Annotated in this window: 54 protein-coding genes and 4 pseudogenes (1 of these 58 running past the window's edge); 24 read left to right on the plus strand and 34 right to left on the minus strand. The window is 37.7% G+C overall.

Annotation, left to right across the window (positions count from 1 at the left end):
• Positions 1-158: 158 nt before the first annotated feature.
• Positions 159-866: a hypothetical protein gene (locus ACFI34_RS00005; protein ID WP_276755083.1), complete on the plus strand. Its 708-nt coding sequence runs from the start codon at positions 159-161 to the stop codon at positions 864-866.
• Positions 867-973: 107 nt separating this feature from the next.
• A complete protein-coding gene (locus ACFI34_RS00010) occupies positions 974-1,396 on the plus strand; it encodes a tetratricopeptide repeat protein (protein WP_462671930.1) in 423 nt (140 codons plus the stop codon).
• 463 nt (positions 1,397-1,859) lie between these two features.
• On the opposite strand, the pseudogene ACFI34_RS00015 reads toward ACFI34_RS00010, so the two are convergent.
• Positions 1,860-3,081: pseudogene (locus ACFI34_RS00015) on the minus strand (IS110 family RNA-guided transposase).
• A gap of 201 nt (positions 3,082-3,282) precedes the next feature.
• Between ACFI34_RS00015 and ACFI34_RS00020 the strand changes: the two are divergent.
• On the plus strand, positions 3,283-4,602 hold the full coding sequence (locus ACFI34_RS00020; protein WP_462671931.1) for a S41 family peptidase: 1,320 nt from the start codon (positions 3,283-3,285) through the stop codon (positions 4,600-4,602).
• Between the two features lie 649 nt (positions 4,603-5,251).
• Here ACFI34_RS00020 and ACFI34_RS00025 read toward each other — a convergent pair.
• A complete protein-coding gene (locus ACFI34_RS00025; RefSeq protein WP_462671932.1) occupies positions 5,252-5,839 on the minus strand; it encodes a transposase in 588 nt (195 codons plus the stop codon).
• 276 nt (positions 5,840-6,115) lie between these two features.
• Here ACFI34_RS00025 and ACFI34_RS00030 point away from each other — a divergent pair, with 276 nt between their 5' ends.
• The 3 genes from ACFI34_RS00030 (at position 6,116) to ACFI34_RS00040 (ending at position 9,097) form a co-directional block, all read left to right on the plus strand.
• Positions 6,116-6,673 carry a cytochrome b gene (locus tag ACFI34_RS00030; protein WP_462671933.1) on the plus strand — a complete coding sequence of 186 codons (558 nt, stop codon included), beginning with the start codon at positions 6,116-6,118 and terminating at the stop codon, positions 6,671-6,673.
• A 689-nt stretch (positions 6,674-7,362) separates the two neighbouring features.
• On the plus strand, positions 7,363-8,376 hold the full coding sequence (locus ACFI34_RS00035) for a DUF5924 family protein (protein ID WP_462671934.1): 1,014 nt from the start codon (positions 7,363-7,365) through the stop codon (positions 8,374-8,376).
• Positions 8,377-8,512: 136 nt separating this feature from the next.
• Positions 8,513-9,097 carry a lipoyl domain-containing protein gene (locus ACFI34_RS00040; protein WP_462671935.1) on the plus strand — a complete coding sequence of 195 codons (585 nt, stop codon included), beginning with the start codon at positions 8,513-8,515 and terminating at the stop codon, positions 9,095-9,097.
• A 43-nt stretch (positions 9,098-9,140) separates the two neighbouring features.
• Here the strand turns inward: ACFI34_RS00040 and ACFI34_RS00045 are convergent, their stop codons facing one another.
• Positions 9,141-10,658, minus strand: a complete 1,518-nt coding sequence (locus ACFI34_RS00045; protein WP_462671936.1) for a leucyl aminopeptidase — start codon at positions 10,656-10,658, stop codon at positions 9,141-9,143.
• A 169-nt stretch (positions 10,659-10,827) separates the two neighbouring features.
• Here ACFI34_RS00045 and ACFI34_RS00050 point away from each other — a divergent pair, with 169 nt between their 5' ends.
• Positions 10,828-11,514, plus strand: coding sequence for an NADPH-dependent FMN reductase (locus tag ACFI34_RS00050; protein WP_462671937.1), 687 nt, complete (start codon positions 10,828-10,830; stop codon positions 11,512-11,514).
• 143 nt (positions 11,515-11,657) lie between these two features.
• Here the strand turns inward: ACFI34_RS00050 and ACFI34_RS00055 are convergent, their stop codons facing one another.
• Positions 11,658-13,673, minus strand: a complete 2,016-nt coding sequence (locus ACFI34_RS00055) for a TonB-dependent receptor (RefSeq protein WP_462671938.1) — start codon at positions 13,671-13,673, stop codon at positions 11,658-11,660.
• Positions 13,674-13,881: 208 nt separating this feature from the next.
• Here ACFI34_RS00055 and ACFI34_RS00060 point away from each other — a divergent pair, with 208 nt between their 5' ends.
• Complete coding sequence (locus tag ACFI34_RS00060; protein ID WP_462671939.1) at positions 13,882-15,693, plus strand: protein kinase domain-containing protein; 1,812 nt, start codon at positions 13,882-13,884, stop codon at positions 15,691-15,693.
• A 53-nt stretch (positions 15,694-15,746) separates the two neighbouring features.
• On the opposite strand, the gene ACFI34_RS00065 is transcribed toward ACFI34_RS00060, so the two are convergent.
• Entirely contained in the window at positions 15,747-16,136 is a 390-nt protein-coding gene (locus tag ACFI34_RS00065) for a hypothetical protein (RefSeq protein WP_462671940.1), read from the minus strand.
• Between the two features lie 25 nt (positions 16,137-16,161).
• Positions 16,162-16,323 (minus strand): hypothetical protein, encoded by a 162-nt coding sequence (locus ACFI34_RS00070; protein ID WP_462671941.1) that lies wholly within the window; start codon positions 16,321-16,323, stop codon positions 16,162-16,164.
• Between the two features lie 157 nt (positions 16,324-16,480).
• On the opposite strand from ACFI34_RS00070, the gene ACFI34_RS00075 reads away from it, so the two are divergent.
• The gene (locus ACFI34_RS00075; RefSeq protein ID WP_462671942.1) at positions 16,481-16,912 is read left to right on the plus strand and encodes a DUF3859 domain-containing protein; all 432 of its coding nucleotides are present in this window, start codon (positions 16,481-16,483) and stop codon (positions 16,910-16,912) included.
• Positions 16,913-17,047: 135 nt separating this feature from the next.
• On the opposite strand, the gene ACFI34_RS00080 is transcribed toward ACFI34_RS00075, so the two are convergent.
• The 3 genes from ACFI34_RS00080 to acuR form a co-directional block, all read right to left on the minus strand.
• On the minus strand, positions 17,048-17,464 hold the full coding sequence (locus ACFI34_RS00080) for a VF530 family protein (RefSeq protein WP_008126969.1): 417 nt from the start codon (positions 17,462-17,464) through the stop codon (positions 17,048-17,050).
• 72 nt (positions 17,465-17,536) lie between these two features.
• Complete coding sequence (gene acuI / locus ACFI34_RS00085; RefSeq protein WP_462671943.1) at positions 17,537-18,529, minus strand: acrylyl-CoA reductase (NADPH); 993 nt, start codon at positions 18,527-18,529, stop codon at positions 17,537-17,539.
• A gap of 49 nt (positions 18,530-18,578) precedes the next feature.
• Positions 18,579-19,211, minus strand: coding sequence for an acrylate utilization transcriptional regulator AcuR (gene acuR / locus ACFI34_RS00090; RefSeq protein WP_462671944.1), 633 nt, complete (start codon positions 19,209-19,211; stop codon positions 18,579-18,581).
• Positions 19,212-19,610: 399 nt separating this feature from the next.
• Between acuR and rmf the strand changes: the two genes are divergently transcribed.
• The gene (gene rmf / locus ACFI34_RS00095; RefSeq protein ID WP_004586522.1) at positions 19,611-19,781 is read left to right on the plus strand and encodes a ribosome modulation factor; all 171 of its coding nucleotides are present in this window, start codon (positions 19,611-19,613) and stop codon (positions 19,779-19,781) included.
• 86 nt (positions 19,782-19,867) lie between these two features.
• Here rmf and fabA read toward each other — a convergent pair whose 3' ends face one another.
• Complete coding sequence (fabA, locus tag ACFI34_RS00100; protein WP_462671945.1) at positions 19,868-20,383, minus strand: bifunctional 3-hydroxydecanoyl-ACP dehydratase/trans-2-decenoyl-ACP isomerase; 516 nt, start codon at positions 20,381-20,383, stop codon at positions 19,868-19,870.
• A 203-nt stretch (positions 20,384-20,586) separates the two neighbouring features.
• Between fabA and ACFI34_RS00105 the strand changes: the two genes are divergently transcribed.
• The 3 genes from ACFI34_RS00105 to ACFI34_RS00115 are packed head-to-tail and all read left to right on the plus strand — an operon-like array spanning position 20,587 to position 22,692.
• Entirely contained in the window at positions 20,587-21,444 is an 858-nt protein-coding gene (locus ACFI34_RS00105) for a 6-carboxytetrahydropterin synthase (RefSeq protein ID WP_462671946.1), read from the plus strand.
• Positions 21,437-22,255: a M23 family metallopeptidase gene (locus tag ACFI34_RS00110; protein WP_462671947.1), complete on the plus strand. Its 819-nt coding sequence runs from the start codon at positions 21,437-21,439 to the stop codon at positions 22,253-22,255. Before ACFI34_RS00105 ends, ACFI34_RS00110 begins: the two co-directional genes overlap by 8 nt.
• Positions 22,256-22,260: 5 nt before the next feature.
• Positions 22,261-22,692, plus strand: coding sequence for an acyl-CoA thioesterase (locus tag ACFI34_RS00115; protein ID WP_058404001.1), 432 nt, complete (start codon positions 22,261-22,263; stop codon positions 22,690-22,692).
• Between the two features lie 173 nt (positions 22,693-22,865).
• Here the strand turns inward: ACFI34_RS00115 and ACFI34_RS00120 are convergent, their stop codons facing one another.
• Genes ACFI34_RS00120 through ACFI34_RS00140 form a run of 5 tightly spaced genes read right to left on the minus strand, consistent with a single transcriptional unit; the run spans position 22,866 to position 28,466 of the window.
• Positions 22,866-24,188, minus strand: coding sequence for a Na+/H+ antiporter family protein (locus tag ACFI34_RS00120; RefSeq protein WP_462671948.1), 1,323 nt, complete (start codon positions 24,186-24,188; stop codon positions 22,866-22,868).
• An 8-nt stretch (positions 24,189-24,196) separates the two neighbouring features.
• Positions 24,197-26,173: a transglutaminase TgpA family protein gene (locus ACFI34_RS00125; RefSeq protein WP_462671949.1), complete on the minus strand. Its 1,977-nt coding sequence runs from the start codon at positions 26,171-26,173 to the stop codon at positions 24,197-24,199.
• Positions 26,173-27,159, minus strand: a complete 987-nt coding sequence (locus ACFI34_RS00130; protein WP_462671950.1) for a DUF58 domain-containing protein — start codon at positions 27,157-27,159, stop codon at positions 26,173-26,175. Before ACFI34_RS00130 ends, ACFI34_RS00125 begins: the two co-directional genes overlap by 1 nt.
• Before the next feature lie 5 nt (positions 27,160-27,164).
• On the minus strand, positions 27,165-28,070 hold the full coding sequence (locus ACFI34_RS00135; RefSeq protein WP_462671951.1) for an AAA family ATPase: 906 nt from the start codon (positions 28,068-28,070) through the stop codon (positions 27,165-27,167).
• A gap of 12 nt (positions 28,071-28,082) precedes the next feature.
• Entirely contained in the window at positions 28,083-28,466 is a 384-nt protein-coding gene (locus tag ACFI34_RS00140) for a response regulator (RefSeq protein ID WP_462671952.1), read from the minus strand.
• A gap of 275 nt (positions 28,467-28,741) precedes the next feature.
• On the opposite strand from ACFI34_RS00140, the gene ACFI34_RS00145 reads away from it, so the two are divergent.
• Both ACFI34_RS00145 and ACFI34_RS00150 read left to right on the plus strand, forming a co-directional pair.
• A complete protein-coding gene (locus ACFI34_RS00145) occupies positions 28,742-29,038 on the plus strand; it encodes a TOBE domain-containing protein (RefSeq protein ID WP_462671953.1) in 297 nt (98 codons plus the stop codon).
• A 133-nt stretch (positions 29,039-29,171) separates the two neighbouring features.
• Positions 29,172-30,131: pseudogene (locus ACFI34_RS00150) on the plus strand (sugar-binding transcriptional regulator).
• A gap of 275 nt (positions 30,132-30,406) precedes the next feature.
• Here ACFI34_RS00150 and ACFI34_RS00155 read toward each other — a convergent pair.
• The 4 genes from ACFI34_RS00155 to ACFI34_RS00170 form a co-directional block, all read right to left on the minus strand.
• Complete coding sequence (locus ACFI34_RS00155) at positions 30,407-31,183, minus strand: DNA/RNA non-specific endonuclease (protein WP_462671954.1); 777 nt, start codon at positions 31,181-31,183, stop codon at positions 30,407-30,409.
• A 272-nt stretch (positions 31,184-31,455) separates the two neighbouring features.
• A complete protein-coding gene (locus ACFI34_RS00160) occupies positions 31,456-32,028 on the minus strand; it encodes a MiaE family protein (protein ID WP_008133023.1) in 573 nt (190 codons plus the stop codon).
• Between the two features lie 106 nt (positions 32,029-32,134).
• Entirely contained in the window at positions 32,135-32,770 is a 636-nt protein-coding gene (locus tag ACFI34_RS00165; RefSeq protein ID WP_462671955.1) for a sulfotransferase, read from the minus strand.
• 14 nt (positions 32,771-32,784) lie between these two features.
• Complete coding sequence (locus ACFI34_RS00170) at positions 32,785-33,159, minus strand: MAPEG family protein (protein ID WP_276755108.1); 375 nt, start codon at positions 33,157-33,159, stop codon at positions 32,785-32,787.
• 155 nt (positions 33,160-33,314) lie between these two features.
• Between ACFI34_RS00170 and ACFI34_RS00175 the strand changes: the two genes are divergently transcribed.
• Positions 33,315-34,682: a DUF2254 domain-containing protein gene (locus ACFI34_RS00175; protein WP_462671956.1), complete on the plus strand. Its 1,368-nt coding sequence runs from the start codon at positions 33,315-33,317 to the stop codon at positions 34,680-34,682.
• Here ACFI34_RS00175 and ACFI34_RS00180 read toward each other — a convergent pair.
• From ACFI34_RS00180 to ggt, 3 genes are all read right to left on the minus strand, one after another.
• A complete protein-coding gene (locus tag ACFI34_RS00180; RefSeq protein ID WP_462671957.1) occupies positions 34,670-35,395 on the minus strand; it encodes an SIMPL domain-containing protein in 726 nt (241 codons plus the stop codon). The genes ACFI34_RS00175 and ACFI34_RS00180 overlap by 13 nt on opposite strands.
• 178 nt (positions 35,396-35,573) lie before the next feature.
• Entirely contained in the window at positions 35,574-37,268 is a 1,695-nt protein-coding gene (locus tag ACFI34_RS00185; RefSeq protein ID WP_462671958.1) for an NAD-dependent malic enzyme, read from the minus strand.
• Between the two features lie 137 nt (positions 37,269-37,405).
• Positions 37,406-39,184: a gamma-glutamyltransferase gene (ggt, locus tag ACFI34_RS00190; protein WP_462671959.1), complete on the minus strand. Its 1,779-nt coding sequence runs from the start codon at positions 39,182-39,184 to the stop codon at positions 37,406-37,408.
• 64 nt (positions 39,185-39,248) lie between these two features.
• Here ggt and rrtA point away from each other — a divergent pair, with 64 nt between their 5' ends.
• Positions 39,249-39,872, plus strand: coding sequence for a rhombosortase (rrtA, locus tag ACFI34_RS00195; protein WP_462671960.1), 624 nt, complete (start codon positions 39,249-39,251; stop codon positions 39,870-39,872).
• A gap of 44 nt (positions 39,873-39,916) precedes the next feature.
• Here the strand turns inward: rrtA and ACFI34_RS00200 are convergent, their stop codons facing one another.
• From ACFI34_RS00200 to ACFI34_RS00220, 5 genes are all read right to left on the minus strand, one after another.
• On the minus strand, positions 39,917-42,418 hold the full coding sequence (locus ACFI34_RS00200; protein ID WP_462671961.1) for a S9 family peptidase: 2,502 nt from the start codon (positions 42,416-42,418) through the stop codon (positions 39,917-39,919).
• Between the two features lie 119 nt (positions 42,419-42,537).
• Positions 42,538-43,698: an endonuclease/exonuclease/phosphatase family protein gene (locus ACFI34_RS00205; protein ID WP_462671962.1), complete on the minus strand. Its 1,161-nt coding sequence runs from the start codon at positions 43,696-43,698 to the stop codon at positions 42,538-42,540.
• Between the two features lie 219 nt (positions 43,699-43,917).
• Complete coding sequence (locus tag ACFI34_RS00210) at positions 43,918-45,066, minus strand: 5-(carboxyamino)imidazole ribonucleotide synthase (RefSeq protein WP_462671963.1); 1,149 nt, start codon at positions 45,064-45,066, stop codon at positions 43,918-43,920.
• A 2-nt stretch (positions 45,067-45,068) separates the two neighbouring features.
• Positions 45,069-45,551 carry a 5-(carboxyamino)imidazole ribonucleotide mutase gene (purE, locus tag ACFI34_RS00215; RefSeq protein ID WP_462671964.1) on the minus strand — a complete coding sequence of 161 codons (483 nt, stop codon included), beginning with the start codon at positions 45,549-45,551 and terminating at the stop codon, positions 45,069-45,071.
• A 205-nt stretch (positions 45,552-45,756) separates the two neighbouring features.
• Complete coding sequence (locus ACFI34_RS00220) at positions 45,757-47,346, minus strand: ABC-F family ATPase (RefSeq protein ID WP_462672198.1); 1,590 nt, start codon at positions 47,344-47,346, stop codon at positions 45,757-45,759.
• Between the two features lie 518 nt (positions 47,347-47,864).
• On the opposite strand from ACFI34_RS00220, the pseudogene ACFI34_RS00225 reads away from it, so the two are divergent.
• Positions 47,865-49,071 (plus strand): annotated as a pseudogene (locus tag ACFI34_RS00225) (porin).
• A gap of 188 nt (positions 49,072-49,259) precedes the next feature.
• Here ACFI34_RS00225 and ACFI34_RS00230 read toward each other — a convergent pair.
• On the minus strand, positions 49,260-50,141 hold the full coding sequence (locus tag ACFI34_RS00230; protein ID WP_462671965.1) for an alpha/beta hydrolase: 882 nt from the start codon (positions 50,139-50,141) through the stop codon (positions 49,260-49,262).
• 15 nt (positions 50,142-50,156) lie between these two features.
• Positions 50,157-50,645 carry a GNAT family N-acetyltransferase gene (locus ACFI34_RS00235; RefSeq protein ID WP_462671966.1) on the minus strand — a complete coding sequence of 163 codons (489 nt, stop codon included), beginning with the start codon at positions 50,643-50,645 and terminating at the stop codon, positions 50,157-50,159.
• Between the two features lie 91 nt (positions 50,646-50,736).
• Here ACFI34_RS00235 and ACFI34_RS00240 point away from each other — a divergent pair, with 91 nt between their 5' ends.
• The gene (locus ACFI34_RS00240; RefSeq protein WP_006792973.1) at positions 50,737-50,937 is read left to right on the plus strand and encodes a hypothetical protein; all 201 of its coding nucleotides are present in this window, start codon (positions 50,737-50,739) and stop codon (positions 50,935-50,937) included.
• A gap of 57 nt (positions 50,938-50,994) precedes the next feature.
• Here ACFI34_RS00240 and ACFI34_RS00245 read toward each other — a convergent pair whose 3' ends face one another.
• On the minus strand, positions 50,995-51,189 hold the full coding sequence (locus ACFI34_RS00245) for a CPXCG motif-containing cysteine-rich protein (protein ID WP_276756666.1): 195 nt from the start codon (positions 51,187-51,189) through the stop codon (positions 50,995-50,997).
• Between the two features lie 226 nt (positions 51,190-51,415).
• Here ACFI34_RS00245 and msrA point away from each other — a divergent pair, with 226 nt between their 5' ends.
• From msrA to ACFI34_RS00260, 3 genes are all read left to right on the plus strand, one after another.
• Complete coding sequence (gene msrA / locus ACFI34_RS00250; RefSeq protein WP_462671967.1) at positions 51,416-52,015, plus strand: peptide-methionine (S)-S-oxide reductase MsrA; 600 nt, start codon at positions 51,416-51,418, stop codon at positions 52,013-52,015.
• A gap of 230 nt (positions 52,016-52,245) precedes the next feature.
• Entirely contained in the window at positions 52,246-52,428 is a 183-nt protein-coding gene (locus ACFI34_RS00255) for a hypothetical protein (protein WP_462671968.1), read from the plus strand.
• 39 nt (positions 52,429-52,467) lie between these two features.
• Positions 52,468-53,109, plus strand: coding sequence for a 2OG-Fe(II) oxygenase family protein (locus ACFI34_RS00260; RefSeq protein ID WP_462671969.1), 642 nt, complete (start codon positions 52,468-52,470; stop codon positions 53,107-53,109).
• Positions 53,110-53,185: 76 nt separating this feature from the next.
• Here the strand turns inward: ACFI34_RS00260 and ACFI34_RS00265 are convergent.
• Positions 53,186-55,009, minus strand: a pseudogene (locus tag ACFI34_RS00265) (TonB-dependent siderophore receptor); the annotation flags it as partial.
• Between the two features lie 186 nt (positions 55,010-55,195).
• On the opposite strand from ACFI34_RS00265, the gene ACFI34_RS00270 reads away from it, so the two are divergent.
• Together ACFI34_RS00270 and ACFI34_RS00275 are read left to right on the plus strand one after the other, a co-directional pair.
• Entirely contained in the window at positions 55,196-55,900 is a 705-nt protein-coding gene (locus ACFI34_RS00270; protein WP_462671970.1) for a metal-dependent hydrolase, read from the plus strand.
• A gap of 196 nt (positions 55,901-56,096) precedes the next feature.
• On the plus strand, positions 56,097-56,699 hold the full coding sequence (locus ACFI34_RS00275) for a thiamine biosynthesis protein ThiC (RefSeq protein WP_462671971.1): 603 nt from the start codon (positions 56,097-56,099) through the stop codon (positions 56,697-56,699).
• Positions 56,700-56,990: 291 nt separating this feature from the next.
• Here ACFI34_RS00275 and ACFI34_RS00280 read toward each other — a convergent pair whose 3' ends face one another.
• From ACFI34_RS00280 to ACFI34_RS00290, 3 genes are all read right to left on the minus strand, one after another.
• Complete coding sequence (locus ACFI34_RS00280) at positions 56,991-57,170, minus strand: hypothetical protein (protein WP_058428877.1); 180 nt, start codon at positions 57,168-57,170, stop codon at positions 56,991-56,993.
• The gene (locus ACFI34_RS00285; RefSeq protein WP_462671972.1) at positions 57,170-57,358 is read right to left on the minus strand and encodes a hypothetical protein; all 189 of its coding nucleotides are present in this window, start codon (positions 57,356-57,358) and stop codon (positions 57,170-57,172) included. The genes ACFI34_RS00280 and ACFI34_RS00285 overlap by 1 nt, the downstream gene beginning before the upstream one ends.
• A gap of 240 nt (positions 57,359-57,598) precedes the next feature.
• Positions 57,599-57,671, minus strand: the 3' end of a protein-coding gene (locus ACFI34_RS00290; RefSeq protein WP_462671973.1) for an ATP-dependent nuclease. Its footprint extends 1,763 nt past the window's final position; the window shows 73 of its 1,836 coding nt (coding positions 1,764-1,836); its start codon lies off the right edge, out of view; the stop codon is at positions 57,599-57,601.

Here is a 57,671-nt window from a genome sequence, read left to right on the forward strand (position 1 = left end):
GGGGTTTAAATAGTAATTAAGATGGATGTATTATCCATACAAGGCGCTCAAAGGGACAAAAACAGTTGGTTTTTGCTCGTGCGTCGCTTATTTTAACCAACAATTTTTTGCCCATTATTAGGGCGTTAGGTATTTAGAGCCATAATCAAGGATTGTCGATGAAAAAAATTATAATAATCTCGTTATCAATATTACTAGGAGCTTGTTCTACAGTAGGCTCACATGATCGCCCAAGTAGTTACTATGCTAATGATTCAAAACCTAAAGGACTTGCTAGTGATTCTTTACTTGGTGAAAACGATCAAAAAATTAATGAATTACTTTATTACCAAGTAAAATTGCCTCCTAAAAATAGAATCGCAATTTTAAAATTAAGCCAAGATAATCACTGGAAATTTTATTCTAACGACTTCACATCTCTAACCACTTCATTAGTTGATGGTTTTATTTCTGAATTAAGGTCATCTAATAAAGTATATGACGCATCATTTTTACCAGCAATGCTAGTACCTGAGAAGAGAACGGTTCCAACATTAAGAGAAGCTGCGGCGAGATTTCAAGCCGACTTATTATTAGCTTACAGAACGTCTTGTAATTCATACAATAAGTACCGTTTTATTGATCCAAATGAAACTAAAGCTTATTGCTCTGTCGAGGCAATATTACTAGATGTACGCTCAGGTATAATTACAAAGTCTGTTGTTAGTACACAGGACTTTGTTGCAAAAAAACAAAAAGAAGATGTTAACTTCTCTGAAACAGTTAAAAAAGCAGAGTTAGAAGCTATATCTAAATCATTATTAGAGGTGGCAAAACAAGTTAATAATTTCCTGTCAAATGTTGCTGTAATTGGCAAAAATACCTAACAAGTCATTTCAGCAGAACAAAAACAGCTGGTTTTTGCTCGTGCCTCGCTAATTTTAACCAGCTATTTTATTGCCTCTGAATGAGGCGTTAGCACTCAAGGAAAGTTATGAGCACATCATTAGATGAACTGAAAACTATAAAATGGATTCTAATTGGAATCTTGGTGGTGTTTTCTATTTTCTTTATATTTGCTTCCGCCGTACTAAAGGGAGTCCTCGGAGCTATTCAGGATATGCGAGAACTAAGAAAATCTGAAGGATTCCGAATTTTAGGTGAGCAATATTTAGATAAAGGGCAAATTTCCGAGCTTATCGCTGAAGCAAAGGATATCCTTAAAACACATCCTAATCATGCCTATGCCAATTACTATTTGGCTATGGCTTATTACCGAAAAGAGAAATGGGTTGATGCTCAAAAAATATTTGAGGGGCTTCGTAATAATAAGCCTGAGTGGAGCGAAGCGGTTGAACCTTACCTCGAAGAAGCAAAGGTAAAAATAATCAATAGCAAACCAAAGCTGGTAAAATAGTGCTAACAAGGCCATCAAAAATCGCGCTTTCAGCGCTGGACTCGCAACAAGTTGCTCGCCTTTTATGGCGGCGTTGGTATGACTCCCACTGTCAAGTTAAACGCACTGATCCTTGCCTAACTTTTTAAGCCATAATTACTTTAGCTCGAATTAGAGCGAGTTAATACATAGGATGAAGCAAGTATTGTCGTCGGTTATCTTGCTGATATGACTACAGGCGTCCTGCCTTTCGTGAATCAGCTACGCTGTTCAAAATTGTTCCTGACAATTTTGTCGTTGGTTATTACTATTTCTAGTAACAGAGCAGACCTTACTTAGTGCGTCCTGTGGCGGTCACCGATGGCACCTGTCTTCAGTCTATGTTCGTGGTTCAATGCAGCGTTAGCTGCATTGCCATCCTAACGCCGTCGGTGGTTGTGCCACACCCGATGCGTGATCCCATGCATTAACTCTAATTCGTTTATCATGCGGGTACTCTTGCCAATCTAAGTTTTGTATTCACTGGCGTAAGTACCACTTCTCTTGCAATAGCCCATATGTACGCAATCATTTCTCGGGCAATGGCGGTAACAACCAGATTGTAGTGTTTCCCTTTAGCTATCATTTTTTTATAGCGCTTGCAGAGCCTAAGCTGCGCTTTCCACGCAATATCAATAATGTCCTTTGGTAAACCTTCTTGTCGTTTTTGCATATCTGTTGATATATTTGCTGCATACCGATAAGTGTGTGCACCTTCAACAAGAAGGCGTCTTGCTCGGCCGTTCCCGCATTTTGTGATGGCGCCAATATGGCGTTTGCCACCACTCGAGTGTTCACTGGGTACAAGACCGAGATAACTCATTAATTTACGGGGATGGTCGAATCGCGATAAATCGCCAAGCTCAGCAACAACGCCGGTGGCGACCAACAAACGAACACCTCGCATTGCTTGTATTGCTTTAACCACTGGGTAATAACGCCATTGATGGACGTGATGTGTTAGCTCATTGTCTAGCCGTTCAAGTCGGCTTATTCGTTCATTAATTGTGTGTGAAAACTCTTGTAAGACGATGTGCTGCGCGGGATGAGGTAGCACTAGCTCAGTAAGCCAACGTAAATGTTTTTGTGACTAATTCGCAGCGCCTTTGTAATTGATATTATTGCGAAGCAACAGCGCCTTTAATTGATATTTAGCATCTTTTAAGTCCTTCATTGCCACTTCGCGTGCACGAGATAAATCGCGTACAGCTTCATCTTCAGGCTCGGGAACATCGATAGGTGTTAAATCTTCAGACTTAAGTAATTTAGCAAGCTTAAGGGCATCACGTTTATCGGTTTTAATTTTCTCACCAGGTTTTTTAGGAATAAGAGAAGGTGCAACCACATAACAGCAATGGCCAAGGCTGGTAATTAATCGGTAAATCCACAAATTTATAGGGAATAAATTTGAACCGCGAAGCGGGCTTTAGTGAGTATCATGGACGATACGAATAATAACCACAAGGGCCTGCTTCATAAACAAAATGAAGTGTTGCGCCAGGGTATTTCGATTCGAACTGACGAACAAGCTTTTGAACGGCCACTTTGGAAGATGAAACTCGGCCAAGATGAACAGGTTGCGCACCTCTATGTTCTTCAATATAGGCAACTTCATTGAATTCTTTATGTGTATCAAGACCGATTAAAAGTATGCTATGTTTATTCATGTTAGCCTCTGCTGTTTAGTTAATTGACAAACTAATTATGGCTCTGGCTTTGAATTAAGCTAACCCACGAAAAGCGGAGGCTAACACCGTGTGGGAGTCATTATGTCTATAGCGCTAGGAAATTATGCAGATAGATTTGAGTACAATAAAAACGGAAGTCCTACTCATTGATGTCAACCAACTACCTAATTAGGAGAAAAAATGAAAAAAGGAATATTGGTGGTGATTTTGTTTTTTAACGCGCTACTGGTTGCTTGCGTAAACACAAACGTGGGCACGGCAATGAAAGGCGCTCAATACATAGCAACAACAGACTATGGCGATTATAGATTCAATGGTTATCAGGTTAACAATATACTGATCTCAGAGAAAGGTCTTTTGCAACAGGCTATAGGCCCCTTGAAAACTTGGCTGCTATCTTTAACAACAGCATTCAAATCATCTGGAGAATTGATCCACCTTGATATGTCAAGCCAAAACAATGGCAGTTACTTTTTGTTTGACTTACTGGATTCAGTCAAGCAGGAAGAAGAAGATATCAAGTTGGTCAAAAATGATAAAACAGTGGCAACCATCTCAGCAACAGGGAAACCCGCTGAGGCTATCCATTACGACCAATTATACGACAAAATTAAAGACACCTTTGTTCGAAACTACTACTACCCAGAGGATCTTAATGAATCTTGGTTTACCAATTACCTAAACGGATTAAAAGAAAGCATAAGTCATTCAAAAGACGATGTGGCGTTGATGGCGCATGCTTTTGTGTTATCAAAGGAAATCCCTGTAAGTCATATCAGCTTATCTCGCTTTGATCAGTGTCAAACTCCACTTCCCCGAACAGCTGGAATTACTCTTGAACGACTTAATGAACATACCCTTTTAGTATCTGTGAAGCATTTTTTTGAACAACTTCATGTAGGTAGTGAAATAATGACAATGCTCAAACAGGAGTCTGCAATTAAAAATGTGATCATTGATTTAACAGACGCGTCTGGCGGTGATCTCTCAGCCATGAAATTAGCTGAAGCATTCAATGCTAAAAGTATTCAAGGTGGTTATTTTGTTACAGGAAAATGGTGGAATCAACACTCTGCACCACCCAGCCAACAGGAAATTAATCGTTCTAAGATGACAAACTCAGATATTAGTATTGATCAGTTCAATCAACTGCTGGCTGATCATGCCATTATTTCTGTTCAAACTAGAGAAACCGAGTCTGATTTTAATGGAAAGGTTTTTATATTAACAAGCAACAAAACTGGCAGTGCTGCAGAAGCATTTGCGGCCGTGATGCAATTTCATAATAAAGCCATATTAGTTGGACAAAACACAGCCGGAAAGATGCTAACATCAGTCAGACAATGTGTTGGTGATGGCTGGATACTTCAATTACCTGTTGCCGATTATTATTTGCCTGATGGTCGAAGACTAGAAGGACAACCAACAGTACCAAATATAATTACTAAACCATCTCAGCAATTGTCAACTGTAACACAAATACTCGCTGAAAAACTTTGATAATTCGGCAATAATCACTCCTCCATTCTGATAAGAGAATATAGCCAGAGGAGAGGTCTCTATGTGTTCTGTCAAACCAATTACGGCTTGTTTGAATCGACTGAAAGGTTTGACATAACACTCACCGCTTTAGGTAATCACATTAGAGCAGTTTGTTATGAATTTGGTTTAACGATTAATTTGAACCAAAGGGGTCACCCATTAGAAAGTTCCGGTCAAGCAGGCAGCTGTGTTTTCTTGATCTTTTTCTTCAAAAACCATGTGTTTTTTATTATTTAAACTCAATTTAAATATGACTACGCACCTAGTAATGACGTCGATTGGTGTGAATATGCACCGTTCCTTGAATAAAGTATGCCATATGAATTTAGGCAGTTTAATTAAGCATTATTGATGATTAATTAATGTCCTTGGCTTTCGCCTCAGTCATCGTTTAGTACCAATGTCAGTCCAGTTTCTGGCTGTGTTTACACACCGCGCTGTAACAATTCTGTGGTTTATGCTTGAACATAACCACCCCTTTGTGGCTCAAACATTGGGCATATCCAGTATTTAAAATATGAGCGGTTAACGTGTAGGCTCAATCAAATCTAGTGGTTTTACCAACCCCATTACTAGCTCAACACGTTAACCTAATTTTTTATAGTCGCTAAGTAAACGCCTTGTGTTCATCAATTGGGACATTATCTTTAAGCACGTGATAACAGGCTCTTGCGAGCTTATGCGCAACCGTTTTAATTGCGATAACTTGGTTTGTTTTAGCTAACTTGCGTTGATAATACTTTTTAATTGTTGGGTTATACCGAATGGCAAAGTTAGCGGCCTCAGTAAACGCCCACGCTATGTAACGATTACCATTCTTTTGATTTGTAGTGCCTTTCTTCTTCCCATTGCTGTATTTTGCACCTTTAACGCAGCGGCAATAGGAGGAGAAATTACCTGGACCATCAAAACGTTTAATTGTGCCTGTCTCTAACATAATGGTCAGTGCTAAAGCATTCCCAATTCCATCAATACTGGTTAGGTCCATAAACTCAGGGGAGAGTGATGTTTGTTTAAAAATAGCGCTTTCTATCACATTAATTTGCTGTTGAGCACAGCGTATTAATGAGAGATTAGAAATGACCGACAGTGCTGTATTCATTGAGCTAAAGTCTGCGTGTACCTGCTCAGTATCAACCCCTTTTCTGATAGCGGCCATTTGTTTGATTTTATTGCTACTTAGAAATTCATTCAATTTTAGCGGTTTATTACTTTTAAACACATGTTGATTTTTTTAAAACTGTAACTTTAGGTTGCTGTTTTTTTATGCCTAGTATTTAAGTTTATTTTAAGTTTGCTCAGTTATTGTAACTAATACTTAAATTCCAAAATCATTAAACCATTGAACTGACTTAGTAACTCATTTTATGTTTTAGATCATTAAGCAGTGAGTGATTAAAGGTTAGCCTGTAAACATGTACTCATACGCATAAGTGAGCTTTTAACTTTAATTCGTTTTTTAGGAGTTATTATGAATTTTAAAAACACAGCGACTCATTACAATAAACTCTCTATAGCCTTACACTGGCTTATGTTTATTTTAATTGTCACTGTTTACGGCAGTATTGAACTTCGCGAATTATTTGATAAAGGCACCGAAATCCGTGATGCCTTTAAAATGTGGCACTTTATGTTGGGTTTATCGGTTTTAGCTTTAGTAAGCGTGAGGGTACTTGCGCGTGTAGTGGGGGGCTCGGTACCAGCTATACACCCTGAGCCTGCAAAGTGGAAAAATAAATTAGCTACATTTGTTCATATTGCGCTGTATGTGTTTATGTTTGCTATGCCCATAGCTGGTTGGCTGATTTTGAGTTTAGCAGGTAAACCCATCCCGTTTTTTGGTTTAGAATTGCCTGCATTGGCCGCTCAAAACTTTGAACTTGCTAAAAGTATTAAAGAGATACATGAAACCGCAGGGGAAGTGGGGTATTACGTAATAGGCTTACATGCGGCTGCGGCTTTATTTCACCATTATGTTTTGGCTGATAATACGTTATCGCGAATGCGTTTGCCGAAATACTATAAATAATAAAATGAACGGAGCCGAGCTTTAATTTTGCCTTTAATGTTTGGTGACTGCTATTTAGCTGGTACATTCCTAAACGTTGCGTTTTAAAATTAAACTATTTGAGTACTTTAGCAGCAAAGAACCAAATGTTGCTCTTTTAGCTTTAAAAGCTTTAGTTAGTATTTTTATAATTATTGGGTTACTGTTTGCTAAATTCAATTTTTGAAGGCAAGGGTATGGAATTTTTATATCATATTTTAAATTGGGGTTCCCCTTTAGGTTTGGGGTTATTCTTTTTTCTTTCATGTGCTGGCACTGGCATACTATTTTGGGGTCTATCTCAATTTAAAAAAAGCTCTACCACAAACCAATAACGTGGTTTTTTTAGTTTGGCCTTTGTTTAAACAATATTTACCGATTTAATTGCTCAAAGGCTTTAGCTAAAACGCTTTATATTTATCCTGAGTATTTGTTATTAATACCGTCCTTATAAACTGTGTTGGTTTTGTGAGTGTACAATAGATTTTTATTTGCATAATTTGTAATTGAGCCTCATAAACACTTTACCAAAATAGTCCCGCGCTCTTATTTAGTTACTCAATATTAAAAATATTATTGGCCTATCTATGTTCTGTTCATTTTTGTTTAGCTAATCTGTTATAACTAACTTCATAATAATAAAGTGCATTTGGTACTTACAAAGCGAACAAATGAACAAAATAAAATCGTTGATTACTCAATTTATTAATGCAATGCAAAAACGACCGGGCTTATTGGCTGTTTTAGCGTTTTTATCGGGCGTTGCAAGTTATGTGCTTGTTGATAGAAAGGAATCCTTTGCGCAGGTTGTTGCTGTTGTTTTACTTATAAGCTGGTTGTGGTTGATTGTAGATAATTGGCTGCGTGATAAAGTTGAAGAACGATTTGGTGTAAGCGTTTCACCCAATGTAACCCGTTTTGCATTACAAATGATTCAGCAAGAGAGTTTGTTTTTTGCACTGCCATTTTTTTTAGTTGTGACCCAATGGGATCACCCTCAAGCAGTATTTACATCGCTGATTATATTGTGTGCGGTTGCATCGGTTATTGACCCGTTTTACTACAAAAAATTAGCTAAAAATAGAACGCTATTTACGGTGTTTCATAATTTTGCTTTGTTTGTAGTTTTACTTGTTACATTGCCTATTTTGTTTAGTTTAACAACCAGCCAAAGTTTAGCTGCTGCGCTAGTTATAGCCGTGGTATTAACATTACCTAGTCTTACTAATTTAATGCCTAATGCGCCATGGTGGCGCTTACCTATTTTAGCTATTATTTTATTTAGTCTGAGTGTAGGCATATGGCAATTAAAAAGCTTTGTACCACCGGCTGCTCTGCACTTAACAAGCATTGCATTAGCGCATGAGGTAAATGAGCAAAGTAAAAAACCGATAGGAAATATTAACTCGTTAAATGAACGCTCGTTACACGCAAAAGGGCTTTATACATGGACAGCGGTAAAAGCACCGCGAGGGTTAAACGAAAAGATATTTCATGTATGGACACACAATAAAAAGCAGGTAGATAAAATAGCGCTTAATATCAGCGGTGGGCGTAAAAGTGGTTACAGAGCATGGACACACAAAGTAAATTTTCCACAAAACGCGGCAGGAAAGTGGCAAGTTAAGGTCATGACTGAATCAGGCCAGTTAATTGGTTTAACTAAATTTACGGTGACGCCTTAAACCAAGTTAAATAAAAATAAGCTAAAGCATAAATAATTAATTGAGTCTGTCTGTATCAAAAAATAATTGTTAACTATCAAAGGGCTTGATAGGCTGTATTAGTAAACTTATTACATTTATTAAGCAAGGAAGAACGATGAACAGTGATGTTTTAATACCTCATTTACCCGAACCAACAATGTCTGCTTTGGCTACAAAAATATATGTGACTGAGGGGCAACACGTAAAAAAAGATGACACATTACTTGATGTGGAAACTGATAAAGTTGTTCTTGAAATTGTTGCCATGGCTAACGGAGTTGTCACCAAGATAAATATAAATGAAGGTGAACAGGTTAGCTCAAACCAAGTGGTGATGCAGTTTGAATATGACGAAATAACCGAGGAGCTAATACAATTCCCTTTGAGTGATAAACCTGCATTTCAAAGTAACACCAGCGACGTAGACCAAATTAACATCCATGATATTCAGAGCTCAGTTACTGAAACACCCATTCATAATGAAATAATAAATCTAGATCCAACGATTGATGATCCCAAACAGGCTTGCTTGGATAAACATAATGATACGCCACATACAGAATCTACAATAGACACCAATGCACAGCTACCTCAAGAAGTAAGCCATAGTGGTGAGAGTAAAGGGGTGTTTTATACGGTTGCTGTACTAGTGGTAGGCATTATTATTGGTGTAACAGCGAGTCGGTTTTTATTTAATTAGTAGAGTAAACGCCAAAAGCATGGACTTTTGGCGTAAAATAAAATTAGTTAGCTAATAGCCATTCACTTAACAAGCGTACACCATAGCCTGTACCGCCAGGTGATAGTTCACCTTTTCCTTTTTTAACTAACGCGTTACCTGCAATATCAATATGAACCCAACGCGTTTCACCCGCAAAATGCTCTAAAAACGTTGCTGCAGTGGTTGCGCCTGGCCCGCCAGATCCAACGTTTGTTATGTCGGCAATGTCTGATTTAAGCATATCCTTGTAACCTAATGGTAAACGCCATAGATTTTCGTTTACCTGCTCGCCAGCAAGTGTTAACTGATCTACGAGTGTGTCGTCTTTTGAGAACACGGCTGCATACTCGTTACCAACCGCACGAATTTTAGAACCGGTAAGCGTGGCTACATCAATCATTATGCTAGGGTTAAAGTGCTTACGTGCATACCACATTGCATCACTTAAAACTAAACGGCCTTCGGCGTCTGTGTTGAGTATTTCAACACTTAAACCTTCTGCGGTGCGAACAACATCGCCAGGGGCTACTGCAAACTGCGAAACCATATTTGCCGCCATGCCCATTACTGCTACAACGTTTTTGTCGGCTTTGGCCATGGCCATTGCTTTAACTGTTCCAAGCACTGCAGCAGCGCCTGCCATGTCTGATTTCATACGTGCGATAGAGTCACCTGTTTTGATGCTATATCCGCCCGAGTCGAATGTTATACCTTTACCTACTAACGCTATAGGGGCGTCATTAGAGCCTTTATAATGAGCAACGACTAAGCGAGCACCCTGATCGCTTCCACGACCAACGGCTTCTAATGCGCCCATACCAAGCTCTTTAAGTTGCTCTGGTTTTAAAATTGTAATGGTAACACCTAATGATTCAAGCTCTTTTGCAGCATTTGCAAAATCAACCGGCGTCATTTCAGTTGCAACTTCAGAGGTAAGATCGCGTGCCAAAAATACACCTGCTTGAATACTTTCTAATTGTTTATACGTTGCAGATGTTTTTTTTGTGCTGTCGACATCAAACGTGTAAGTCACTGTTTGTGTGTTAGGAGTTTGTTTGTATTTTTCAAAGCGATGATCTCGCAGGTTTGCGCCGTGTGCAAAGTTTGCCGCAAGTAAATGGTTTGCATCTACACCCGTTACATCGTCAAATAGTACATTAGCGGTATCGGCTTTGTATTTAACTAACTGAGCGTGAATGTTTCCGCCTAGTTTAGCTATGCGAGCTTTATTTAACTCGTCTTGTTTGCCTGTTCCAACAACTAATATACGTTTGTAGTTGCTGTTTAATGGGGCAATAAGCTGTGCTGTTTTTGCGTATTTACCTTCAAAATTTTCAACGTCAATGATGCGTTGTAGCTGACCATTGAATTGTTTGTCGAGATTTTTAAATTGGTTGTTTTTTCCATCTTGGCTATAAAACACTATTAATGTGTGTGCGTCGCTGGCTACTTTAGAAGAAAACGAAAACTGTGCTGCTTGTGTATTTAAACTAGCACTTAGTGCCAGTGTTAAGAGAGAGGCTTTAATTATGTGTTTCATCGTTCACCTAAGATTAATTTAAAACTGTTTTTTACCTATTTTTGAGTGCTTAGTTAAGTGCGATAAGCTGAAACGGCAATTAAGAGCGACGTATAACGGCATAAAAAATACGTTATAAATTTATTTGCATGTGAATGATACTAGGCTTAATGTAAAACAAAGTGTTTACATGGAGTTATATTATGAATTTTTATTATTTTTAGGCACTGTGCGTGATAGCTCCCCCCCTAAACCAGTGCGTCTTGGAAATAGAGTAAGTAAAGCATGTTTATTGTGTTTGCAGACACACTTTAGTGAACATGAATTTGAAATAATTGATGCGTTAGATTACCCAAACGACCCTGTATTCAAACCTCACTTTGCATATTCACAGCAAAATGCCCCGGCTAAACTTAACAATTTGGCTGATAAAATTAAATCTGCTGATGGCTACATAATGATCAGTCCAGAATATAATCACTCTATGAGCCCTGCATTAGCTGATCTACTCAATCATTTTGGTAGTTCACTGTTTTCGTATAAACCCAGTGCGATTGTTTCTTATTCTGCTGGGCAGTGGGGTGGGGTTCGCGCTGCAATTGGTATGCGCACTTTTTTATCAGAACTTGGGTGTTTACCAGTATCGTCGATGATTCATGTTCCAAAGGCACAGGATGTGTTTAACGAGCTTGGAGAGTTTGCTACTGATGATGATCAGAACTCCTGGTTTAACTATTTTTCTCGTACATTTAATCAATTATTATGGTGGGCCGAAGCTGCTAAAATACAGGCTGAATGTAAAAACCCCCATAAAATGATTGCAAGCTTTAAAACAGATCCCGCGCAGCGAAATGCGCCTAAAGCAACTACGAATTAAGTTGTTGTAATTTAAATTATATGTATTTGTACTGTTTGGGTCATCAAAGAGAAGAGAAACCAGTTAGGCGAAATGGAGCAAATAAGTACCCACTTACAGCTACACTGTATTTATATACAGAATGGCTGTTGCGTTAATAAATACTAAAACAGTAGACTAAGTGTTAGGCGTGCAGTTCTAGGCTCAATAGGGTGAAAATGATTATCTTCAACGCCTTGACCGGGCTCACCGGGTAAACGCGATGCATAATAGTAGTCTATATCGTGGTCGGTACTATTAAATAAGTTAAGTAATTCAAAGTCTACTTTCCAATGGGTTTGCTTATAGCTCACAGAGCTATTAACTACCGTTAGCGGGTTTGAGCGCTTATCACCGTCGTCAGTTAATGTACGTTTGCCAATATGACGGACTCTAATTGATGATTGCCATTGTTCAGTTAAGTGCCAATTTAAACCAGCACTTGCTACAACGGGTACAGCGCCTTCTATGTAATTGTTATTGTCATTTATATCTAAGCGAGAATGTGTAAACGAGGCTTCTAAATCAATATTAAATTGCTCGTTGATCCAGTAATACGCACTCATTTCTAACCCATACCGCTTAGACGCATCACTGGGCTCTGTATTACCAGCATCTCCGACAAACAATAGTTCTGAGTCGAGTTTTAACCACCAAAGCGCAGCTGACATATTATATTTTTTTTCATCAGCAAATCGTAATCCAATTTCAGCGCCTTCACTTTTTACTAATAGATCGACCCGTCCGGCTTGATCACCTGTTACTGGGTCGATATTTATTGTGGAGCCGCGCGCATCGTTAGAGTGAAAAGATTGCCCCCAATTTGCATAGGCAGCTATCAATTGAGTAAAGCGATAATTTAAGCTTGCTTTAAAACTGATTAAATCATCACTTGCTTTACCTGAGTTTACGGCGGTAATACTGGTTACATTTGTATCAAAATAGTCGTACCTTACACCTGCTGTTGCTTCTAGTTTTGGAGTAAATAAAAGTTTAGACTCCCAAAAGCTTGAATAACTCGTTTGCTTTAGTGCATCTTGCCTTACAGTGCTTAGCTGCTCTCTGGCTTTAGTGTTATAAAGCCCAACGTTATCTATATCGTCGTGTTTAAGCTCAAGCCCTGCAGTGTGTTGCATGTTTATGCCTGATGTTTTAGTTTCAAACTGATAGCTTAAAGTGGTGCCATAAATATTACGGCTATCTTGCTGATTAAACTGATCGCCATTAATTGGGTCATTTAAAAAATAACTGAAATTAGAATATAGGTTTAAATCGTAATTTATTACATAAGCGCTGGCTTTCAAATGCTCCCCTTGCCAATTACCCGATAAACTATAACGGCTAGAGCTGCCGCCAAGGGTGGTGTCGAGCGAGCCTAATTGTGTTATTAAATTTTGCGAAACAGCACGCTGTGGAATTTGATCGGCTGAGTTCCATGTGTTGTCGTATGCCATTGCGCTTATTGATAGGTCACCATTAAATGCTTTACCAACATAGCGTAGTAGGGCATTTTTTTTATTCACGTCTTCGTTTATGTCATCCCAAGGGCCGTCGTAGCCTTGCCACTCAGCAGCCGCAATAAGTTTACCTTTTGTAAGGTTAGTTGAGCCAAGTACTACCGCGCGTTTATAGTTATCTTCACCAATACTTAGTTCTATTTGCTGATGTTTAACATTATCAACCAGTTTAAACTGTGCACTACCAGCACTTGAAAAATCACCTTGGCTTGCGCTATATGACCCCTTTTGATAGTTAATGGTAGAAATAGATTCGGGAATTATAAAGTTTAGATCGGTGTAACCTTGGCCGTGTCCGTGGCTACGCATGTTGATAGGCATACCATCGATAATGGTGGCAAAGTCGGTTCCATGGTCTAAGTTAAATCCTCTAATAAAGTATTGGTTTGCTTTACCTGAGCCACTGTGTTGAGTAACCGCCATCCCCGGAATGAGCTCTAACATTTCAGCGCTTCTTAACATTGGGCGCTGCTCAATTTCACCTTGGCCAATAATGCCGCTAGAGGCACTGATTGATTCGCCAATTAAACCATCACGGTGCCCATACACAGTGAGCTTTTCTATATTGGCATGACCATAGCCGCTATATAATGTGCCGATAGTTAAAATTGCTAATGTTTTCATCCTTAAAGTCCTATCTATTATGTTTACTATTCAGTGCTGTTTAAATTAAAACGACTAAGTAAACCTTTTGGATGCAACATTGAGTGTTTTATTATTCAAATAGGGCTTAAGTTTGAAAACTATATTGGTGCTATTGTAATGTCGTTATATAAAACTAATAATCAGCGTGTTAAAACTTACCAGTAATCACATAATTAGAGAGCCTGTATTGAAAGCCAAAGAAATTCGAAATTTTTACATTAACGAAGAGCAATCCGTATATTTGCTGTCGCATCGTGATGCTAAAAAACATCGCCAGTGGCTTAATATTTGTATTAAACAACTTACTTTGCTTGGTTATAAAAATGTAGAAATGATTGGCTCAGGTGCATTTGGGTTTGTATTTGCAGGTGAAGACGACAAAGGCTTGCCTTGGGTGTTTAAGTTTTCACGGATTACGCTTGCTCAAAGTGTACGTGACCGTCTTGAAGACGAAGCGTATATGCTTTCACAAATTAATAATCCGCTGGTGCCTAAATTTTATGCGTTTGAGCGCATTAAAAAGCAGGGCATTTTAATGATGGCGCGCGCCATGGGAGAAGACCTTGAAAAAGTGTCACTTAAAGAGGGGCGATTTAGCGCGACTAAAATAATGGCATTAGCCGTTAAATTACGTAATGTATTACTTGATTTAAGTAACCACAAAAATGGCTTAAGTGCTCAACCAATTGTGCATGGAGATATAAAACCTTCAAATTTGGTGTGGGATGCGCAAACAGACGCTTTATCTTTAGTTGATTGGGGGAGTTCGGTATATGCCCAATTACACAGTAACGGTGAGCCCGTAGCCAGTAACTTTATGGATTTAATGTCGGGAGATTTAAGTACGACTAATGCGCGTATGGGTGATGTGTACTTTATCGGCGAAGCGCAAATGTCGGGTGAGCAATCATCCCCGCGGTTTGATGAACAAGGTGTTGCAGCAACTTTATATGCATTAGCGTCTGCACAGTCTTGCCGATTTGGCGCGCAGGCTATTCCTGCAATTTCTTTAGGGCTACCTAAAGAGCTCGCTAACGTTATAGATGGCATGCTCAGTAAAAGTAAAACAGTACGTGATGCTGCAGGCGATTACTTTATACGTAATATACCAACAATGGCAAAAGCGTATTTACCCGATATTAAAATAACACAGCAAAAAGCCGCCATCCCGTTTTGGTATGGTACCGATGAAGCACCAGATACCGTAGTTTATAGCTCACGTAAACAGTTTTTACGCCAAGCTGACCACAACCAACAGTTACTAGATGTAAATGATGCCCAGCTAGACCGATACTACAAAGAATTTTTATTTGATACTGGCGACACCGAAAAAGCATTTTTGGCCTCAATAAGCCGGCTTGCGAAATACCCAGCCGTGGGCGGGCTTAGTTTTCATTGGAAAGATGAATCGTTGTTTATTGAGTCGTCATTAATAATGCACGATGAGTCATTAGGCAAAGCATTTACAGATTCAATAAACAATACAGTGATGTTAGCCCAAGCAATTAACCAAAAAGGGCTATTTAAATGTTGTTTATTTGATGCACGTAAAACCATTCAATTAGAGCGAGATGGAACCGGTGCATTTAAGTTTGACAGCCTACCAGAGCTAGATTATGAAGTTGTGAGCGTTAAAGCTAACGAAATAACCCGACCACATTCATACTTTGAAGATGGTAAAGATCCCGATGAGCAATTACAACTTCCTAAAAAAGTAATTAAATGTGTATTTGAGCTAAACCAAATACACCATACTGGTTGTATTATTTTTGAAGCCTTGCCCGACAGAATGAAAATTCACCACTACTACAGGCTACTCGACTCGACAAAAGAGGCCGAATTTAAACGTTTGTTAAATAAACTAATGCAATATGCTGTAAACATTACCGACGTGGGCGTTGCGGGCTTTATGAAGCTACCCTATAAAAATACACGAGAGTTTGATTTGTGTGCACAACAAGCTGAGCAATTCTTTCCTAAAAACCCAAAACGCGTATAACGTGTCAGCTTTTGTAATGGGTTTTATATGGCTTGGTAAATCAGCCTAAAACATTAAAAAAACTCACTATGCGGAGACAATGGCTCTAGCTCAAATTTATGAATAAGCTGTTGCTGTTTATTGGTAGCGTTAATTTTATAAGTTTGTTTACTACGGTTATTGGCAAATAAATTAATATTGAATTTTATATTGTTTGTCATTATGGGTGTGAATCTGCCTGTAATGGTAATTTGATCAACAAATGTATTGTTACCGCTGTGCGCTATTTCTGGGTGTAATAAAAGCCCTTCAATCGAAAAGCGATATTGCTGATCAGACAAATACACATGTTTTTTAACCTGTTTACTAATGTGATTACGGTATTTATTAAATTCAGTAAGTGAAAGTGTCCCATCGTTTTTTTCGTCAACGCCTAATAATGACGACGAAGGAAGCGACAACACAACAAACACATGCTCTTCGACAACATTAAGGGTGCCATGTTGTGCTATCAGTTATTACGTCGCTTATTGAAGTATTTAGCTCAGAACCACCGCATGCAACAAGTGATGAGATTGCACTAAAGCACACAATTAGATTTAATTTTGTCACTGAATTTTTAGAAATACTATTTACTAGGGATGTACTCATAACTTTGAACTCACTGATAAAGAGATCAAAATATTATTCTTTAATTGTGCAATAAATGTGCAAATATAAATAAAAATTATGTAATTAAACTTTTATATAAGACTAAACCAACGGTTTATTATAAAATTTTGGTATTTAAGTAAGTACAGGTTGATAAATGGCTAAGTCAAAACCCATTGTTACATTACAAAGCTATGGTATTTATTCAACTTGGGATAGTAGTAGCAAGGCACTTCCACAAATTAAGCAGTTTACTACCGACGTGATTGCTAAAATAGACGTAGAATTTGGGTTAATAATTAATATAAAAAAAGCAAAAGGTGAGAAATTACATTTTTGTATTTACCATCCAGACATACCTAACGAAGAGGGGGATGTTATGCCGCCTTTTGAAGGCGTTGAATACGTAAAGGATAACGATTGGCAGTTTTATTTAGGCGACACATTGTGGGAACCCATTCACAATAAACTCGGCCCATGGCGAATGACTTTAACGATGAATAATAAAATAATTGCAGATAAAACATTTAATGTTGCATTAGAAGCGCAACAAACAGAAGTAGATTTTTGGAAAAAGCGCGGGTACTAGTTCGTAGGCACATCGGCAACATAGGTTTAAATGAGCTAAATTACTCGGTTTACATAGTTATAGTGCTGCAACGCTAAGAACTAGTTACAACAAGGCATAAAAAAGCCAATAAAAATTGGCTTTTTAAACTCACTCTTAATTACCCCAAGGGTTACTTGGATTAGACCGTTGCTTGCGTTCTCGAGCACGTTGTTTGGTGGCTTTTTTAGCTTGAATGCGTTTTGCGTCACTAAAGCTTAGTTCACAAGGTTCACCGGGTTTATGTTCGGCCGGTATAACACGATCACGCGGCGGTAACTCGTACTGAACATCATCTGGTTTAGGCAAGTTTTTAAGGCGGTATAGGTAAAAATTTTCTACCTTTTCTTGTGCCCATTGGGTTTTACGTAAAAATTTTACAGCAGATTTAATATCTGGATTATTTTTAAAACAATTAAGCTGCAAGTAAGCGTGCAGGAGTTCCCACCCGTATTGCTCAACCAGCTCTTCAACCACTTGTTCTAATTTTACGCCTTGCAGTGGATTATTACTGAAAAGTTCTTGGTTGCTCATAGGTGTTGCCTCGTTATTAAAATACAAAGTGCATTATAAATTTAATAACGAGGCTTTAATAGTGTAAATAGCCTAACCTTGGCAATTAACTACAACGCGGCCACGAATTTTACCTTCCATGAGTTGGTCGGCATTTTCAATTACTTGTTCGAGTGTAATTTCTGTTGAAATTTTATCTAAATAGTCAGCTTTTACTAATGTAGCTAGTCTTCCCCATGCTTCAATTCTGTCTGCTTTTGGTCGCATAACACTATCGATTCCAATAAGTGAAACACCTCGTAAGATAAAGGGCGCAACTGATGCGGGTAAATCCATACCCTGAGCTAAACCACACGCAGTGACTACACCACCGTATTTAAGCGATGCACAAATATTTGCAAGCGTATGGCTGCCAACAGAATCTATAGCTGCAGCAAAACGTTCTTTTTGAAGCGGTTTCCCTGGGTTTGATAACTCATCTCTGTTAATTATTTGAGCTGCACCAAGCTCTTTTAAGTACTCGCTTTGATCTACTCGTCCTGTGGCGGCGGTTACGTTATAGCCGAGCTGACTTAATAAATAAATAGCAAAACTGCCAACACCACCGTTTGCCCCTGTAACTAAAATTTCACCAGCGTCTGGTGTAATGCCTTGCTTTTCGAGTGCTATAACGCTGAGCATAGCGGTATAACCCGCAGTACCAATTTGCATTGCTTGTTTTGGGCTAAGAGCAGCGGGTAGGGGAATTAACCAGTCACTATTTAGCGCTGCTTTTTGTGCAAGGCCGCCCCAATGTTTTTCGCCAACACCAAAACCATTTAAAATAACATGATCACCATTTTTAAATTCATCGCTGGTGGAAGTTGTTACAGTGCCTACTAAATCTATACCGGGCACCATCGGAAAGGTTCTCACTACCGGGCCTTTACCTGTAATGGCTAGACCGTCTTTATAGTTAAGTGTGCTGTACAACACATTTATTGTGGTATTTTCGTCAGGTAAATCATTTTCGTTAAGCTGCGCTAAAGAAGCGCTGTAGTTATTGTCTTCTTTATTAATAACAATGGCTTTAATTGGGTTATTCATATCATATCCTTTTAGACCGATCGTCTTTTAATTGGTAAATAAAAATGCATTATGTAAGTAATGCACGCAAAAACATTTCAGTGTATAGCGTAAGCGGTGTGCTTGATTTAGTGAGTTTTGCTCGCATTACAGCGCCTTCCCAACCAATCCAAAAGTACTCGCTCATTAATTGTGTATTTACAGTTTTAGAAATAGTGCCTTGCTGTTTAGCTTGATTTAAACAGTTTTCAATTTGTATTTGCCAAGCTGTGTAGCTTTGCAATAATCGATTTTTAAATTCGTCGCTCAAGTGATTTAATTCTTGGTTTAAATTACCGACTAAGCAACCGCGTTTGTAATCGTACTTACTCATGCCTTTAATGGCACTTTGTGTAAAGTTTATTATGCGTTCCAGTGGGGGAATATTTTGTTGATCAAGGTAATGGTTTAGCTTTGCAATAAAATAACTGTCGTAGGCGTCAACCAACGCAATGCCATAGGCTTCTTTGCTTTTAAAGTAGTGGTAGAAGGAGCCTTTGGGTACTGAAGCCTTTTTTAATATTGTATCGAGTCCTGTGGCACTAAAGCCAAACTCTGTTAACGTTTCTAACCCCGTGCGTATAAGTAACGCTTTAGTATCGGCGTTATCTCTGGCTATTTTGGGTGGACGGCCACGTCGTACGATTGTTGTATTTTTGTTCATTGAACTATATTAGACCGATCGGCTTTTAATGTGCAAGTATTAAATTCGTTTGTTTAAAAATAATACCGACTTTGTCTGATTATGTAATGGCTACTATTTGTGAAATTAAATTTATGTTTGAACTTCACTTATTTTTACTAGTCAATAATTGAGGTTAATACACAAATTGTGCGACTTAGTTAGTTGTGATTTTAAATAGGTGAGTAAGTTACATATCAGCGTGGTATGACCAGGTGAATTGTTTAAATGTTAATTCATTTTTGCATCAGCAGCTTAGTTAATGTCAAATAATTTAATTGCTTTTGTTATTTGAACTTTACATTTTTATTAACTATTCATTAATTGTAGATTTCACTTATGCTACAAAATATATAACTAAAAAAGGTGAGGATAATACCGATGAAGAGACAGAAAAGAGATCGTTTAGAAAGAGCTCATTCTCAAGGTTTCAAAGCAGGTTTAGCAGGTCGTTCTAAAGAGCTATGCCCTTATCAACAAATAGATCCAAAATCAGAGTGGTTAGGTGGATGGCGAGAGGCAATTGAAAATCGAAATATGTATAAAACCTAATTATTACCCAAATTTAAGCAAAAAGGCCTCCATATTGGAGGCCTTTTTGTATGCAGTTTTTCAAAGCAAAACTGTATATAAGTAGATTAAAAAGACGTGGTGTCTTGAAATAACCCTACTTTTAAATCTTTAGCTTCGTAAATTACGCGACCATCGACTTCTACTGTACCGTCTGCAACGCCCATAAAGAGTTTACGTTTAATTACACGTTTCATTTCAAGGCGGTAGGTTACTTTTTTAGACGTTGGAAGTATTTGGCCTGTAAATTTAACTTCACCTACACCTAAAGCGCGCCCAAGACCAGGACCACCTGACCAACCAAGATAAAAACCGACAAGCTGCCACATCGCGTCAAGGCCTAAACACCCTGGCATAACAGGGTCACCTTTAAAGTGGCAATCAAAAAACCAAAGGCTCGGAACAATATCAAGCTCAGCGATTATTTCGCCTTTACCGTGGCTTCCACCATCAGCATTTATAGAGGTAATACGGTCCATCATTAACATGTTATCGCTAGGTAAACGACAATTGCCTTCACCAAACATTTCACCTTGACCACATAAGATCAGTTCTTCTTTTGTATAGCTGTTTTTAGGTTCCATAACTCATTATCTTCGCTTAGAAATTGCCAGTACTTTAGCGTACACTTGTACGCTAAACAACTCGGAGCAGTTAAATATCCACTATATTGCGTATTAAATCATCAATCAAACAATGGCTTGGCTTTTTGCTTTATAAAACCGCGCAATTACAATCAAAAATCATTATAATTACCGCTGTCTTATAACTAGTCTAAAGGAAGTTTATGATCCTTTTTGTTAACTCACTTACTGTGATAGATTTTTCTTACTTATGTAACAAACGCGGCGCCGTTGGCGAGAGCTGGATTGTTGATTTAACTTTGCACGGTAAACTTAACGACGAGTCGATGGTGTTGGACTTTGGATTAGTTAAAAAACAAATTAAAGGTATTATTGATGAATGTATTGATCACCGTTTAGCTATTCCTAATAGCATAAATGGGTCAGTGACAGAATTTGATGAGTATAAAACACTTGATTGCACTTTTGGTGACAACCACCATTTAGCAATGAGTGCACCACATCAAGCCTATTGCATGATTGATGCCGATGAAATTAATGTGGAGTCGGTAACTGCATTTTTAGTTGATACTATTTTACCTAAGTTGCCTTCAAACATAGAAAAAATAGAGTTAGCATTAAAACCAGAACATAGCAAAAGCTTTTATTACCATTATAGCCATGGTCTTAAAAAGCATGATGGTAATTGCCAGCGGATAATTCATGGTCATCGTTCTCAAATAGGTATAAGCCTAGACGGTATTTCCATGCCACGCTTACAAAAAGAATGGGCTATGCAATGGGAAGACATATACCTAGCAACAAGTGAAGACCAAATAGAACCGCAAAAATTAAAGCATATTAGCGCAAGAGATAATGATGTTTGTTTTGCTTATACAGCAGCTCAAGGCTATTTCGAAATGGCAATTAGTGAAACGCGTTGTGATATTTTACCGATAGACACAACCGTTGAATGTATTGCGGGGTATATTGCAGGGCAAGTTAAAGCCAAATACCCAGAACAAAATGTAAAAATAACAGCGTATGAAGGGGTTGGCAAAGGAGCAATTAGTTATGCTTAAGACTCTTTTATCTGCGTTGGTTTTAGCAACATTTAGTGTAAATTCGTTAGCTATTGAGCTAAAAGGGCACCTGACTCAAGGCGGCTTAGTAACAGGAAAGCTCAGCGATGTGCAGTCTGTTAGTTTAAACGATACACAGTTAAAACTTTCAAAAAATGGTGATTTTGTATTTGGTTTTGGCCGCGACGCAAAAGCAAATCATACACTTAGCTGGGTTGATTCAAATGGGAAAAAACATACTCAAGAATTAGTGATTACTAAACGTGATTACAACATTGACAAAATTACGGGCGTTGCAAAAAAATACGTTTCTCCGCCTAAATCAGTAAGTGAACGTATAAGCAGAGAAGCAGTTGCGGTCAGAAATGCCCGTGCTGTTAATTCAGACCTTACTTACTTTTTAGACCCAGTACTAAAACCTGCACAAGGGCGAATTTCGGGTGTGTATGGCAGCCAGCGTTACTTTAATGGTGAACCACGTCGCCCTCATTTTGGCTTAGATATAGCAAACAAAACAGGTTCTCCGGTGTATGCACCCATTGGTGGCACCGTTGTATTTGCAGAACCTGATTTATATTATTCAGGCGGAACACTTATTTTAGATCATGGCCATGGTATTACCTCTACTTACATTCATTTAAGTAAGTTAGATGTAAACGTGGGTGATAAAGTTAAACAAGGTAATAAAGTTGCTGAAATTGGTGCAACCGGCCGAGTAACAGGCCCGCATTTAGATTGGCGCTTTAACTGGAAAGGCGAACGCCTTGATCCAGGCTTATTAATGCAAGATACGTTAGCCAACAAAAAGTAGAGACTATGACAGACGTAAACCGCGATGCAATTATTGCTCAGCGTATAAAAGATTCAACCACATCAGTTACAAAAACAGTGTTTCCAGGTCGCACTAATCACCACAATACATTGTTTGGTGGTGATGCATTGGCATGGATGGACGAAGTTGCATTTATTGCTGCTACTCGTTTTTGCCGCAAGCCTTTGGTTACTATTTCGTCTGATAGGGTGGATTTTAAAGAAGCTATTCCTGCAGGTACTTTTGCTGAACTGATAGCTAAAGTAGTGCATGTTGGTAATACGAGTTTAAAAGTAGACGTAGATATACTATTAGAAACAATGCATAAAGATGATAAGCACTCAGCAATAAGTGGTAGTTTTACTTTTGTTGCTGTTGATGATAATCATAGGCCAACCCCCGTAGTATGCGATAAAATGATTAACGGGTTTAAGTAAAAGCCATAAATAAAGATAAGCACCTATTAAGGTGCTTATCTTTATACGTAAAGAACACATCATACTATGTTTTATTCTAATATTATCTTCGCATAAACTATATTGATAAATAACTGATCAACAGGTAAGAGGGTTTATTAAGAAATAAACCCTATATGAATAATTTATACAGATTAAAGTACCATTGCTGCAAACCAGCCGAATATTAATAATGGAATATTAAAGTGTAAAAAGGTTGGAACAACCGAATCCCAAATATGGTCGTGCTGACCATCTACGTTTAAACCAGAGGTTGGTCCAAGTGTTGAGTCAGAAGCAGGGGAGCCTGCATCGCCTAAAGCGCCAGCAGTACCGACTAAAGCAGCTGTTGCCATAATTGAAAAACCAAGCTCTAGGCATAAAGGAACAAATAAGGTCGCAATGATTGGTACTGTTGAAAAAGAACTACCGATTCCCATTGTGATTAGCAAACCTACTAATAAAATTACCGCCGCGGCAATGGGTTTATTTCCATCAAATAAATTTGCGCCACTGTTAACTAAGCTTTCTACATCACCCGTCGCTTGCATAACCGATGCAAAGCCTTGGGCCGATATCATAATAAAACCAATCATGGCCATCATGGCAACGCCTTTGCTAAATACGTCGCCATTTTCTTCCCATTTAACAATACCAAATAGGCTAAATATCATGACACCTACCAAGCCGCCAAGTATCATTGAACCACTAATATTTTGTGCAATTAATGAAGTGAGCACAGCGAATAACCCAACCACCATCACTTTTTTAGGATTTTTGATAGGCTCAGCTTGGCTCTGATTATTCATCGTGTTCGCTGTATAATGTCGTTGCTTTTTATACGTGACAAACACAGCAATCAGTAGGCCAATAAACATACCTAACGCGGGAATAAGCATTGCAATGGGTACACTGGTATTTACAATTTCAAGTCCATTATCTATGAGATTTTTATGTAAAATTGAGTATAAATATATCCCACCAAAGCCATACGGCAACACCATGTAAGACGTTGCTAAACCAAATGTTAAAATGCATGCAATAGCGCGTCTATCCAGTTTTAATTTATTAAATACAACTAATAAAGGCGGAATTAAAATAGGGATAAATGCTATGTGAACAGGCACTAAGTTTTGTGAAGAGATAGCGCAGGCTAAAATAATCATCAATATAAAATAACTTAATAATGCTTGGCTTCCTTCACTCTTGGCGTCAACCTTAGCTAATAATTTTTCAGCCAATATGCGAGTTAGTCCAGACTTTGATATTGCCACTGCAAACGCGCCTAACATGGCATAGCTCAGTGCAATTTCTGCACCTGCGGATAATCCAGAATTAAACGCATCTAAACTTTGTTTTATTCCTAAGCCAGCAGTTAATCCTGCCACTATAGCGGATAAAGTCATTGCCACAATCACATTGACACGAACCAAGGTAAGCCAAAGCATTAAAATAACGCCAACAACAACAGCATTCATAGTTTTCTCTATTTTGAACTTTTAATTAATTTTATCAGATCTTTAGCTTGGGTTTTTCGCTCTTTGGTAAATGGTTTGTTAGCATAGCGACTGTTTTCAAACAAATGTTTAAATTCTATTAGCTCTTTAGAGGCGCTTGGCTTTTTCTTTGCCATAAACTCAAGTTGTTGTGATGGACTGAGAGAGTCGGTTGATGTAATGTTTTTTTTATTTCCCCAAAGCAAAATCTCGTTATACGCTTTAACAATGGGTGGTAGTTTAGCCGTTTTTGTTTTTGGCCAGTTTAAGTAAATAAAATAAACAGCAAAACATAGTGCTGCGGTTATTAATACAAACAACGGAACCAACCAACTTTTTTTATTACCAAATAGCGAGTTTAAAAAATCATTTTGTTTTTCTTGATCAAAACCAAGTACCCAGCTTGACCATTGATAATCTAATTGCTCGAGTTCCAGCCTTAACCAGTTTATTGCTGCAAAGTTACTTAAGCTGACTAAGCCAAAGTCTAAATTATTTTTAAACTCTTCGTTTAACTCTTGGTTTTGAGAAAGCGATCCATTTAATCGCTCTGGAGCAACAACCGCCGTGGCGTCAAAAATAGTCCAGCCTTTATTTTGTAAATAAACTTCTACCCAAGCATGGGCGTCGTATTGGCGAACAGTGAGCGTATTATTGTCTTTATTATATTCACCACCTAAATAACCACTGACTACACGTGCAGGAATGCCCGCAACCCTAAAAATATAAGCAGCGGCACTGGCATAATGCCCGCAAAAGCCACGTTTATTTTCAAATAAAAATTGATCAAGCGTGTTATTGCCCGACATTGGGGTAGGGGTTAACGTATAGGTGAAATTTTGCTCTACAAAGTAATTGAGTAATGCGTTATAAAATGTTTGTTCATTGCTTACTTGCTCTTTTAACTGCAAAGCAAACTTATTAGTTTTAATATTTTGCTTTAAACTTAAAGATGTATATCTATTTCTTTCAAATTCGTTAAGTGAATCTACTGATAATTGATAACTTGCCACATCATATTGCAGGCTTTTTGCTTGGTAACTATTTTTCCTTAATAATCCAAGCGCATTAGCGCTTACATTTTTACTGTTACTGGTTGAATAGGTTAGTCCATACAGCCACTTTTGTGTTGCAGGCTCTGCAATGACCGAATAGTTAGCAATAAGCGTGTTTTGCTCGGCTGCTAAATTTTGATTTGATAGTTGATTATTATATTTTAAAAAGTCAGACGTAAGCCATGCATTGCCATTAAATTCATCATGAATAATTGCACGCCAATAGTAAGGCGTTGCAGGCGGGGGATTATTAAAAGTAGCTCTAAAAACAAGTTCATCTGAGTTTGACAATTTTGCAATATCAAAAGGATCAACTTGCTCAGAAAGCCCAGTTTTAGCAAGTTTTGGGCCGGGCAACTGCCAAAAAGCAGGCATTTTTGGTAAAAACAAAAGTAGAAATATGGCCAGCGGTAATGCCATTAATAACAACTTTGAACTTTGTTTAGCGCTTATTTTTAGATTATGTTTAGATTCTAATAAACCCATTACTGAAAAATTTAATACATATAAAAAGCTAACAACAGCAGTGGTAAATATAGTTTGGCTAAATAAGTAAACCGACGACAATGAAAAAAAAGTAAGCGTTGTAATTACCTGATAATGCTTTTTATTTTTCGCTTGTAAAAGTTTAAATAAGCTTGATAACAACAGCATAGCAACAAACAGTAATACAGTATCGGACATTCCTATTGTAAATATCATTAAACCCAAAGCACCAGCGGCAAGTATGTTTGCAAGCCATGCATTGGGCTTTACGATATTTTTGGCTGTAATAACTGCATTCCATAGGCATAAGCCAGCTAATACACTAATAAATGGGAGTGGCAGGTGTGCTGTAAAAAATAGAACTAAACAGGCGTAAATAAAACACAATGAGGAGTTAATAACTTTTTCATTTTTAAGTTCAATCATTACTTATCACCTGCAAATGAACTTAAGCATTCTAAACAGTGTTGCTTATGGGCTTGTCCGGTATTGATACTGATTAATGTGCTTGGCAGTTTTAACATGAAAGGGGTGTTGTGCTCAGTGGCTTCACACACTAAATAACACAACTGACTAAGGCGTTGCTCTGTAGCACCACTCATTAAATTAAAATCAAACAAAGCATCAGTGGCTTTAAAATCTACAAAGTCTTTGACTAATAATTGCTTTGTTTTAGCGAAGTGTTTCCACGATATTCTGCTTAAGCCCATTTCGGGTTGATGAATTAATAGATTGTCGAATTCTTCAGTTCCCGACTTTTTTGTCATTCCATTTTGTGTATTTTCATCTTGTGAAGAAATGTGTGCATCGCTTAATACGTATTCGTGAGCAGGGTAAACAAAAGTTTTAGTTTGTACTTGTAAATAGCTCCATACAGATACCAAACCAAAAGGATAGTTACTGGCTATTTTTATTCGTTCTAATTTGTAGCAACCTCGTGTTTCATACGGAAGCGGTAAACTGCTACTAATCGATTTATTTGAAATTTCATCATGATGTATGCTTTTTTTTAAATCATTGCTATAGGTAATAGAGAGCGATTGGCAGATTGAATTACTATGTAAGTTCAATTTTAAAATGGGTTGTTGTGGAGAAAAACTAGGTAATACTTTATCAAAAGTCACTGTTAAGCCTTTTGCATTGCTGTACCCCATAAAAACAGCTAATACAATGACCACAAACATCAGATACGACATGATCAAAATTAAATTATTTTGATAATTTATACCCATTACAAAGTTTAAAATAGCCACAATAATAAAATACCACCCAAGCGAAGATGGCAAAACATAGATTGTGTTGTGCTCTAATGTAATTGAAGTTTTTTGGTGCTTATGTTTTAAAAATTTATTAAAAACAGTACGTTTTAAAGATGCAAATATGCTGGGGCGTTTTGTTTTTTTTGATGACATTAAAGCTACACCGGAACTGGCACAGCATTTAAAATGTCATTCACTTGAGCTTCACCCGATTCATTATGCAAACCTAAACGGTGCTGGCACACACTTGTAAAGACTGCTTGTATATCTTCAGGAATAACATAATCGCGGCCATCAATATAAGCCCATGATTTAGCAGCCTTAGCTAATGCAATGCTTGCTCGAGGTGATAATGAAGACGCAAACGCATTGCTGCTTCTTGTATAATTAACAAGCTCTATAATGTAATCAACAACGGGAATACTAAGTATAACTTCGCTAATTTGAGCCTGAATTTGTTTTAATTGCTGCTCATCAATTCGCTTAGGTAATTGGCTATAGTCACGTTTTTGTAAATTTAAAATTAAACGTTTTTCTGCTTCTTTTGGTGGAAAGCCCAAGCTAATGCGCATCATAAAACGATCTAATTGTGATTCTGGGAGCGGGTATGTACCAGACTGATAAAGTGGATTTTGGGTAGCAATAACAAAAAATGGATCGGGGAGGTTATACTTTTTACCATCAACCGTGACTTGTTGTTCTTCCATTGCTTCGAGTAAAGCACTTTGTGTTTTAGGACCGGCACGATTTATTTCATCAGCTAATACAACTTGGCTAAAAATAGGGCCTTTATGAAAAGTAAAACTATGTTCATTACTATTAAAAACATTTGTTCCAAGTATATCTGCAGGTAACAGGTCGCTGGTAAATTGAATTCGTTGGTAAGATAAGCCGAGTACTGCTGCTAAACCATGAGAAAGTGTGGTTTTTCCCATGCCTGGCAAGTCTTCAATTAGTAAGTGTCCTTCGCTAAACAGGCAGGTTAGTGCTAATTTTATTTGTTTTTGTTTTCCAAAAATTACATCTGATAAGTCTTCAATAATCGTTTTAACGGAGCTTTGCATGCTAACCTTTTATTATTCTATGTGTTCGAGACGTTTCATTACGGTATCAACTTTTTTTGCATTAAAAGGTTTTGCTATAAACCCTTTAGCTCCAAGCTCCCAAGTATTCTGGACATTTTCTAAGCTGTTATGGCCTGAGCACATAACTACATGTGCGTGAGGGTAGGTTATATTAATAAACTCTAAAATATCAGTCCCATCAGAGTCGGGTAAATCCACATCTAAAAATATAACGTTAGGGGATTTTTTATCGATAACCGGTTTTGCCGAGCTAAAATCGGTACTTTCTAAAATGTCTTCATAACCCAGTTCGGTTAAAATTTGATTTAGATAATCTCGAATTTCTTTCACATCGTCAATGATGAGGATAGGCTCTAGTGGGCGAACAAATTCCATATGTAAGTTACTTCTTTTAATACTTCTCAAGTATTTTAATATTAAGCTAAGGCTTAGATAACCTCAAGAATGTTGAACAAAAAATCACTCTATAACCCTACTTTAATCAAACTATATGTGTTTAATGATGGGGGTCTGTTGATCTTTCAAGATTAAATTTCATAGTCTGTTTTGTATTCAGGCAAGTTAGAGCCTAAGAAGTGTGAGAATTACCCATAAATTGACCATAACAGCCAGTAAATAAATTTGTTGCAGGTTTTATTAGTTCACCAAAAATGAACTTTATTGAGGTTCCAAACACCGAGACTAACGAAACAACAAGCTTAGGTGTTCGGCCTGAGCACTTTATAATTTCACAAGATACAGGCACATGGGCAGGTAAAGTTGGAGTAATTGAGCACTTAGGATCAGAAAGTTATTTACACGTAACACTGACAAATGGCACCACTGTAACAGTTAAAGCCGATGGTGATTGTCCGCTACAATACGGCGATTCAGTATTTTTAACTGCACAAAAAAATAAAGTGCACACGTTTGATACTAATGGGAATACTATTAAAGTTAACAACTAAATTGAAGGCATCCGTTATTTCATATTATTGACTTCGGCATTATATAAATAAATGATATATTTATATTAAATTCGTAGGTTTAAGCCTTTAAATTATATAAATAAATGTTATTCCTTCAATAAAAGAGGTTTAAGTGGCAAAGTTATCGAACACAGAAATTAGAAAGCTCGATGATGCAGCAAGAGCAGGGTGGTTGTATTACGTTGCGGGAAAAACCCAAGATTAAATAGCAAAAAATCTTAATGTATCGCGTCAGTCAGCGCAGCGAATGGTGGCTTTATCAGTTAGCCAAGGCCTAATAAAAGTAAGACTTGATCACCCCATTGCCAAATGTATGGATTTAGCAGAAAAATTAAAAAGCCGATTTGGTTTAGCATCATGTGAAGTGGTGCCAAGCGATCCTTCTGAACCATCATCTACAGTTCGACTTGCACAAGCTGGTGCCGCTGAGATACAGCGCCATTTGAAATCAGAAACGCCAAAAGTATTAGCAATGGGAACCGGCAGAGTTTTGCGAGCTGTTGTTGATGAACTACCAACACTTGATTGCCCACAACATAAAATAGTTGCTATGTTAGGTAACATGGCGTTAGATGGCTCAGCTTCGCCTTATGATGTTGTGGTAAGAATTGCCGAACACACTAATGCAAAACATTATCCGATGCCACTACCAGTTTTGCCGTGTAGTGTTGAAGAAAAAAACCAACTCCATGCACAACATAATATAACAGCCAATTTAAAACTCGCTAAAAATGCAGACGCAACCTTTGTTGGCATTGGTAGCTTAGGTGAAAAATCACCATTACATATAGATGGGTTTGTTAACGCTGATGAATTAAAAGAGCTTCAAGACTTAGGCGCCGTTGGCGAAATGATCAGCTGGGTTTACGATAAAAATGGTAATTTGCTAGATTGCACTGTAAACCAACGCGTTGCGAGTACGCCATTAGTAACAAATGAAAACAAACAAATTTATGCAATAGCTGCAGGTGAAGAAAAAGTGTTGGCAATATCAGGTGCTGTGAGATGTAACATGATTAGTGGTTTAATAACGAACGAATACACAGCAGAACGCTTACTTAGTATTGATTAAACAATTAATACATAGCCTAATTATTTTAAAAGTCTTAAATAAAACCATGTAATGTCCGATACCGTCTAGTATTGGACATAGTGAGGGTGCAATTATGCGCTCTTACTATTTAATACATTACTACCTATAATTTATATTATGTTAAATACAGTATTTTAATTACTTAGTAAGATAAAGCGCTTATCTATTTAACGTATAAAACGCTCTATTTCACTATTATTTATTTTAAATCATGATTAACGGCATAAATTTATACCGCTAATCATGTAGATATTTTAATTACAGCCTAACTCACTTGCTAAGCCAAATACGGATGATTCTATTGTTTGTGCCTGATTACTCGTTAAATTAGGTAAAACATTAATGCCAGTTCTACTTTCAACTTCATCAATACTTACTTGGGTATTACAAAAATTATCACTGCGGCCAGCACTTTGCTGCATAATAAATGCTGATGCTTTAATGGTGTTACCCGATTGCTTCATTACAATTTTAAAATAACCACTTGGTATAGTATGGCTTTCGTTAGCACGTGGTAAATCTGCAAAGTAATATTCGTACATTGGGCCTGTTACTACATAAAGGCTATTACCATCCTCAACATGATTTCTTACAGCAGTTTCAAGCCTAACCCATGGACCTTGGTTTAATGCAGAAGATTGTGGTGTAATATTAGAAAGCAAATTTGTTAAACGCCAATCGGCTGTATTACTAAAAGATGCTAATGGAACCTGATGCCCACGGTCAGTATTAATTGTTGCATATGCATCGGTATAGTCACTCGGCTCAAGCGTGTAATGGGAGTATAAATCAGGGTCTGATTTCCAACTTCTTGATCTTGATGGTCCACTCATTGTATTGGGCGTTACTTGGTATGCTACCCAGTCTGCAAATTTTGTGTAACGGTTATTTTTTAAAGTATAAATACTACGTTCAATTGTTTTACCGTTGTTTAATCCTGTTGGACAACCTTCTAAGCAATTGGCAGCATTGGCAGTTGAAGCTAGTAATAAGCTTGTTAAGGTTAGTGATATATTTATAAATGATTTCATTGTTGTTTTATCCTGTATAAATGAGGATAAAAACCTAACAAGTTTATGTTACAGATATATTTAACTTTATACATATATTCAATAAGTTAATTGCATATATGTATATTTAGCACTTAAGTATTGTGTTTAATTGTTAATTTATTCGTTCTAGTTAATCGGTTAATAAAAAGGTAATAAGCACCCTACCAATAATTATTTATACATTTTAAATAAATCCTAGGCATAAAAAAACGCAGGCAAATGCCTGCGTTTTATAATTTAATAAAATAATATTAATGAAGTGCCGCTGTAAATGGAATACTTTTACAAATTTCAGCCTCAGCAACTAATAACTCTTCTAAACGCACGTCTACTTCTTCTTTGTCAAAGTATTCGTAGGCTAGCTCTACAAATAAGTTTTTGTGCTTTTCTTCTGATTTAGCAATGGCTACATAAAACTCTTTTTCTTTACCTTCAGGTAATGCTTGCGCAACTAATGAAAAACGTTCGTGCCCACGAGCTTCAATTACACCGCCAACTAATAACCTATCCATTAAAAAGCCATCACGTCCGTGCCTAAATAAAGCACGAATTTGCTTTATGTACGGATCTTTTTGGTCATCACCCAATGTTGTGTCGCGTTCAGTTAATAGCTTGAGTACTTGTTTAAAATGAATAAGCTCTTCAAGTGCTAAATCGGTCATTGCTTTTACAAGTTTACGCTTGTCTGGGTAATGCGAAAGCATTGAAATAGCCATGCCTGATGCTTTTTTTTCAGCAGCCGCATGATCTTGCAAAAAGGTGTTAAAGTCGGCAAGTACAGCCTCGGTCCATTCAAATGGCGTTTGGTATTTTAATTCAAACATAATAAATACTACTTAAAAAATAATGCGGGAATTTTAACGTATTTGTAAATAAAAATCTCGCAATAGGTTTTAGTAAAGCTATGCTCTTAAGGCTTAATTTAGATAATTACAGTTGGGAGGTGTAAGGTAAATGTTTATCTATGCGCCCTTTTGCTGTCGACTCTATTTTTAACGGGTGCTTAATATCGTTCCATGCGGTGACTTTTCCGCCCATATTCATTTTATCAAAATCAGTTTTATCACTTCGTATGTTTAAAAAATCACATACCTTTTGATAACTCCCCGCCTTTGCAATATCAATCGATAAAAATTCAGCTTGTCTTTTTTCAAAATAATACTGTGCAGCATTTAGGTGGCGCTTGTAACAGTCTGCTAAGTAACTATCATCACTAATGTTTTCGAGAGATAAATTAGAAAAAACATCAAAGTAACACCGTTTTATATGAATATTAAAACCGCCATCTGTACGTGTTAAATTAGTATGCATACGTGTGAGTAATTGCCTAATGGATGGCAACCAAACATCAATTTCTCTTTCCAAATATATAAACTTAGACCCTGGGTAATGCTTATCAAGCATTTTATAATCAGTAAATATGGGGGTGTCGGCAATAGCTTGTGCATTGTCAAAGCTGGCTTTTGTGTATGCTGTGTGTGCGGTTGGTAATCCTAATTCTAGTAGTGCGTGGCACACACTAGTTGTGCCAGTTCTCGGTAAGCCTATTACAAATATTTTAGTCATGTACTGTACTTTAATTAGCTATTACGAGTGAGTAATAAAACAAACGCGCTTATTATCATAACCAAAAAAGTAGCTACAGCACCTATTTGACGATACTTTAAGTTTTTTTCTACTATACCTAGGTTATGAAAAAATCGACCAATTAGCAAAGATGCACCTAAAAGGTGACAATAATGGCTGGCTAGACCTTGGTATTCAGCTAAAAATAATAAAATAACAGCAAAAGGTACATATTCCATAAAGTTTGCATGTGCTCTAATTGCACGTTGTAAAACTGAATTACCGTTATCACCTAATGATATTTGCTCTGCTCTGCGAACTTTTATGACATTAAAACTTAAATAAATATAAAAAAAAGCGAGCAATGCAGCGTATGTTGAAATAATCACAGTGTGTTCCTATTGGTTTTTGTTTTAAACGCATTAAGTATGCGCAGCGTTAAGCTGTGCAGATAATAACATATAAATTAACGGCTTTATCACAAGTTTAAAGTTCAACTATGATAAGGTGATAGCCATATTTTATACGCAATCATAGGGATTATATGTTTGTTCCTCGCAAAGTGGCCGATAGTTATCGTGAAATGATAAACAGCATTGGCTTTTACCCTTCTGTGCTTTCTGTTGGTTTTTTGTTTTTTGCCATCATTACAATGTCGGTTGAATATTTAGCCCCTATTGAGCAGTTGAAGTCTTTTATCTCAGTGGTTTTGGTTGATAGCGCAGAAAATGCGCGAACAATTTTAAGTACACTTGCAGGTAGTATTATCTCATTGACTGTATTTAGCTTTTCTATGGTTATGGTGGTTTTAAACTCTGCTAGTGCAAGTCTATCGCCTCGCGTTGTGCCTGGTTTAATTACTAGGAAGTCTCATCAAATGGTGCTCGGCTTTTACTTAGGCAGTATCATTTACTCTATTATCATGCTTATAAATATTAATAAATTAGAAGGCGGCAGCACTGCAATTCCGTCTATAGGAGTTTTATTTGCTTTAATTTTTGGTTTGATTTCATTAGGATTATTTGTATTTTTTATTCATTCTATTTCACGCGCTATCCAAGTTGATAATGTCCTCAATGGTTTGTTTAGCCAGACTAAAAAAGAAATTAAAGCGATCATTAAAAGACAAAAAGAGGCCCCTGTTAGTGAGTTTCCAGATTTTTCAACATGGCACTCCATAAGCAGTAAAACAGAGGGTTATTATAAGGGTGTGCAAACAGATAAACTGTGTGCAATTTTAAAAGAGCACGATATAAACTTATATATTTCTGTTAACCAGGGATATTTTACAGTAAAAGGTTATCCATTTTTAAAATGTAATGTCGATATAACCCACGATGAAGAACTTTTAGAAAAAATATTAGATTGCTTTATTTTTTATATAGAAGAGTACATTAGCGATCACTACCGCTATGGTTTAACACAAATATCTGAAATAGCAGTAAAAGCTATGAGCCCTGGCATTAACGATCCAGGTACCGCTGTTAAATCAATCGATATGCTGAGTATTTTACTGATTGAGCGCCTATCTCTTAACGATATAAATTATTCGTTTAAACACAGTGAAAATAAACCACTTTTATATTTACATGAAACCAGTTTTGACGAGTTACTACATGATAACTTTTCGCCGCTTCGTCATTATGCAAAAGGTGACGCCTACGTAATGACGAATGTATTGGAAGCATTTAAAAATATTTTATTTGTAGCTCGCGATAATGAAAAAGCACGCGAAAGCTTATTTAATTATTTATTCGCTATTGTTGATGACATAAACATGAATGTGACTAACGAGTATGACAGGCGCGAAATTTGTAATATGTTAAATTCTATAACACGCATTAATGAACAACAAGGTAGTCAATTGGTGGCACATTTTGAGCACCACCAAAATAAATCCTACTCAATGTAATAAATAGCATAACTAGATGCTGTTACCTTAATTTCTCCACTGTGATACGCATCCGGTACATAATTACCGGGTGTACTATCCGCCATTACCATTTCTTTTGCACGCATATATGGCTGAGTTTGAACATTAAGTGGGCTCAACGATGCGTTATATAGTCCTTTTAACGACACATCAAAGTCATCGCTTAATTCTTTAGCCGCTTTTTTAGCATCTTGTATTGCCATTTTTTGAGCTTCTTTATGAAGCTCGTTATAATTGCTAGCTAAAAATTGGGTATTGTTAATTTGGTTTATGCCGTTATTAACCAAACTTTGTAATAACGTAGGGTATTTACTTATATCAGTAAGTTTGACCGTTAGTGTTCGGGTAATTTTGAAACCGATAAATTCTTGCTGTCCAGTTTGGCGATTGTATTGAATATCGCGGTGTATATTAATTTGCCCTGCGTTAATGTCAGTGTCTTTAACGCCTAACGTTTTTACTAATTTGATGGCTTTTGCCATAGTGATATCGGCTTTGTTTTTTGCAGCTATTAAGTCTTTATTTACTTCAGTGATACCCACACTCATTTGTGCATAATCAGGCATGGTGGTAAGTGTCGCTTGCCCTTTCACATATATGTGTGGTGCATCGGGTGTTGGGCTGGCAACGGCATTAAAACTAAGTGTGCTTAATGCTATGGCGCTGCCGAGAAAAAGTTTTAGTGTGTTCATCATATAATCCTTTTTGTTTTATACTAATTTACTTAATTAAGTATGATCGCGGATTTGCATTAGCTCTATTAAAGAGCCTAATGGGTTAACAATAAATGAACAAGCATAAAAAAACAGGCTGGCGCCTGTTTTTTGTTATGTGTTGTAACGCAGGGTTACATAAAATTACTTATACAACTTAAACGCTGCAACGTTTGTAGTTACGGTATTTTGGTAACCAATAATTTTTATCAATGGCTGCCCATAGAGCATCGTCAGAAATTTCCAATGCAACACCCTCTTCAATCGCTTTTTTAGCAATAGCAAATGCAATGCGTTTACTAAGCGTTTCAATTTCTGTTAATGCTGGTAATAAACTGCCTTTACCGCTGTTTGCTCGCGGTGAAGACTCAGCAAGCATTTCACTCGACACGCTAAGCATGCCATCTGTAATGCGTGTAGCCTTAGCTGCAATAACGCCTAAGCCAATACCAGGGAAAATATAACTGTTGTTACACTGTGGAATTGGGAAAGTTTCACCATTATATTCAACGGGATCAAACGGGCTACCTGTTGCAACTAATGCTTTACCATCAGTCCATTTAATGACGTCTTCTGGGTGTGCTTCTACCTGTTTAGACGGGTTACTTAACGGGAAAATTATAGGCTGTTCACACGTTGAATGCATTGCACGAATAACTTGCTCTGTAAACAAACCTGGCTGACCCGATACACCAATGAGTATGTCTGGTTTTGCACAATGCATTACATCTAACAATGACGCGTATTCACCACTGTAAGTCCAATCATTTAGCGCGTCTGTTGGTTGCGCTAAAGCTTGTTGGAAGTCGCGTAGCCCTTCCATGCCATTAGTTAACAGACCAAAACGGTCAACCATGAATACTTGGCTACGTGCTTGCTTTTCAGAGATACCTTCAAATACCATTTGGCTAATAATTTGCTCAGCAATACCACAACCCGCAGAGCCTGCACCAACAAATACAACCTTTTGTTGGCTAAGAGTTGAGCCTTTAACACGACACGCAGCTAATAAAGAGCCAACTGTTACTGATGCAGTGCCTTGAATGTCATCGTTAAAGCTACAAATTTCTTCACGATAGCGCTTAAGAAGCGGCATGGCATTAGGTTGTGCAAAGTCTTCAAATTGAAGCAATACATTTGGCCAACGGCGTTTGACCGCTTTAATAAATAGATCTAAAAACTCATCGTACTCGTCTTGGGCTATACGTTTATGTCGTGCACCCATATACATAGGATCATTTAGAAGCTTTTCGTTGTTGGTCCCTACGTCAAGCATGACTGGCAATGTATATGCTGGGCTTATTCCACCACACGCGGTGTACAATGATAATTTACCAATAGGAATACCCATGCCGCCAATACCTTGGTCGCCTAGCCCTAATATACGTTCACCATCGGTAACAACAATGACTTTTACTTTACCCTTTGTGGCATTACGTAAAATGTCGTCAATTTGATAACGGTCTTCGTACGAAATAAACAAGCCACGTGCGCTGCGGTAAATATCCGAAAACTTTTCACAGGCATCACCCACTGTAGGGGTGTAAATAATTGGCATCATTTCTTCAAGATGATCGCGCACTAAGCGGTAGTAAAGCGTTTCGTTGTTATCTTGAATGGCACGTAAATAAATGTGCTTATTTAAATTGTCGGTAAAACTTGAGTATTGTTGATAACAACGTTCAACTTGCTCTTCGATGGTTTCAAAGCGTGGAGGAAGTAAACCTGCAAGGTTAAAATTTTCGCGCTCTTTTTTACTAAACGCACTGCCCTTGTTTAGTAATGGCGTTTCAATAAGGCCAGGGCCAGAGTGATGAATATATAAGTAATTAGGATCAGTATTTGTTGTCATATTTCCAGGCTTTAATGGAGTCTTAAGTTATGATCTGTCATTATCAATGCTCAGAATTTAAATGCAATGAACATAGTACTTGTCAGACCATTGAGAATACAAACACGCACATAGGTCGTGTTTGTATTATACATAATTTAAAATTTGAAAGTGGCGTTATTGTTAGTTAAATCAGACAACGCAACACCTTCACGACGCGGATCAGCTGCGCCATACAGCTTATTATTTTTCACTTCAACACCATGTAAACCTGAATTTAGGTCTAAAACACGCACTTTATGACCACGAGAAGTGAGTGCTGGTGCAAGTGATTCAATAACGGTGCCTTTTTCAAGACTGGTGTAATCATTACGATTAGTAGTACGCGGCAAGTTAATAGCTTCTTGCACCGATAAATTCCAATCTAAAACGCCAACAACTACTTGAGCGACGTAATCAATAATACGGCTGCCACCAGGAGATCCTACAACTAAACGCAAGCTGCCATCTTCATTAAAAACCATAACCGGTGACATAGAACTGCGTGGGCGTTTTCCTGGCTCTACACGATTAGCAACTAACTTACCGTTTTTACGAGGTGAAAGTGAGAAGTCGGTTAACTGGTTGTTTAAAATATAACCATTAATCATAACTGTAGAACCAAATGCCATTTCTATTGAGCTGGTCATTGATACTGCATTACCAAAGCTATCAACAATAGAGACATGCGATGTTGAAGGGAGTTCATACGAATCATCTTGTGCATAACTTAAGTAGTTAACGGGGTCACCGGCAGCTGCATGCTGATCTTTTTCGGTTATGAGTGTTGCGCGTGATTTAATGTAGCTTTTGTTTAATAGCGCTTGAGTTGGTACCTCAGTAAAATCTGGGTCACCCATGTATACATTTCTATCGGCAAAGGCAATACGCGACGCTTGGCTGAAGTAGTGAATTGCTTGTTCGCTGTTAGGCTTTAAGGAAGAAATATTTGTATGCTCTAGTAACCCTAGTATTTGTAAAACAGCCACACCGCCACTACTTGGTGGTGCCATAGAACATACATTATAAACACGGTATTTTATGCAAACAGCATCGCGTTCTTTGCTTTTGTATTGTGCAAGGTCTTGCTGAGATAATGTACCGGGCGCGATTTTTGAATTTTGTACCGCACTGACCATTTTTTTTGCGTTTTCGCCTTTATAAAACGCATCAATGCCATCACTAGCAATGGCTTTGTATAAATCAGCAAGCGGCTGGTTTTTTTTAACGGTACCGGCCTCAATGAGTTTACCATTTGGGTAAAAGTATTCATTTATCACCGGCATACTCATAACACCTGGATTTAACTGACGCGCTAATAAACCATGTAATCGAGGCGATACAACAAACCCTTGTTCAGCAAGTTTAATAGCGGGTTTAAATAGCTCATCCCAAGGCAATACACCATATTGCTTATGCGCATTAGCAAAGGCATGTAACACGCCTGGCACACCTACAGAACGTCCGCCAACAACGGCTTCAATCCATTTAACCGCTTTACCATGTTTATTTAAAAATAAGTTCTCATCAGCATTTTTAGGGACCGTTTCTCGTCCATCAAAGCTGGTTAACTTATTATTTGATTTGTTGTAGTACATCATAAATGTACCGCCACCAATACCCGATGATTGTGGCTCAACAAGCGTTAAAATAAGTTGAGTGGCGATTGCTGCATCAACGGCACTGCCGCCTTTTGCTAATATTTGCTGTCCCGCTTGAGATGCATACGGATTTGCAGCGGCAACCATGTATTTGTCACCTACAACAATCTGCTTAGAACTAATTGATGTGGTAGCTTCTGGTTCGCGAACTTCTACTTTTGTGGGTTCTTTTGACAGCACCGGCAAAGACAATACACCTAAGCCAATAGCAAATAATGAGTTAAGTTTAAAATGCATAAAAAATACTAAAAACACTTAATTACAATGGGTAATTGGCATCTTAAAGTTAAACAGGCACAATATGCAAAAATTAATACTAAAAAAATACAATAAAATGCTTAATTTACCTATACAGCCTCGTTATATTTTACCACCTATATTATTGATACTTTTTAGCACTATTTTTGCTGCATTTGATTTAAATAATTTACTAGAATTTAACCGAACATTAGTTAACAAAGGTGAGCTTTGGCGTATTTTTACTAGCCAATTTGTACACGCAAATTGGGCCCATTTGGGGTTAAATATAAGCGGGATCTTTTTAATTTGGTTATTACATGGTGAGTATACTACCCCTACCCGGTACTTTCTAAATACAATCACTTTAGCGCTTTGGTGCGGTTTAGGCGTGTATTTTTATTGCCCAGACATACATATCTATACAGGTTTAAGCGCGCTGTTACACGGTGTTATTATTTGGGGCGCAGTAAAAGATATTACACAAGGGCTTAAATCGGGGTATTTATTATTCATCGGTGTGTGGGTAAAAATAGCATATGAGCAATTGAGTGGTCCAAGTGCTGATATTGGCGAGCTTATTAATTCGACCGTTGCAATAGATGCTCATTTAATTGGCGCTATTGGTGGATCATTGCTAGGCATCGAGCTTGTTATTAAATATTATAAAAATAGAGCCAAAGGTTAAATAAAAACGCCACTTTAACCAAAGTGGCGTTTTACATAGTTTATTTAAAGGGTGTCTTTAAATAGTTTATAAATACGGCGGTATTCATCTAACCAACTTGACGGTTGCACAAAACCATGTGGTTCAACTGGGAAGATAGCCGTTTCAAAGTTTTCTTTTTCAAGCTCAATTAAACGCTGAACTAAGCGAACTGAATCTTGAAAAAATACGTTATCGTCTACCATTGGTGCATTGATCAATAGTGGTTTATTTAAACCTTCTGCAAAGTAAATAGGTGAGCTACGCTCGTATGCAATGGGATCTACATCTGGATGGTTTAAAATATTGCCAGTATAAGCAGTATTGTAGTGTGCCCAATCAGTTACCGGGCGAAGTGCTGCACCTGATTGAAACAATTCTGGTGCAGTAAATAATGCCATAAAGGTCATAAAGCCACCATAAGAACCACCGTAGGTGCCTACTGCCTTAGTATCCACGTTAGCATTTTCAGCCATCCATTTAACACCATCCGCTAAATCTTGTGTTTCAGGCGTGCCCATTTGACGATAAATAGCTGTACGCCAGTCGCGGCCATACCCTTTAGATGCACGGTAATCCATATCCATTACCACGTAACCTTCATCAGCCAATAATGAATGAAACATAAACTCTCTAAAGTACACAGACCAACCCATATGTGAGTTTTGTAAATAACCTGCACCGTGATTAAAAATAACCGCTTTACGTTTTTTACCACCTTCGCCTTCTACGTAATCAGCTGGGTAGTATACCTTGGCATATATTGGCGCATCAGTATGGCTAGACGGCACTGCAACTATTCTCGGTGCAGTTAATTTTTTAGCTAAAAAAGCGCTTGATACTGTATTAGTTAAACGTGTTGCCGTCGTATTAGCTTTAGCATCTGTTACATATAGCTCAGCAGGCATGGTAATTTTAGAGTGTACTAGCAATAACTTACTTTCATCAGGACTCAACGTGTAGTCGGTCATGCCATTTAAATCAGTAATTTTTTCACTTACAGCTGTTTGTGGATCTACACGGAAAATTTCGTATAGACCAGGGTGTTCAACATTAGCTTTGTAATAAATAGCAGAACCGTCGCTTGTAACTGTTGGGTTTGATACCTCAAACTCACCCTGAGTTAACGCAACGGCGTTACCGTTTAATGGTTTTTTATAAAGCTGGCTGTACCCAGACTCTTCTGAAAGGTAATAAAGCGTGTTTGAGTTATTCAACCAGCCAAAATTATTAAATGCATAAGCGATCCATGCGTCGTCATGTAAACGATGCTGCGACACCAGATTATTGTTTTCAAAATCTACGGTCGCAATCCAGCGATCTTTATTGTCCCACGCTTCAAGCATAATAGCGACTTGCGAACCATCGTTATTCCAAACTATTGGGCTTTGTCCTAAGCCCCAATTTGTGATCAAATTAATAGCGCGGGGTGATTTTTTTGATTCGTAGGTTTTGCCTAGTCGTGCATAATTTTCTTTTTTGACACTGGCTAATACATCTTCATCAAAACCTGGCAGCGTATCAAACGCTAGCGTGTTTTGTGTTTTGTCATTTAAATTTATGTATATAAGTTGTGATGTTTCTTCTTCTGCATCAGCTATACGACGGCGAACTTTTTTAGGTGCTATGGTGGCGTCGTCAGTCACATAATGTGGCATTATATCGCTGTCACTTCGCCAACTTGATTGTTTTTTTACGACAACTAGTAACGCATCTCCATTGGGTGAAAGTTCTACGTTATCAATTTTATTACCTTTGCCTAGATAGTAACTTGTATTTGCTACAGAGCTATTTAGTTCGTTTATTTGCGCGTTACGTGCGTGTTGGTCTTTTTTATTTTTGTGCTCAAGGGCTATGTATTCAATGAGCTTATGCTGCTCTTTTGCAATGTAAGAACTTGGCTCGCTGATTCCTTTTGGTTTATCAGCAAGTTTTAAGTTAGCAATTTCTTGTGTTAGCCCCGTTACTAAATCAACTTTAAAAAATACATTACCTTGACGATAAGCCAAAGTACCATCGTTTAGAAACTGCGGTTTAGATTCGTTAGCTGTGCTATGGGTTATTTGGCGCAGTGTGTTAGTTTTAATATTTTTTACAAACACATTGCCCTTAAATACGTACGCTTGCAGAGCTTTGTCGTTTGAATAAACCGCGTTTCTAGCACCCAGTGTGTGTAGTTTATTCAATGCTATTTGTTCTGCGGTTTGCGACGTTAATGACTGGCTAAATAGGTCACGTAATATGCTACCTTGTTGCTTTTGAGCATAAATAATTGTTGCTGAATCAGCAGCCCAAAAGGCATTTTGTGGTTGGTTGCCTATCCAATCAGGATCGGCCATTGCTTGTTTTAAAGTTATTTTTTCTGAACCAACATCAGCAGGTGTATTAACCACCGATTCAACTTTGTTTTTTTCCAAAGCATTATTTGTTGAGGCTGTGTTTGCAGTTGCACTACAGCCCGCAAGCATTACGCTTGAGGCAACAGCTAACGCTATTAACGTTTTAGATGAAGAAAAATTAAAAATCATAGTGCTTCTATACCGTTATTATAATTAACGGGTATTTAAGCAGAAGCACTAAAGTTAATGCAATTTTTTAAGATAAATAGCCATTTAACAGGGTAAAGCTCAGTTTACTTAAGGCTTAATTATTTAATCACTAAATCTAGCCAAACTAGGCGATGATCGCTTGATGCACTTCTATCTTTAATTAAGCGATATTGTTCGCTTGATTCAACGGGCCAAAATACACCGCCATCTTTTATTTCTAACCCGTAGGTCGATGGTAATACATAGTCTACTCGTGCTTGCCAATTGGCAGTAAAGTGTTGTGAATAGGCAAGTTCATATTGCTGTTTAGCGCCTGCACTTTTAGGTACAAACTGTGCATTAATTAATGGATTTTTTAGCAATTGATCTGTTGTTTCTAAACGCGATTTATCACCTTCTGGTGCTGCGTTTAAATCCCCTAAAATAACAAAACGCGACTGAGCCTCTAGCCCTCCTTTTTTGCCATTATCATCATATAGGTAGTCTGCATTGGCTACGTAGTCGGCAATTAATCTAATTTCGTCATGATTACGTTTACCATTTCTATCTTCTTCGCCGTCAAACACAGGAGGCGTAGGGTGAGACGCCAATATATGCACTGCTTTATTATCAATAACAACCGGGACATCCCAAAACGATTTAGAACTTAACCTAAACGCTTGCCACTCTTGAGCGTTATACCAATTCTCGCCTGTTTTTGGCATTAACGGCATTTTTGCATTAGGCATATCTTTGTATTTAAAGGTTTGAAGCGTTCTGATTTTGTCAAAATCTATTGGGTATTTAGATAGTATGGCCATCCCATAATGCCCTTCAAAAAAGCCAAAGCCTTGGGCATCACCCATTACTTTACTTTTTTTACCATCGTTATCTAGGTCAAACTCTGTCGCAAGGCCTGTATTAACGGGTGCTATATAAGAATAAGGGTAATCAATGGCGGTTTGCTGGTTTTGGCCTACGTTTAAGTAATGTGTTTTAAAGTAATCAATACCTTGTTCTTTAGGAACAAAGTCAAACTCGTTAAGTAAAATAATATCTGGGCGAACGCGCTGAATAATTTCAGCGATATTTTTAATTTGCTGTGTATTTGAGGTAAGCGCTTTGACTAAGGTATCACTTTTAATAGGCTCGCCTTTGGCAGTGTAATTTGTAGCATCCATACTGACATTAAATGTGGCGACACGAATAGACTCTGTCGCATGAATATTGACACTCAAAAACGTGGTTAATAGCGCGCCATAAATTAGTTTTAATTTCATTTATAAATTCACCTTTGAAAGAGTTAGCCTGATTATTTCATAATGTAGTGCGTTTTTGTTTTTTTACAGACAAAAAATGCCGAGTAAACTCAGCATTTTTTAATTAGGGTGCAATTTAATTTTGGCTCGAGGTGTTTAACCTACAGTTCTCGATAAGCGCGGCATAAAGCGTCTTGCTTATTTAACTGAGAAAAGGCTTATCCGTCCTGCTCGAGGCCCCTAGCCTAAAATTAGTTTTTCTGCCGTTTTTAAAATACCAGGGTAATCATGTTCAGGTAAATAATCAGTTAAATGGCTTAACTTGTCTGACAGGTCATTCATATTGTGAGCCGATACATTAATATGACCCATTTTACGACCTGGCTTAGCCGTTTTACCGTACCAATGACTTGTCACGTCGGGTAATGTAAGCACCTCAGCAGGGATGCTTGCTTGTCCTAGTACATTGATCATAGCTGTAATATGTTTAAGCTCAGTATTACCAAGTGGTAAACCTGCAACGGCACGCATATGATTTTCAAATTGCGAACAATGACAACCTTGCTGAGTCCAATGACCTGAGTTATGTACACGCGGTGCAATTTCATTAACTAATAGCGTGCCCATTACATCAAAAAACTCTATGGCTAATACACCCACATAGTTAAGTTCGTTAGCAATTTTTGTAAATGCATCGTTTGCTTGAGCTTCAACATTTTGGTTATTTTTACCCGCAACCGACAGTGTTAACACACCATTGGTGTGCTCGTTTTCTGTTAATGGATAAATTGCAACATTACCGTGCTTATCTCTTGCGCCAATAATCGACACTTCTCGATCAAACGGGATCATTTTTTCAGCTATAATGGTATGCGGTGCATCTTGTGTTCCCGATGCTATAAACTCAGCCATTTCAGACCAAATTTGTTCTATTTGATCATCAGATTTTAAACGCCACTGCCCTTTACCATCGTACCCTGCTTGGCAAGTTTTTATAACAAGTGGCTTACCCAGGTTTTTAGCGGCCAACTCCAAATGTACTTTTTCTGTAATTAACTGATAAGGCGCGCATTCAACCCCTGTTTTATTAAGTAACGCTTTTTCTAGTGCTCTATCGCCACCCGTTTTAATCGCGGCTTTACCCGGATAAAACTTATTACTGTTGCAGCATAGCGTTAATACATCATCAGGAATGTGCTCAAATTCTGCCGTGATTGCATCAGCGTCGCTAATAGCTTGTTCAAGTGTAGTAGTGTAAATTTCACCCGTTAGCGGGTGCTTAATTTGTTTAGTTCCCACATCGTAGGCAACTACATTCAAATTAAGCGGTGCGCCTGCAAGGCTCATCATACGTGCAAGTTGTCCTGCACCTAAAATTAAAATATTCATTGTTACTCTGCAGGGTTTGGGTTGGCTAATATTGTGTCAGTTTGATTTTTACGAAATGCTTCGATTTTTTCAAAAATCTCAGGGTTATGGCACCCTAAAATTTGTGCAGCTAATAAGCCTGCGTTTGCAGCGCCTGGTTCACCAATTGCTAAGGTACCTACTGCTACCCCTTTTGGCATTTGGCAAATTGACAATAGAGAATCAACACCATTTAATGCCTTTGATTTCACAGGAACGCCTAAAACAGGAACAGATGTAAAAGCCGCCGCCATACCCGGTAAATGGGCTGCGCCACCTGCGCCGGCAATAATAACTTTTATGCCACGTTCTGCAGCAGAGCTTGCATAATCAGCAAGTAATTGAGGAGTACGGTGTGCAGATACAACTTTGGTTTCGTACTTAATACCAAACTGCTCTAGCATCAGTGCAGCGTGTTCCATGGTTGGCCAATCTGACTTAGAACCCATAATAATGCCAACAGTCATAAATACTCCTCAGTAATGTATTTTAAAATAGCGGACTTATGTCCGGTTTTAGGCGGGTATTATACCCAAACACGTTTAATTTGCGAGGTTCGAATGATATTAAATGATGATTAACGGCTAATTTTTTATAAATAATAAACATGAAACAAAAAGAAAAAAAGCCATGTTAAACATGGCTTTTTGTAAATCTGAAATTACAACGTAATTACGCTTCTTTACTTGCTAGGTACTCAGAGTAATTACCTCTAAAGTCGATTATTTTACCGTCTTTAATTTCCCATATACGGGTTGCAACAGAAGAGACAAACTGGCGGTCATGCGATACAAAAAGTAAAGTACCTTCATATGCTTCAAGGGCTAAGTTTAGTGCTTCAATCGATTCCATATCCATGTGGTTGGTTGGCTCATCCATTAAAAGTATGTTTGGTTTATGCATCATAATTTTGCCAAACAACATACGGCCTTGCTCACCACCTGATATTACTTTTACCGACTTTTTAATATCATTCTGTGAGAACAACATACGACCTAAAAAGCTACGAACAACTTGCTCATCGTCGCCTTCTTGTTGCCATTGCTCCATCCACTCAAACAAGTTCATGTCTTTTTCAAACTCGTCAGCGTGGTCTTGCGCATAGTAGCCAATGTTAGCGTTTTCAGACCACTTAAAATCACCTGCCTGTGGGGTAAGTTTACCTGCTAATGTGTTAAGCAACGTTGTTTTACCCACGCCGTTTTCACCAATTATGGCAATACGTTCGCCAACTTCGACTAAACCTTCAAGGCCTGAGAATAGAGTATTGTCTTCAAAGCCTTGACTAATACTTGTCATTTCTAGTGCGTTACGGAACAGCTGTTTTTCTTGGTCAAAACGAATAAACGGTGTTTGACGAGATGACGCTTTTACTTCGTCTAACTGAATTTTATCGATACGCTTAGCACGCGATGTGGCTTGCTTAGCTTTTGAAGCATTAGCCGAGAAGCGTGATACAAACTGCTGGAGCTCGGCAATTTGACTTTTCTTCTTTGCATTTTCACTTAATAGGCGTTCACGTGCTTGCGTTGCTGCAAACATGTATTCGTCGTAGTTACCAGGATAAATACGTAACTCACCGTAATCTATGTCGGCCATGTGTGTACACACAGAGTTTAAGAAGTGACGGTCATGCGAGATGATGATCATAGTACAATCACGCTGATTCAATACATCTTCTAACCACTTGATAGTGTAAATGTCCAAGTTATTGGTAGGCTCATCAAGTAGCATAATATCAGGGTCAGAAAACAGAACCTGTGCAAGTAACACTCGCAGTTTAAAACCCGGTGCAATTTCAGACATAGGACCATAGTGCTGCTCAGTAGCAATACCAACACCTAGTAACAGCTCACCCGCTTTAGACTCGGCTGAGTAACCATCCATTTCAGCAAATTCAGTTTCAAGATCAGCTACTTTCATACCGTCTTCTTCACTCATTTCAGGTAAAGAATAAATACGATCACGTTCTTGTTTAATAGCCCATAACTCTTTGTGACCCATTATCACAGTATCAATTACAGAGTATTCTTCGTAAGCAAACTGGTCTTGATTTAGTTTAGCAACACGCTCATTTGGATCAGTGCTTACGTTACCCGAAGAAGGCTCTAGTTCACCACTGAGTATTTTCATAAATGTTGATTTACCACAACCATTTGCACCAATTAAACCGTAACGGTTTCCTTCGCCAAATTTTGCTGAGATATTTTCAAATAACGGTTTAGCACCAAATTGCATGGTGATGTTAGCTGTACTAATAATAGCGCTACCCTCCAAGGGAGACAGGATGTATTTAAATTGCGCGCAGTTTAAACCAAAATGGCCTATTTTTCTATCACAAATCAAACTTACCAAGCACCAAAACTTAATGATTAAGGGTATAGATTTCTTATTTTATTTTGGTATTTACCTCATTGTTAATTTTAAATCTAAGTTTACATAGCCATGCTCATATAAATTTTTAAAAATTAAGTAAAGTTAGGCTATTTAATTGAAAAACATAAGAATTAGAGTTTTTATACTAGAAACATAATTAATAGATAACTTGAAAAATCATCACAATAATTAAATGTATTTAAGGTTGTAAATTATTAAACTACTTGTGTATTTACTATAAAAATACACATTCATAACAGCTTAAAAACACAATTAACTCAGCATGAATGTCTACCTATTATGTAAAAAATTTCGATGATGTTTTTTCACTTTTGACAAACAAAGGTGTTTGCTAGTGTGCCCTGCACTTATGATTGACCACATCGCACACAAGGAAACACACAATGAAATTGAAACTAACATCAATGCTAATAGCAATAATGGTTTGCCCTTGCGTGTTCTCTGAAGTAAACATATACACGGACGAGCGCAATTCAATGAGTGTGGGTGGTTTATAGACGTAAGAGTTATAAATACGCAAAACCAAACTGAAGTCGTGAACGGTACATCCCGTATAAATTTTAAAATTGACCGAAAACTTAAGCACGGCTGGAAAGCCTTAGGACTTGTTGAATGGGGAGTAAACCCTGTAGGTAGTAGCGATATTATTTACAACAATAGCTTTGAATCAATTCAGGATGGATTTTTAATAACCGTTTAGGTTATGCCGGCCTCTCGCATGATAAATACGGCCAAATTACGATTGGTAAGCAATGGGGTGCATGGTACGACGTTGTTTATGGCACAAATAACAGCTTTGTATGGGATGGTAATGCAGCTGGTGTTTATACCTATAACAGAGACGATGGCGCAGTAAACGGTACGGGCCGAGGCGATAAACTTATTCAATATCGTAGTAGCTACAATGACTTCAGTTTTACACTGCAAGCACAGCTCAAAAACAGCGAGTTTTATACCTGTGACGTTAGTGCCATTACAGAACAAGAATACGAAACGCTTTGGAATGCAGGCGATACAGCTTCCCAACAAGTAGAATTTAACTACACCTTTGGTGCTTCGGTTACTTATACCCTTACTAATATGATAACGCTTACAGCCGGTGTAAACAGAGGCGAGTTTGATTTAACTTACGGTGATGGCACCACACAAAATGTTGAAGACCTAATATACGGTACAGGCATTATGTGGGGTCGCGTAGATCAATAAGGTCTTTATGTTGCAGCTAATATTAATAATAACAAAAATCATGACACCGATAATCTTGGTCGCTTAATTAAAGACGCAATAGGTATATAAACATTTGCATCGTATCGCTTTGATAACGATGTTCGCCCTTTTATTGCCTACAACGTATTTGATGCAGGCGATGATTTCGTAACTCAGCCAAACTTTAATACCGATCCGAACGATGTAGTTAAACGTCAATTTGCTGTTATTGGTGTTCATTATTTAATTGACGAAGACACAATTGCGTATATAGAAGCACGTAAAGATTTTAGTGATTTTGAAAGCAATGATAAAGATCAGCAAGCACAAATGGAACTTTCGGAAGATGACGGCTTTGCATTTGGATTTAGATATCAATTGTAGAAAGCAATTACCCTTTCGCGCTCTAGTGTCTTAGGTAACCTCACTCTTGCTTATTATTACTCATATATAATCACCTGATTAGATTATCTTTTACCATATTTAGTATGATGTGTTCTTTACGAGGGTTTACATAAAGCTCCTTAAAGCAAACCTGTATATATGTTTACAACGTTTGGTTTAGCAATATATTAGGGCCTCTCATTTAAAAACTTTTGATATCCACCTAACGCATCTGCAACACTAAGTCGTGGATTATCGTTATGTTCAGCATTGGGATTAATAATAGATTCCCACTTTAAGTGCTCGTTAGGGCTGGCCTTTAATGCTTGCTCTAAATTATTATACGCCTCTAACATAAGCGGATGCTCTTCCTCACCTACCGATAAAAATAAATACGTTGGCTTTTTGAACCTTTTATTCGACAACTTTAAAAACGAGTCAACTTTGTTTACTACCGTCATATCGTCATACCAGGCAGCAGGACTAAACGCAAAATAGCCATTAAACAAATCCGGTTTAGTATGAAGTGTATAAAGCACAAAACTGCCACCAGCAGAAAACCCACTTAAAATACGGTTATTGTTTAATTTAAATCGATTAGTCAAATAAGGTAATAATTCTAACTCTATAAACTGTAAAAACTTATCTGCTTCTCCGTTGGGTTCTATATTGTTTGTTGCAGGCGCTTGGATATTAACGTCTTGGCGAGCATAAGGAGGTACCAAATCACGATTTCGAGTAGCCGTAAAAAACAAGTTAGGGATTGATACTAATATAGCTTGCTCGACCTGTGCTTTATTTGAGAGTGACGCTAATGTTTCATTCCACGTATCTAGGTTAAAGTTACCATCGGTTTTTATTATTAACGAATATACTTTATTGGTATCGTAGTTAACGGGTAGCCTAATAAATACCTTACGTGATTCATTTAAAATTTTTGAATCAAGTGTAATGTCTGTATAAGCCGATACATAATGATTGTAGTAGCGGCCGCCTAAAATAAGTAAGCTTAACGTAATGACTGCTAATACGAGGTTAATTAGATAGTTTTTATTAATTTTTAAAGACATGTATCTCTCTTTTTACTAATTATTTTTAAGACTACAAAACCAAATATTTTCGTTATTAATAAAGCCAAGTCCCTCAAGCAACTTGCACGAAGCTGTATTAGCTTTGTTAACCTCTGCGTAAAGCGTTATTAACTCATAATGCATAACAAGTTTTGGGATTAAAGTTACCAGCGTTTCTTTCATGTAGCCTTGTTGCCAAAATTCAGGATCTAATTCAAAACCTAAAAATGCAGTCCTTGCTTCTTTATTAATTTTATACAGACCACAACTACCAATTACTTTATTGAAGGTATTATGGGTAATCGTAAAGCGTATAACTTCTCCCTCATAATAGCCGCTAATATCATTTTGTATTAATTGTTTAATATCACTTTTGCTAAGGGGTGTAGTGTAGTCATTAAACTGGCTAACAAGAGGATTACTTAAAATAGCATGCATACTGGCAGCATCTTTATGGGATATTAACCGAAGCGTGACACGAGGTGTAGCCAAATTTTTATACATGTAGTAATACAAAATTAAATAGCACTTTATGAACGCGTATTATTAACTTACCATTACGTATTAACAAGCATTAAATTAAGAGCAGCCAAGCATGAGTGACGACTTTAAAGTGATACAACCAACAACAACAGTTTACTGCCCTAAACGTGGTGAAGGTTGGACCTTAACCGGAATCACTAACATTAACGAATTTACCTCAGTTATGTTTGATGGTACCCGTTACACATTACCAGCACGTGAAATTATTGAAGAGCTACTCCCTAACCAGCTAGCTCGAGAACAAAATAGCTAACGCTCCATCAATAAAAAAGGCTGCAGTTATGCAGCCTTTTTTATAATTTGCCCCAATTTAAAATGTATCGTCTTCATCGTAAACGTTTACGTTCAAATCATCATCATGTTCAAATACGACAAATGTAATTGGTTTACAGCATACTTGGCAGTCTTCTATATATTGTTCATCAATATCAGCCGCATCAAGTAATACTTCAATGCTTTCGCCACAATATGGGCAACTTATCGATTTTTCGGTTAACTGGTTCATTTAACACCTGCTAATTTATTCATCAATGTTTTCACTTTAATAAACACGCTTTAATAATACAACATTGCGTTTTATGGGTTACTCACTAGAAATGTGGCTTTGATTACAAAGTATTACGTACATTACTTAGCACCTAGCCTGCTAAAGCAATGAAATAGTAATAACAGTTAGCAGGTCTAGCTATAAAGGATATGTATTTAAACTCATACAAGAGGTAGATTATTATATGAAAAAATCACTTACGCTTGCATTAACATCTGCCGCAATTTTATTTAGCACTTTTACTCATGCTGCTAAAACCGAAAAAGCGGTTTTAGCCGGTGGGTGTTTTTGGTGTATGGAAAGCGACTTTGAAAAGCTTGAAGGTGTAAAAGATGTAATATCAGGCTTTACAGGCGGTAAGCTTAAAAACCCAACCTACAGTGGTAACCACAAAGGCCATTACGAGGCAGTACAAATTACTTACGACCCGCAAGTAGTCAGCTACAAAGGTATACTTGATCACTATTGGGTAAATATTGATCCCTTTGATCCCAAAGGCCAATTTTGTGATAAAGGGCCAAGTTATTTAAGCGCAATTTTTGTAGCTAACGAGCAAGAACGTAAAATAGCTGAACAAACCAAACAGACCGTTGTGAATGAGTTTCCTAATCAAACAGTAGTAACGCCTATACTAAACGCCTCCACCTTTTATCCCATTAAAGGAAAAGAAAGCTACCATCAGGATTATTATAAAAATAATCCTATTCGCTACAACACATATCGTTGGCGATGTGGTCGTGACAGCCGTCTTGAAGATATATGGGGCGACAGAGTCACCCATTAATAGCTGCTGTTAAATCAGGCTGCATTTTGTGTAGCCTTTCAAGCTAACGCTCCTCTATTATTAATTTTTTATATATACCGTTTACTTTTAAGTGTTATTTATTAATTTTAATTACACCAATAAAATAGACTCCTAGATTGTTAAACCTGTATTCAATAACTGGAGTGACACAATATGAAAACTAATCAATTACAACAGCCAGAGCACTTGATTTACCAACACGTCAAGCTATGTTAAATCGTGAGCATTCAGTTCAACAGTTTTGGTCAAACATTAACGAATTAATAACAAATGCTTGGAGTGAGTGGGAACTAAGCGAACTTAATCAATCAGCTTTTACACTCGATGATTCTTTGCTTGATAAAAATTTACGAGAAGCGATTACTAAAGCTTGGCAAGATCCTACTAAATAACATTTGGTAAAATCGCTTCTTAAAGAAGTAGCAGCAGATGTGTACGAGTTTCAATTTTTTGACCCAGAGCGTCTATATGATTTACGCGGTTACCTTGAGCAAGTGTGGAGCTCTGGTATCCCTATGCGTCCACCATACGGAATTGTATTAAACAGACGTGGCGTAATGCTTGATAAGCGTTCAAGTGGTTATTTAGCAGTGCCAAATTTTCAGGCATTTTACAACGAGGTCTTAAACAATTATATGAGACCAATTTCGCGCTTATTGTTCCCTGAGATTATGGGTTATGACACGCAAACATTTGAGCTTTCTATTTACTACGATCCCAACACAGATGCGTCTATTCGCCCACATACCGATGCGTCAGCAGTCACGTTAAATATTAATTTAAATTTACCTGAAGAAAAATTTACAGGATCAGAACTCGACTTTTATGACCAACAAACAGGTAAAGTTACTCAGCTCAGTTTTAAACCGAGTTGTGCAATGATACACAGAGGCAATGTTGCTCATGCTGCCAAACCTATCCTAACAGGTGATAGAACAAATTTTGTAATGTGGTTATTTGGTGACCGAGGCCGCTTACCAGCCCATAATGCACACCGTAATCATATAGATGCAAAAGAGCGTTGCCAACGTCACAATCAATACCTGACGGTTATGTACCCTTTTAGTATTTAATACTATTGAAAGAGAAACTAACTGTATAAAAGGATGCCATCAAAAGCAGCCTTCTCATTGTATATCTTACGTAAATTTAAAATTTATATGATGCAGAAAACTTAACGTTTCTTGGTGTACCAGGTTGTACCCACGCATCGGCAAACGAGTTTGTGTAATACGTTTCATCAAACAGGTTGTTTACCTCAGCCGTAATTCCAATCGCGTCTGTTACATCGTAATATACAAAAGCACGGGCTGTTGTGTAGATTGGTAGTTCAAAGTCGGTACCAAAAAAGCCGTTACGCTTGCCCACATGTAATAAACCACCACCAAACTTAAGGCTTTACCGTAAAGCGTTGTTGATTGCACTAACTGTAAGCTAAGCTGTTGCTTTGGCACGTTTAATAGTGATGCTCGCTTCTACTGTGTAGCCAAAGTTAGCATCAAAAAATGAGTTTTCGATTGTTGCATCAACGTACGCATACGACGCCCAAACTTCAAGCGTATCGGTAAGCTCACCCGTTAGGTCTATTTCTATCCCTTTACTTTGTGCTTTACCAATGGCTGCGTAAGTAAACGCGGTTGGGTCATCTACAACAAGCATGTTGTCTTGCTCTACTTTAAACACGGCAACAGTACCAAATAAAGCGCCATCGTTTAATGTAAAATTAACACCCACCTCAGCAGATGTAGATTGGTTTGGCTCAAAACCATCGCCATTGGCATCGGCACCCGAAAGCGGACGGAAGTTTTCGCCATAAGCACCATAAACAGATACATAATCGCTTGCTTCATAAACCACACCAAACTGCGGGCTCACGCGTGACTGCGTTTGTTTAGTTTTGGTGTTAGCTAGGCGGTTATTTAAGCGCTGCTCAAAATCATCAAAACGTGCACCAATACGTATATCTAACTTATCAGTTAGGCTTATTTGATCTTGAATGAATATCCCTACCGATTCTTGAATTTCTATGCGATCAGTATTTGATGTAGGCGTTGGTAATGCGTACGCGCCTTAAACAGGGTTAAATACAATAATGTATTGATCGCCACGTATACGCAGTGCAAATTGATCATTTTCAAATTTATCGGCATCTATTCCGATTATTAAACGATTTTCAAAGCCTGCCACGTTAACGTTACCGCCCACTTCAGCTCTCAGTACTTGATAACTAGAATCGTAATCCCGATAGCGTCTAAAGCGGTTTACTTCGCCATTTACTACACCACCAAAACCGGTTTCGGTTGCAAACCCTTCTAAAGAAGTATCGCGGTAGTTTGCACCAAATAAAATGCTCTAGTTATCATCAAAGTCATGAATATACTCTAACTGGTGCCCCAATACATCGGCTTCAATTGGGCCATCGCCCGGCTCACCTAAAAAGCGACTTTCAGCTATAAGACCAAGCTCACCATCTATGGCTAATACACTTCTATCAAACGGTACTTCTTGGTCGGTATATTCAAGCTCGTATATTAGTTGGCTGTTATGATTAATATTCCACACTATTGATGGGCTAAAGCCTTGTTTAGTGGTTTTGATGGTATCTCTAAAGCTTTCGGCGTCTTCGTAAAAACCAACCAATCCAATGGCTACATCGTCGTTAAGCGCTGTAGTGTAATCAACATCGGCGCGGTAAGTATCAAAACTACCTACAGAGAGTTTAATTTCGCCAGCGGTGTCAAACGTTGGGCGTTTAGTCACTAGGTTTACGGTACCACCTGGTTCACCACGGCCAAATAAAGCAGCGCGCGGGCCTTTTAAAACCTCAACCTACTCAATACCCGACAAATCACGTGAGCCTCCAAAACACCGTCCTGCATTAAAGCCATTTACTAAGTAGTTACTTGGCAGGTTTTCGTCACCTACAAATCCACGTAACGAAAAGCTATTCCAAAGCCCACCAAAGTGGCCCCTAACGATGGCAATGAAATACTTGAATTGATGTTCAACGCTGACAAAATGCTCTACCAGGTAAAAGAAACAGGCCGCGGAAATGTTGCCTTTTGTGACGAGTTAAAAAAATAAGGTGCTCTTAAGTGTATTGAATAATTAAGTTTCCAATTGCTAAAATGCAAACCTATTTTCCTATCTAGATATACAATGGCAAACTTCAATACTCATCTAAATACTGCTGTTATCATCACCGGGTTAAGCTCAGCCACTCTTTTATCTGCAGATCACATTGATTTAAACGGCGCACTTTGGTTGTGGTTTTTAGGCACCATTGGCGGCTTATTACCCGACATAGACTCTGATAACTCCACATCACTCGATACTATTTTTAACTTATTTGCGCTAAGTACTGTATTAATAGTAATGCATTACATAACCACCGAGCTAATCATCCAAATTAGTTTTGTCGAGTTAGTTGTAGTGCCGCTGTTAGTGTATGGATTTATGAAATATATTATTAGGCCCATTTTTGAGTGGGTCACAGTACACAGAGGTAGCTGCCACTCTTTATTATTTATACTGTTATGCGCCTTGTTAACAACTCAAGTAACCTGGCAATTGAATGACCAATCAATCCTTTATGCGGCAACTTTTGCCTGGTTAACAGGTGGGTTTATTTTACTAGGTGGGTTCATTCATTTTTTGCTCGATGAAATTTACAGCGTCGATTTAAGTAATGTGGAAATTAAACGGTCATTTGGATCGGCACTAAAAGTGGCTGAATTTGATAATAAATTAATTACATTGGCTTCGATTATAGCTATTACATGTTTAATTTATGTTGCCCCACCTACAGCGCAAACTATATCGGCCTTGAGTAACTGGTCTCATTTTAGGTTTTTATCTAGTTAGTTTAGTAATAGCGCAGTTTGCAATGTTATTAACTTTAACTAGTTATAACATTGCTAAATTACTTGCCACTACTTGATACAAAATATTTTTATAATTTTAAACGAAATAATTAAATAGTTTCACCTGTCTTATACCTGCAAGTTCGAAAGCTTTTGCATCATTTAAAGCGTCAAATATAAATTATAAGAGGTCCTTAATGGAATTTACGAATAAACGCACTACCCTAATTGCAGCATCTTTATTGTTGGCGTTAGCTATAACACAGGCTATTTTTACAGCGCTTTATAGTGGCGGAATTAGCTTTTCAAGGCAGTATGCATGGGGTCTAGAAGCGGTGCTGTTCACAGTACTTGTTGCATTTGCAGGTGCAGCTATGCTGCAAGCAAAAAATTCTCAACTAGGCTGGTCGGCAATCACATTTAGCGCTGTTCTTAACATAATACAAGTAAGTATTGGCCTAACTTTATTTTCAACATTTGGAAAAGTAGCGGGCGCAGTAGAAGGCGCACAACCATTAATTGGTGGTGTAGTGTCTTTATCATTCATGATTTACTACGCAGCTAAATTATTATTAGGCTTAGCAGCCCTTGTATTTGGCCTATCTTTTATTGCTAAAGGTGGCAAAGCCATTGGTAGCCTTACAGCCCTTGCAGGCGGTGTTGCAATGCTTGCCAATGCTTTATTAATTATTTTTGGCCGTGATGGATTTCTACCATCAGGCGTTGCTGGCGCTTCAGGTATGATTGCAACATTACTTTTAGCAATCTGTTTAATTAGCCTTAACCGTAAAACTGACTAAGGTTTAATGCCTTTTTAGTAAGGCAGTTACTTAAATAAGTAATAAACATCGGCGTGTATTAGAGTGCTAATCCGCCGATGTTTTACGTTTAATGTGACAGCCATCTTAATTATTTAGAGCTCCCCTCTTTGGCCTTAAAGCCAGCGCCTAGCGTATCCCAAGTTAATGCCTTCTTCATAATCTAAAGACTAATTCACAAAGAGGGTATGAGGCGCTACGCTTTTAGAGGGTATAAATAGCTTATATCACAATCTTTACCGACTTATGAATTACTTATTCTTTAAGCTCTTACTAATTTTGTGCATTCTCAATAGGCCAATCTTTATGAGCTAAATATAACAATGCTATAAAATTAACTATAGGAACTAAAAAAAGAAAACCCATCGAGCCTTTAAAACCAGCTCTAGTAAATACACGCCAACCTGCAAACGCTATCAATGCCCAAATTGCGATAGCTATAATAAAACCCATTATACATTCCCCTTAAATCTAGGCCATTCTGAGAAAGCTAAATAAAACAAAAATGCCAAGTTCAATGCCGGAATCCAAAAAACAAATATTGGCGTGTCTTTAAATCCAGCCTTAAAATAAATTTTACTTATTGCATGTCCACTTGCAAACCAAATTGCTAATGCAATTATTACTTCTATTATTACCACAAAGTTCTCCTTTAGTATTGGTGGTGGAAAAAGCGAAAAGTTTATTGTTTAACTATCACCTTTTTATTATCAAATTTCGTTTTAGCCCCCTCAATTTCTCTTTCTTATGAGCAAGTTAAGGGTGGTTATCTCGTTTATTCTGTTCTTAAAAAAGGCAAAAAGACCTGTCCATCCGCTTTATTGATGTGTAAAGTCAAGATTTGACCCCGTTGGCTAGACCCCGTTGGCTATTATTACACGTTACTTTTCTATAAACTCTTTAATATTTTTGAAAAGAGGTTCAAAACAAGACAAAGTTGAATTTTCTAATAGC

This window comes from Pseudoalteromonas sp. PSi26, assembly GCF_054960575.1.

Excerpts from the sequence above, each read along its gene's own strand:
- ACFI34_RS00005 (WP_276755083.1), top strand. The coding sequence starts at position 159 with ATGAAAAAAATTATAATAATCTCGTTATCAATATTACTAGGAGCTTGT.
- ACFI34_RS00010 (WP_462671930.1), top strand. The coding sequence starts at position 974 with ATGAGCACATCATTAGATGAACTGAAAACTATAAAATGGATTCTAATT.
- ACFI34_RS00020 (WP_462671931.1), top strand. The coding sequence starts at position 3,283 with ATGAAAAAAGGAATATTGGTGGTGATTTTGTTTTTTAACGCGCTACTG.
- ACFI34_RS00030 (WP_462671933.1), top strand. The coding sequence starts at position 6,116 with ATGAATTTTAAAAACACAGCGACTCATTACAATAAACTCTCTATAGCC.
- ACFI34_RS00035 (WP_462671934.1), top strand. The coding sequence starts at position 7,363 with ATGAACAAAATAAAATCGTTGATTACTCAATTTATTAATGCAATGCAA.
- ACFI34_RS00040 (WP_462671935.1), top strand. The coding sequence starts at position 8,513 with ATGAACAGTGATGTTTTAATACCTCATTTACCCGAACCAACAATGTCT.
- ACFI34_RS00045 (WP_462671936.1), bottom strand. The coding sequence starts at position 10,658 with ATGAAACACATAATTAAAGCCTCTCTCTTAACACTGGCACTAAGTGCT.
- ACFI34_RS00050 (WP_462671937.1), top strand. The coding sequence starts at position 10,828 with ATGGAGTTATATTATGAATTTTTATTATTTTTAGGCACTGTGCGTGAT.
- ACFI34_RS00055 (WP_462671938.1), bottom strand. The coding sequence starts at position 13,673 with ATGAAAACATTAGCAATTTTAACTATCGGCACATTATATAGCGGCTAT.
- ACFI34_RS00070 (WP_462671941.1), bottom strand. The coding sequence starts at position 16,323 with ATGAGTACATCCCTAGTAAATAGTATTTCTAAAAATTCAGTGACAAAA.
- ACFI34_RS00075 (WP_462671942.1), top strand. The coding sequence starts at position 16,481 with ATGGCTAAGTCAAAACCCATTGTTACATTACAAAGCTATGGTATTTAT.
- ACFI34_RS00080 (WP_008126969.1), bottom strand. The coding sequence starts at position 17,464 with ATGAGCAACCAAGAACTTTTCAGTAATAATCCACTGCAAGGCGTAAAA.
- acuI (WP_462671943.1), bottom strand. The coding sequence starts at position 18,529 with ATGAATAACCCAATTAAAGCCATTGTTATTAATAAAGAAGACAATAAC.
- acuR (WP_462671944.1), bottom strand. The coding sequence starts at position 19,211 with ATGAACAAAAATACAACAATCGTACGACGTGGCCGTCCACCCAAAATA.
- rmf (WP_004586522.1), top strand. The coding sequence starts at position 19,611 with ATGAAGAGACAGAAAAGAGATCGTTTAGAAAGAGCTCATTCTCAAGGT.
- fabA (WP_462671945.1), bottom strand. The coding sequence starts at position 20,383 with ATGGAACCTAAAAACAGCTATACAAAAGAAGAACTGATCTTATGTGGT.
- ACFI34_RS00105 (WP_462671946.1), top strand. The coding sequence starts at position 20,587 with ATGATCCTTTTTGTTAACTCACTTACTGTGATAGATTTTTCTTACTTA.
- ACFI34_RS00110 (WP_462671947.1), top strand. The coding sequence starts at position 21,437 with ATGCTTAAGACTCTTTTATCTGCGTTGGTTTTAGCAACATTTAGTGTA.
- ACFI34_RS00115 (WP_058404001.1), top strand. The coding sequence starts at position 22,261 with ATGACAGACGTAAACCGCGATGCAATTATTGCTCAGCGTATAAAAGAT.
- ACFI34_RS00120 (WP_462671948.1), bottom strand. The coding sequence starts at position 24,188 with ATGAATGCTGTTGTTGTTGGCGTTATTTTAATGCTTTGGCTTACCTTG.
- ACFI34_RS00125 (WP_462671949.1), bottom strand. The coding sequence starts at position 26,173 with ATGATTGAACTTAAAAATGAAAAAGTTATTAACTCCTCATTGTGTTTT.
- ACFI34_RS00130 (WP_462671950.1), bottom strand. The coding sequence starts at position 27,159 with ATGTCATCAAAAAAAACAAAACGCCCCAGCATATTTGCATCTTTAAAA.
- ACFI34_RS00135 (WP_462671951.1), bottom strand. The coding sequence starts at position 28,070 with ATGCAAAGCTCCGTTAAAACGATTATTGAAGACTTATCAGATGTAATT.
- ACFI34_RS00140 (WP_462671952.1), bottom strand. The coding sequence starts at position 28,466 with ATGGAATTTGTTCGCCCACTAGAGCCTATCCTCATCATTGACGATGTG.
- ACFI34_RS00145 (WP_462671953.1), top strand. The coding sequence starts at position 28,742 with ATGAACTTTATTGAGGTTCCAAACACCGAGACTAACGAAACAACAAGC.
- ACFI34_RS00155 (WP_462671954.1), bottom strand. The coding sequence starts at position 31,183 with ATGAAATCATTTATAAATATATCACTAACCTTAACAAGCTTATTACTA.
- ACFI34_RS00160 (WP_008133023.1), bottom strand. The coding sequence starts at position 32,028 with ATGTTTGAATTAAAATACCAAACGCCATTTGAATGGACCGAGGCTGTA.
- ACFI34_RS00165 (WP_462671955.1), bottom strand. The coding sequence starts at position 32,770 with ATGACTAAAATATTTGTAATAGGCTTACCGAGAACTGGCACAACTAGT.
- ACFI34_RS00175 (WP_462671956.1), top strand. The coding sequence starts at position 33,315 with ATGTTTGTTCCTCGCAAAGTGGCCGATAGTTATCGTGAAATGATAAAC.
- ACFI34_RS00180 (WP_462671957.1), bottom strand. The coding sequence starts at position 35,395 with ATGAACACACTAAAACTTTTTCTCGGCAGCGCCATAGCATTAAGCACA.
- ACFI34_RS00185 (WP_462671958.1), bottom strand. The coding sequence starts at position 37,268 with ATGACAACAAATACTGATCCTAATTACTTATATATTCATCACTCTGGC.
- ggt (WP_462671959.1), bottom strand. The coding sequence starts at position 39,184 with ATGCATTTTAAACTTAACTCATTATTTGCTATTGGCTTAGGTGTATTG.
- rrtA (WP_462671960.1), top strand. The coding sequence starts at position 39,249 with ATGCAAAAATTAATACTAAAAAAATACAATAAAATGCTTAATTTACCT.
- ACFI34_RS00200 (WP_462671961.1), bottom strand. The coding sequence starts at position 42,418 with ATGATTTTTAATTTTTCTTCATCTAAAACGTTAATAGCGTTAGCTGTT.
- ACFI34_RS00205 (WP_462671962.1), bottom strand. The coding sequence starts at position 43,698 with ATGAAATTAAAACTAATTTATGGCGCGCTATTAACCACGTTTTTGAGT.
- ACFI34_RS00210 (WP_462671963.1), bottom strand. The coding sequence starts at position 45,066 with ATGAATATTTTAATTTTAGGTGCAGGACAACTTGCACGTATGATGAGC.
- purE (WP_462671964.1), bottom strand. The coding sequence starts at position 45,551 with ATGACTGTTGGCATTATTATGGGTTCTAAGTCAGATTGGCCAACCATG.
- ACFI34_RS00230 (WP_462671965.1), bottom strand. The coding sequence starts at position 50,141 with ATGTCTTTAAAAATTAATAAAAACTATCTAATTAACCTCGTATTAGCA.
- ACFI34_RS00235 (WP_462671966.1), bottom strand. The coding sequence starts at position 50,645 with ATGTATAAAAATTTGGCTACACCTCGTGTCACGCTTCGGTTAATATCC.
- ACFI34_RS00240 (WP_006792973.1), top strand. The coding sequence starts at position 50,737 with ATGAGTGACGACTTTAAAGTGATACAACCAACAACAACAGTTTACTGC.
- ACFI34_RS00245 (WP_276756666.1), bottom strand. The coding sequence starts at position 51,189 with ATGAACCAGTTAACCGAAAAATCGATAAGTTGCCCATATTGTGGCGAA.
- msrA (WP_462671967.1), top strand. The coding sequence starts at position 51,416 with ATGAAAAAATCACTTACGCTTGCATTAACATCTGCCGCAATTTTATTT.
- ACFI34_RS00255 (WP_462671968.1), top strand. The coding sequence starts at position 52,246 with ATGTTAAATCGTGAGCATTCAGTTCAACAGTTTTGGTCAAACATTAAC.
- ACFI34_RS00270 (WP_462671970.1), top strand. The coding sequence starts at position 55,196 with ATGGCAAACTTCAATACTCATCTAAATACTGCTGTTATCATCACCGGG.
- ACFI34_RS00275 (WP_462671971.1), top strand. The coding sequence starts at position 56,097 with ATGGAATTTACGAATAAACGCACTACCCTAATTGCAGCATCTTTATTG.
- ACFI34_RS00280 (WP_058428877.1), bottom strand. The coding sequence starts at position 57,170 with ATGGGTTTTATTATAGCTATCGCAATTTGGGCATTGATAGCGTTTGCA.